The organism is Halomonas ramblicola, assembly GCF_030409215.1.
In the GTDB taxonomy this organism is placed as follows: Bacteria; Pseudomonadota; Gammaproteobacteria; order Pseudomonadales; family Halomonadaceae; genus Halomonas; species Halomonas ramblicola.
In genome coordinates, this window is the sequence record NZ_JAUFPL010000010.1 from 40,998 (window position 1) to 87,694 (window position 46,697).

The following is a 46,697-nucleotide window of genomic DNA, read 5'->3' on the forward strand; positions in this document are numbered from 1 at the left end:
GCGGCGGGCAGGTTGGCCACGCCGTACAGCAGTTGCCTGAGGTACATCATGGTACCGCCCACCAGCAGCGGCACCCGACCGGCTGCGCTGATTCGTCGCATCTCGACCAGGGCGTCCTCGCGAAAATCCGCCGCCGAATAGGGCTCCGCCGGATCGCGGATGTCGATCAGCCGGTGCGGGGCGCGGGCCAGTTCCTCGGGCGACGGCTTGGCACTGCCGATGTCCATGCCGCGGTAGACCATGGCCGAGTCGACGCTGATCAGCTCGACGCCCAGCCGCTCGTGGAGCTCGATGGCCAGGTCGGTCTTGCCGGCGGCGGTGGGCCCCATCAGCAGGATGGCGGGAGGGCGCGTATCGGGCATCGGGGTCTCGGGCTCTCTCTGGCTTGGAGCAGGGAAGCTTGCCCGGCGGCAAGCCTGCGAGGAGGCGCTGTGAACCCATCCCTGGGCGCTACCGACGCCATCCCTGGCGTAGGACCTCCTCTTCGGCCTGCCCCCGGCGCTTCTCGCCACACAGGTGGTAGTGTTACCTATTCTATTGCCCCCTCAGGAAGAGGCGGTCCAGCTCCTTCATGCTCATCTCGGTCCAGGTGGGCCGGCCGTGGTTGCACTGGCCGCTGCGCTCGGTGCGTTCCATGTCGCGCAGCAGGGCGTTCATCTCCTCCAGGGTCAGGCGGCGGTTGGCACGCACGCTGCCGTGGCAGGCCATGGTGGAGAGCAGCTCGTTGACGTGGGCCTCGAGGCGGTCGGAGCGGCCGTAGCGTTCCAGGTCGGCGAGCATGTCGCGGATCAGCGGTTCCACATCGGCATCACTCAGCAGCGCCGGCAGCTGACGCACCAGCAGGCTCTCGGGGCCGGCCACGTCGAGCTCCACGCCGAAGCGGGAGAAGGCCTCGCGTTCCGCCTCGGCGGTGGCCACCTCGGCGGGGCTGGCCGCCAGCGCAACCGGCACCAGCAACGGCTGGGCCTCCAGGGCGCCGCCGTGCACCTGGGCCTTCATGCGCTCATAGACGATGCGCTCATGGGCGGCGTGCATGTCCACCAGGATCAGGCCGCGCTCGCTCTGGGAGAGGATGTAGACGCCGTGCAGCTGGGCCACGGCGTAGCCCAGCGGCGGCGCCCGGGTATCGTCCTCCTCGGGCAGGGTCGGCGGCCGCGCGGCGCGGAACGCCTCACGCTCGGCCAGGGCCACCCCGGCGGCCGCGCCACCGGCACCCGGCGCCGCCGACTGGGGGGTGAGCAGGCTCTCCTCGTGGTCCGGGTGCAGGTTGCGATAGCCCTCCATAAAGGCCCTGACCCTGTCGGGCGTCACCTTGCTACCGGCGTCGTCACGGCCAGGCAGCGACATGGGCTGCTGCTGCCAGCGCCCGGCGGCCTCCGCCACCCGTGGCGGCTCGGCTTCCGGCGATGGGGCGCCCTCCCCGGCCTCGTCGGCCACGGTGCCGGCCGGCTGCCCGGCCCGCGCCTCCCCCAGCGCCCGGTGCAGGCTGGAGAACAGGAAGTCGTGGACCATGCGGCCGTCGCGGAAGCGCACCTCGTGCTTAGTGGGGTGGACGTTGACGTCCACCACCTCGGGGTCCACCTCCAGGTAGAGCACGAAGACCGGATGGCGGCCGTGGAAGAGCACGTCGCGGTAGGCCTGGCGAATGGCGTGGGCCACCAGGCGGTCGCGTACCACCCGACCGTTGACGAAGAAGTACTGCTGGTCGGCCTGGGCCCGGGAGTGGGTGGGCAGCCCCACCCAGCCCCACAACCGCAGGCCCGAAGCCCCGATATCCAGGTGCAGGGCGTGCTCCAGGAAGGCACGCCCGAGCAGCGCGGCGATGCGCCGCTCGCGCGAGGCGGGATCACTGCCGGGACGCAGCTGGTGGATGGCCTTGTGGTTGTGGTGCAGCACCCAGCCGATGTCGAAGCGCGACAGCGCCTGGCGGCGGAAGGCCTCCTCGACGTGACCGAACTCGGTCTTCTCGGTGCGCAGGAACTTGCGCCGGGCCGGCGTGTTGAAGAAGAGGTCGCGTACCGTCACCGAGGTGCCGCGGGGATGCGGCGCGGGGGACACCCGCGGCTCCATCTGGCGTCCCTCGACCACCACCCGCCAGCCGGCGGTGGGATCGTCGTCGACGTTGGAGGCCAACTCCAGACGCGACACCGAGCTGATCGAGGCCAGGGCCTCACCGCGAAAGCCCAGGCTGGCCACCCCCTCGAGCTCCTCCAGGGAGGCGATCTTGCTGGTGGCGTGGCGCGACAGCGCCAGCGGCAGGTCCTCCTCGGCGATGCCGCCGCCGTCGTCGCGCACCCGGATCAGCCGGGCACCGCCGGCCTCGAGCTCTACCTCGATGCGCCGGCTGCCGGCGTCGATGGCGTTCTCCACCAGTTCCTTGACCACCGAGGCGGGGCGTTCCACCACCTCGCCGGCGGCGATCTGGTTGGCGAGTCGCGGGTCGAGGACCCGGATGCGGCGTTGTTCGGTCATAGCACTCCACGAAAGCTGGAAGAACAGCTTGTCATCGAAATCCAACCCTCACCATCTTCTTCAAGCTTCCAGGCGCGCAGCGCCGCTCTTCCAGCTTCCGGCTTATGAGCGGGGGATCCGCAGCACCTGTCCCACGCGGATCACGTCGCCATTGAGTTCGTTGGCCTGCTTGAGCTGGGCCACCGGCACGCCGTGACGGGCGGCGATCTCGGAGAGGGTATCGCCCGGCTGGATGCGGTACTCGTTACCATCGGTGCGGCGGTCGTTGTCACGCTGCCAGGCCAGCAGGCTCGCCGGCGGCGGGTTGTGCCGGAAGTGTTCCTCGATGCCGGTGAAGATCGCCCGGGCCAGGCCCTGCTGGTGGGAGGTGTCGAGCAGGCGGCGCTCCTCGTCCGGGTTGGAGATGAAGCCGGTCTCGATCAGCAGCGAGGGGATGTCCGGCGACTTGAGCACCACGAAGCCGGCCTGTTCGACCCGCGACTTGTGCAGGCGATTGACGCCCCCCAGGCGATCGAGCACCTGGCCGCCAATGGACAGCGAATCGTTGAGGGTCGCGGTCATGGTCAGGTCGAGTAACACGCCGCGCAATACCTCGTCCTTGTCCTTGAGCGACAGGCTACCGTCCACCCCCCCTATCAGGTCGGCGCGGTTCTCGCTGGCCGCCAGCCACTGGGCGGTCTCCGAGGTGGCGCCGCGCTGGGAGAGCGCATAGACGGAGCTGCCATTGGGCCGCGGGCTGTTGAAGGCATCGGCGTGGATGGAGACGAAGAAGTCGGCCTTCTGCTCTCGGGCGATGCGGGTGCGCTGGCGCAGGCCGATGTAGTAGTCGCCGTCGCGGATCATCACCGCGCGGAAGCCCTCGGTGCCATCGACCAGGCGCTGCAGGCGCCGGGCGATCTCCATCACCACATCCTTCTCGCGGGTCCCCGAGGGGCCGATGGCGCCCGGGTCCTCGCCACCGTGACCGGCGTCGATGGCGACGATGATGTCACGCTTGGGGTGCGGCTGGGCCTGCTGCAGGGCCACGGAGGGTTCCGGCTCCACCGTGGTGCCGCCCGCCTCGGCCCGGGCGCGGTTGGCGACGATCTCCTGCTCGCGGAGCATCGCCTCGATGGGATCGATGGGATCCTCCACCGCGCTCTCGCCGGGGTACTCCAGGTCCACCACCAGGCGGTGGCCATACTGGTCGTTGGGCTCCAGGGTGAAGTGGCGCGGCGCCACCTCGCGTTCCAGTTCCAGCACCACGCGCAGGCCGTCGCCGTCGCGCACCCCGGTGCGGATGCGGCTGATGGCACTGCCGGAGAGATCGACGCCGGCGACGTCGGCGGCCAGGCGGGTATCCTCGAGATCGATCACCAGCCGGCGCGGGTTGTCCAGCCCGAAGACATCGGCCTCGACCGGTGAGGCCATGTCGAACACCAGGCGCGCATGGTCGGGTGCCGCCCACAGGCGCAGGTTCTCCACCTCGCCGGCCTGCAGGCCGGCGAGGGGGATCAGCAGCAGGAACGCCGCCAGCAGGCGACTCATCAGCCGTTGCCTCATGGCGTGGACTCGCCCTCCGCCGTCGCGTTCCCCTCCGCCAGGCGCCAGCCGGCCACCGCCGGCATCTCGGCCAGGCGCTCCAGCACCCGTCGTCCCCGACCGCTGGACGCCTCGAGGCACGCCTCGCGCCCCGCCCCGGCCAGGCACAGCCGCACGCGCAGGTCGGGGGCCGGCAGCCAACCCTCGCCGTGCTCCGGCCACTCGATGAGGCACAGGGCGTCGTCGCCCAGCAGGTCGCGACCGCCGATGAACTCCAGCTCCTCGGGATCGCCCAGGCGATAGAGGTCGAAGTGGTGGAGGCGCACCTCGTCCAGCTCGTAGGGCTCCACCAGGGTGTAGGTGGGGCTCTTCACGGCACCGCCATGGCCGTAGGCGCGCAGGATGCCGCGGGCCAGGGTGGTCTTGCCGGCGCCGAGTTCGCCTTCCAGGTAGACCCGCCCACGGCCGTGCAGGGCACGCCCCAGGCATTCGCCCAGCGCCACCTGACACGCTTCATCATCGAGTCGCAGCCGCATCGTCTCCGCCCATCGCCGGGTTGACAAGAAATCGCGCATAGGATGCCAGATCGCCGGCCAGCAGGCCACGCTCACCGCCATCGGCGGCGGCGAGATCGGCGGCCCGGGCATGGATCACCACGCCGAGACGGGCGGCGGCCTCGAGGGGCACGCCCTGGGCCAGCAGCGCCCCCAGCATGCCCGATAGCGCATCGCCCATGCCGCCGCTGGCCATGCCCGGGTTGCCGTAGGGGCAGACCGCCAGGCCCCCGGGGCCCGCCACCAGGCTGCCGGCGCCCTTGAGGATGATCGCCCCACCCCGACGCCGCTGCAGCTCGGCCACCGCCGCGGGCCGGTCGGCCTCCACCTCGGCGGCGCTCACTCCCAGCAGGCGGGCCGCCTCGCCGGGATGCGGCGTGAGGACCCAGTCATCGCGACGCAGGCCGGGGAAGCGGGCGGCCAGCAGGTTGAGGCCATCGGCGTCCACCACCAGGGGGCGGCCGACGTCGAGGGCCGCCTGCAGCACGCCCTGCCCCCAGCTCGCCTGCCCCAGGCCCGGCCCCACCACCAGCACGTCGGCATGGCCGGGCAGTTCGCCGAGGTCGGCGGCACCGCGCACGCCGTGGACCATCACCTCGGGACGCCGCACCAGGCTGGCGGTGACGTGCTCCGGTGCCGTGGCCAGGCTGATCTTGCCGGTCCCCAGCCGCGCGCACGCCTCGGCGGCGAGCAGCGCCGCCCCGCCGAAGCCCGGCGCCCCGCCGAGGACCAGGGCGTGACCGCAGTCGCCCTTGTGGGCGGCCCGCCGGCGCGGCGGCAGCCGGTCGGCGAGCGCGGCGATATCCAGCAGGCGCGCGGCGGGTGGCAGGTCCGTCTCGGCCTCGGCGTTCACGCCCAGGGCGCGGAAGACCAGCTCACCCACCCGGTCCGCCGCCGCCCCGGTATGCAGCCCCAGCTTGTCGCCGATAAAGGTCACGGTCAGCGTGGCCCTCACCGCCTCGCCCAGGACGGCGCCGGTATCGGCGTGCAGCCCCGAGGGAATGTCGAGGGCCAGCACCGGCCGGTCACTGGCGTTGACCGCGGCGATCGCCTCGCGGAAGGCACCGCGCACCTCGCCACTCAGCCCGGTGCCGAGCATGGCGTCGACCAGCAGCTCGTCGGACGGCGCCCTGTCCGGCCGCCAGGGCTCGGCCGCCACCCCGGCGGCCGTGGCCATGTCGGCGGCACGACGCGCATCCCCGCTCAGCTCGTCGATGGGCTTGAGCAGGATGCGCCGCACGGCCAGCCCCTCCGCCGCGGCCAATGCCGCCAGTACATGACCGTCGCCGCCGTTGTTGCCGCCACCGCACAGTACGCCGAGCGAACGCACCGCCGGCCAGCGCTGGCGCAGCACCTGCCAGGCCGCCGCGCTGGCGCGCTGCATCAGGGCGAAGCCGTCGATGCCCGCGGCGATGGTACGCCGGTCGAGCTCACGCACCTGCGCGGCGCGGTAGAGTGGCCTCGAAGGGCCGGCTGGACACATCATCCGCTGTCTCCCGGGTCGTGATGCTTTACCATAGCGAGTGTAAAGTCTCTGCGGCCCACGCCAAGTGGCCTGGGCCGCCTGCACGGTGTTTCCGCGATCATGGCCTTCCCGTCCGTCCGCGACAACGCTCCCGACCTCCAGGCCCTGGCCGGCCGGATCAAGACCTGGGGGCGCGAACTCGGCTTCCAGCAGGTCGGCATCACCGACGTCGACCTGGCCGAGGACGAGCGCTACCTGCAGCGCTGGCTCGATGCCGGCTACCACGGCGAGATGGGCTTCATGGCCAAGCATGGCACCAAGCGCACCCGCCCCGACGAGCTGGTGCCGGGCACGCTGCGGGTGATCAGCGTGCGCCTCGACTACCTGCCCGCCGAGGTGGAGACCGCCAAGGTACTGGGCCGACCCGAGCGTGCCTACGTCTCCCGCTATGCCACCGGCCGCGACTACCACAAGCTGATGCGCAAGCGCCTGGCGACGCTGGCCAAGTGGATCCAGGGCGAGGTGGGCGACTTCGGCTACCGCGCCTTCGTCGACTCGGCCCCGGTGATGGAACGGGCGCTGGCCCGCAAGGCGGGGCTCGGCTGGTTCGGCAAGAACGCCATGCTGCTCAATCCGCAGGCCGGCTCGCTGTTCTTCCTCGGCGAGCTCTATACCGACCTGCCCCTGCCGGTGGACGCCCCCTTCGAGTCGGAGCACTGCGGCAGCTGCAGCGCCTGCCGTAGCGCCTGCCCCACCGGCGCCATCGTCGAGGACAGGGTGGTGGACGCCCGGGCCTGCATCTCCTACCTGACCATCGAGCTGTTCGGCTCGATACCCGAGCGGTATCGCGAGGCCATGGGCAACCGGGTGTTCGGCTGCGACGACTGCCAGCTGGTCTGCCCCTTCACCCGCTTCACGCGGGCGACCCAGGAGCCCGACTTCACGCCGCGCCACGACCTGGATCGCGCCAGCCTGCTCGGCCTGTTCGCCTGGGGCGAGGGGGAATTCCTGGAGAAGACCGCCGGCAGCCCGATCCGGCGCATAGGCTACGAGCGCTGGCTGCGCAACCTCGCCGTGGGGCTGGGCAACGCCCCCTGGAGCGAGGCGGTGGAGGCCGCCCTGCTGGCCCGCCTGGCCTACCCCTCGGACCTGGTGCGCGAGCACGTGCGCTGGGCGCTGGCCCGGCAGCGGGAGAAGAAGCGACAGCTGATCGCTAGCGCCTAGCGCCTACTCCTCCTCGTCCCCCTCCGGCCCCGGCAGGCGCAGGAAGGTGTTGCGGTAATGGGCCAGTTCGGCGACGGATTCCTTGATGTCGTCCATGGCCAGGTGGACGTTGCGCTTCTGGAAACCCGCCAGGGCCCCCGGGTTCCAGCGCCGGGCCAGCTCCTTGAGGGTGGAAACATCGAGGTTACGGTAGTGGAAGAAGGCCAGCAGTTCGGGCATCTCCCGTTCGAGGAAGCGACGGTCCTGATGCACGCTGTTGCCGCACATCGGCGAGGTCCCGGGATCCACGTGGGCCCTGAGGAACTCGAGCGTCTGCCGCTGTGCCTCGGCGGTGTCGATGCGGCTCGCCTTGACCCGTCGCGTCAGCCCGGATTCGCCGTGGGTCCTGGTGCACCAGGCGTCCATGCCATCGAGCAGGCTGTCGGGCTGCTTCACGGCGATCACCGGCCCCTCGGCGACCAGGTTGAGTTCGTTGTCGGTGACCAGGGTCGCCACCTCGATGATCCGCTCGCGCTCGGGATCGAGCCCGGTCATCTCCAGGTCGATCCATACCAGGCGGTTCTTGCGCGGATCGGGCTTGTCGTCGGTCTGGGCCATGGGAAACCTTCCTTGCGGGGCGCCGCCACGCGGCTCGCGACAGCGGGCGCCATGGATGAGTACAATGCGCCCATTGTAGCGAGCTTCGGGCCCCCATGAGCAAACGCAAGCTGAGCCGCCAGCAGCGCTGGCGTATCGAGAAGATCCAGGCCGAGCGGGCCGCCCGCGCCGCTAGGCAGGAGGCCCGCGACGGCGAGACGCTCGCCGCCGGCGAGTACGGCCCCGAACGGCCGGGCCGGGTGATCGCCCACTTCGGCCGCAGCCTGGACGTGCGCCCGGAGGATGGCGATGAGCCGGTGCGCTGCCACCTGCGCGCCAACCTCGAGGGCCTGGTGACCGGCGACCGGGTGATCTGGCGCGCGGCTCATGCCCCCGATGGCCGCCCACGGGACGGGGTCGTGGTAGCCCGCGGCGAGCGCGACAGCGTGCTGGAACGCCCCGATGCCCGCGGCCAGCTCAAGCCGGTGGCGGCCAACATCGATCAACTGCTGATCGTCTTCGCCGCCGAGCCGGCGCCCCACGCCAACCTGATCGATCGCTACCTGGTGGCCGCCGAGGCCACCGGCATCGCTCCGGTGCTGGTGCTCAACAAGATCGACCTGCTGCCCGGGGGCGGCGACGAGTTGACGGCCCTTCTGGAGCGCTACGCCGCCCTGGGCTACCCGGTGGTGGCCACCACCACCGCCCGGGCGGATGGCCTGGACGCCCTGTACGCCCGCCTGGCCGGGCGCACCTCGGTGTTCGTCGGCCAGAGCGGCGTAGGCAAGTCGTCGCTGATCGACCGCCTGCTGCCCGACGAGGAACTTCGCATCGGGGCGCTGTCTCATGACTCGCGGAAGGGCACCCACACCACCACCACGGCGCGGCTCTACCGCCTCCCCGGGGCGGAAGGCGCCGAACTGATCGACTCCCCCGGCATCCGCGAGTTCGGGCTTGGCCACCTGGACGAGCGGCAGGTCGCCGAGGGCTTCATCGAGTTCCGCGATTTCCTGGGGCGCTGCCGCTTCCGCGACTGCCGCCACCGCCAGGAGCCGGGCTGCGCCCTGCTCCAGGCGGTGGAACGTGGAGAGATTCATCCCGAGCGGTTTGCCAGCTACCGGCGCATCGTCGACTCTCTGGAAGAGAGCTGACAGGACCATCATTCGAAGGAGAGCGTCATGAGTTCCGAAGCCAACCTGCTCCCACTGATCGTCGAGCCCGAGACCCTCGCCGAGCATCTCGACGAGCCGACGCTGCTGATCATCGACGTGCCGCTCAAGGCGGAGAGCTACGACCAGGGCCACGTGCCCGGCGCGGTCTTCCTCGACCACCGCCGGCTGATGCGCGGCGCGGGCGAGGTGCCCTGCCGGGAGCCGACCCCGGAGCAGCTCTCCGCGCTGTTCAGCGAGCTCGGCCTGACCCGCGACACCCATGTGGTGGCCTACGACGACGAGGGCGGCGGCTGGGCCGGGCGCCTGCTGTGGACCCTGGAGCTGATGGGACATGGCCGCTACTCCTACCTCAATGGCGGCATTCACGCCTGGCGCGAGGCCGACCAGCCGGTCTCCACCGATCCCCACACGCCCTCCCCCAGCGAGTACGAGGCGGAGCTCCTGCACCCCGAGGCGCTCATCGACCGCCTGGAACTCCAGGAACGGCTGGGCGAGAAGGGCTTCGCGGTATGGGACGCCCGCTCGCCGGCGGAATATCGCGGCGAGAAGGGCCAGAACCAGCGCCTGGGCCATATCCCCGGTGCGGTGAACCTGGAATGGACCCAGGCCATGGACCGCGAGCGCGGCCTGCGCATCCGCGACTACGCCGAGCTGATCACCGAGCTGGAGGCGCTGGGCCTGACCCCCGACATGGAGGTGGCGACCTACTGCCAGAGCCACCACCGCAGCGGCTTCACCTGGCTGGTGGGCAAGGCGCTGGGCTTCGAGAAGATCCGCGGCTATGCCGGCTCCTGGAGGGAGTGGGGCAACCGCGACGATACGCCGATCGAAAAGTAAGCCTATTCCACGCCCCCCTTTGAGGAACGACTCCTTCGTGACCCCCGCCAAGCTGTTTTCCCTGATCCAGTACCCGATTCCCCACCACCTGCTGTCGCGGCTGGTGGGCGGGCTCGCCGACTGCCGCCTGCCCTGGCTGAAGGACGCCCTGATCAAGGCCTTCATCCGCCGCTTCAGGGTCGACATGGGCGAGGCCGTCGAGCCCGACCCGACGGCCTACGCCAGCTTCAACGACTTCTTCACCCGTGCCCTGAAGGAGGGCGCCCGCCCCATCGGCGAGGGCATCGTGAGTCCCGCCGACGGCACCCTCTCGCAGTTCGGCCCCATCCAGGCCGGGCAGCTCCTGCAGGCCAAGGGCCATCGCTTCTCGGCCGAGGCGCTGCTCGGCGGCGACACCGCGGCCGCCGAGCGCTACCTGGGCGGCGGCTTCGCCACCGTCTACCTCTCGCCGCGGGACTATCATCGGGTACATATGCCAGTCGCCGGCACCCTCACCGAGATGGTCTACGTGCCCGGCCGGCTGTTCTCGGTGAACGCCGCCACCACCCGGCACGTCCCCCACCTGTTCGCCCGCAACGAACGGCTGGTGTGCCACTTCGACACCGAGCATGGCCCCATGGCGGTGGTGCTGGTGGGGGCGATGATCGTCGCCGCCATCGAGACGGTGTGGGCCGGCCAGGTCACGCCGCTCGCCGGCGAGGTCCAGCGGGTGCGCTTCGATACCCCGGTCAGGCTCGAGAAGGGCGAGGAGATGGGCCGCTTCAAGCTCGGCTCCACGGTGGTGATGGCCTTCGCCGAGCCCCCCGCCTTCGCCGACGGCCTCGTCCCCGGCGGCAAGGTGTGGATGGGGCAGTCGCTGGGGCGTTTCTAACAGCGCGGCGTGGCGAAGGCCATGACCTCCGCCACGCTCGCCTTGCCCAGGGCGAGCTGAATCAATCGGTCGAGGCCCAGCGCCACCCCGCTGCCGGCGGGCATGCCGTGGGCCAGCGCCGCCAGCAGGCGCTCGTCGACATCCACCTCGGTCAGGCCCACGGCACGGCGGGCGGCGTTATCCGCGGCGAAGCGCGCCGCCTGCTCCTTGGCGTCGGTGAGCTCGTCGTAGCCGTTGGCCAGCTCCAGCCCCTCGAGATAGAACTCGAAGCGCGAGGCCACCCACGCACCGTCCTCCGGGTCGCGATGGCGCCGCGCCAGGGCCGCCTGGCTGGCCGGGTAGTCGACCACCACGTCGAGGCCGTCACGCCCCAGGTGGGGCTCGATCTCGAGGCTCATCAGCAGGTCCAGGCAGTCGTCGCGGCCGGCCTCGCCCATGTCGAGTCCGCCCCGCTCGCCGGCCAGGCGCTTCAGCTCGGGCAACCCGACGGTGAAGGGGTCGAGGCCCAGCCGTTCGCGGAACAGCTCGCGGTAGCGCCGGCGACGCGGCGGTCCCGGGTCGCATCCCAGCACGGCCTCCACCAGCGCCACGGTCTCCCCGATCAGCTCATCCAGGGAAAAGCCGGGGCGGTACCACTCCAGCAGGGTGAACTCGAGGTTGTGGCGCCGCCCCACCTCGCCATCGCGAAAGCTGCGCGCCAGCTGGAAGATCGGCCCGCTGCCGGCGGCCAGCAGCCGCTTCATGTGGAACTCCGGCGAGGTCTGCAACCACAGCCGCTCGCGGCCGGCGGGCGTGGTCGCCCGGGTCGACAGCGAGGCCAGGTGTACGTCGGTGCTGCCGCCGTGGCCCAGCACCGGCGTCTCCACCTCCAGCACCCCGCGGGCGGCGAAGAAGGCACGCACCTCGGCGAGCCGCCGCGCCCGCTCGCGCAGGGTCTCGATCGACGCGGTGGGCCGCCAATCAGTTGCCATGACATATCCTCCAGAACGACGAAGGCCACGCCGAGGCGTGGCCAACGAACAAATACTGCCGGGCTCGCGGCCTCTCCGAGCGATGCTCAGACAAGGCGAATCCTGGTGAGGCGGCGGAGTTTAGCAGCGCTAAATGAGCAAGCCGATCCAGGATTCAACGCCGTCTGAGCGAGCGCAGGAAGGCCCTCGCCTCAGGCGCGGGAGACATACTCGCCGGTACGCGTATCGACCTTCAGCACCTCGCCCTCGTTGATGAACAGCGGCACGCGCACCACGGCGCCGGAGGAGAGGGTCGCCGGCTTGGAGCCGCCCTGGGCGGTGTCGCCCTTGAGGCCGGGGTCGGTCTCGGTGACCTCGAGCTCGATGAAGTTGGGCGGTGTCACGCTGATGGCGTTATCGTTCCACAGGGTCACGGTGTAGACCACCTGCTCCTTGAGCCACTTCTCGGTATCGCCCAGGGCCTTCTTCTCCACCGGATACTGCTCGAAGGAGCCGTCGGTCTTCATGAAGTACCACATCTCGCCGTCGTTATAGAGATACTCCATGTCCAGGTCCAGGACGTCGGCGCCCTCCAGGCTCTCGCCGGACTTGAAGGTACGCTCCCAGACCCGGCCGGTCATCAGGTTGCGCAGCTTGACGCGGTTGAACGCCTGGCCCTTGCCCGGCTTCACGAACTCGTTCTCGACGATCGTGCAGGGATCGCCGTCCAGCATCACCTTCAGACCGCCCTTGAATTCGTTGGTAGAATAGCTCGCCATCTTCACTCACCCATATATTCGAGCGCGCCCCCGGAGGCCCCGGCGGCGCGCTGGGAAAGACTTCGACGAGGGATGCCCCTCGCCCGTATTGACTGGTGTGCCGCATGATAACCCGAAGCCCCGCCCCTTTGCAGCGTCACCACGACGCCGAACCGCTCGAGCTCCAGGCCTCCTGGCAGTCTCAGCTGGCCGGCGCGGTGCGCGACCCCCGCGAACTCTGCCGGCGCCTCGGGCTGGCGGAGAGCTGGCTGCCCGGCGCCGAGGCGGGCCACCGCCTCTTCGAGGTGCGCGTGCCCGAGGCCCTCCTGGCCCGCATGCGCCCCGGCGACCCGCAAGACCCGCTGCTGCGCCAGGTGCTGCCCCTGGGCGAGGAGGCCCGGCCCGCGCCGGGCTACGTGGCCGACCCGCTGGCCGAGGCGGACCACACCCCGGCCCGCGGCCTGATCCACAAGTACGCCGGCCGGGTGCTGCTGATCGCCAGCCCCAGCTGCGCGGTGAACTGCCGCTACTGCTTCCGTCGCCACTTCCCCTACGCCGAGAACGCCCCCTCGCGGGCCCAGTGGGACGAGACCCTGGATCACCTGCGCCGCGACCCGAGCATCCGTGAGGCGATCCTCTCCGGCGGCGACCCGCTGGCCGCCAGCGACCGCCAACTGGCCTGGCTGGTGGAGCGCCTCGACACCATCCCCCACCTGAAGCGGCTGAGGATTCACACCCGCCTGCCGGTGGTGATTCCCGACCGCATCGACGACGCCCTGCTCGGCTGGCTCGGCGCCACCCGGCTGCAGAAGGTGGTGGTGCTGCATATCAACCACGCCCAGGAGATCGACGCCGCGGTGATCGAGGCCTGCGCCCGCCTGCGCGACGCCGGGGTGACCCTGCTCAACCAGGGCGTGGTGCTGCGCGGCGTCAACGACTCGGTCGACGCCCTGGCCGACCTCTCCGAGCGACTCTTCGAGGCCGGCGTGCTGCCCTACTACCTCCACGTGCTCGACCCGGTGGCCGGCGCGGCCCATTTTGACGTCCCCGACGACGAGGCCCGCGAGCTGGTCGCGGGCCTCAGGGAGGTGCTGCCGGGCTTCCTGGTGCCGAGGCTGGTCAGGGAGATCCCCGGCGAGGGCAGCAAGACGCCGCTTTGAGCTGGAAGCTGGAAGACCAGCGTGGTAGTGGGCCAGACAGAAGCAACCCCATTGGGACGGCCCGATGAGGTTGTTCTTTCTTCAAGCTTCAGGCTTCCAGCTTCAAGCTAACGTAGCGGCCGTGACGTTGGCCGCCGGCGCCTGGGTGGAGATCTTGCGATTGATGGCGCTCATCACTCCCTTCATGGAGGCGCTGGTGATGCTCTCGTCGGCGCCCACGCCGAACACCGCCTCACCGTCGATGCGCACCTCCACGTAGGCGATCGCCTCGGCGTCGGAGCCCTGGCCGCGGGAGTGCTCGTGGTAGTCGATGATCTCCACGTCGTGGCCGGCGGCCGCCAGCGCCTTGATGAAGGCCGCCAGCGGGCCGTTGCCCTCGCCGGTCAAGGTGCGGCGCTCGCCGTGCTCCTCGATGGTCGCCTCCAGGCTGACCCGCGGGCTGTCCGGCTCGGAGGAGAGCCGGTGGCTGACCAGCGCATAGGGCGAGGTCTGCGCCAGGTACTCGTCGGCGAAGGCCTGGTAGATCATCTGCGAGGTGATCTCGCGCCCGGTGCGATCGGCCACCTCCTGCACCACCTGGCTGAACTCGATGGAGAGGCGGCGCGGCAGCTCGATGCCGTGCTCCTGCTCCAGCAGGTAGGAGACGCCACCCTTGCCCGACTGGCTGTTGACGCGGATCACCGCCTCGTAGCTGCGGCCCACGTCCAGCGGGTCGATAGGCAGATAGGGGACCTCCCAGACGGCATCGGGGTTGGCGCGACGCTCGGCCATGCCCTTCTTGATGGCATCCTGGTGGGAGCCGGAGAAGGCGGTGAACACCAGGTCGCCCACGTAGGGGTGGCGCGGGTGCACCGGCAGCTGGTTGCAGTACTCCACCTCGCGCATGACCGGGGTGATGTTGGAAAAGTCGAGCCCCGGATGCACACCCTGGGTGTAGAGGTTCATGGCCAGGGTGACGATGTCCACGTTACCGGTGCGCTCGCCGTTGCCGAACAGACAGCCCTCGACGCGGTCGGCACCGGCCATGAGCGCCAGCTCGGCGGCGGCCACCCCGCTGCCGCGGTCGTTGTGCGGGTGCAGGCTGACGATCAGGTGGTCGCGGTGCTTGACGTTGCGGCAGAACCACTCGATCTGGTCGGCGTAGACGTTGGGCGTGGCCGCCTCCACGGTGGCCGGCAGGTTGACGATCATCGGCTTCTCGGCGGTGGGCCCATAGGCATCCATCACCGCCTCGACGATCTCCTTGGCGAAGTCCAGCTCGGTGGTGCTGAACAGTTCCGGTGAGTACTGGAAGGTCCAATGGGTCTCGGGCGCGGCGGTCATCAGCTCCTTGATCTGGGTGGTGGCATCCACGGCGATGCGGATGCACTCCTCCCGGCTGACGCCGAACACCACGCGGCGGAACACCGGATCGGTGGCGTTGTAGACGTGGACGATGGCGTTCTTCGCGCCCTGGAGCGCCTCGAAGGTTCGCTCGATCAGGGCCGGCCGCGCCTGGGTCAGTACCTGGATAGTGACGTCGTCCGGCACCTTGTCGTTCTCGATCAGCGAGCGCACGAAATCGAAGTCGGTCTGGGAGGCGGAGGGGAAGCCCACCTCGATCTGCTTGAAGCCGATCTTCACCAGCAGGTCGAAGAAGCGCTGCTTGCGCTCCTGGTCCATGGGGTCGATCAGCGCCTGATTGCCGTCGCGCAGGTCGACGCCGCACCAGATGGGCGGCGTCTCGATGCGCCGGTTCGGCCACTGGCGATCGGGCAGGTCCACGGCGGTGAAGGGGCGGTACTTGGCGGCGGGGTTGTCGAGCATCATGGTGGCGTTCTCCCTGGGCTGGCGGCTCTATGTTCGAAGGACGGGCGGCATTCAGAAACGACAACGCCCCGGATGCATCGAGCATACCGGGGCGCGGATACACGCAGCAAAACGGTTCATGCGACCGGCGACGGCCCGGCGCGAACGGCAACGACTGCGGACGACGATTGGGAAGGAAGACATTTCGGCACCTCGACTGACCTGGACTTAAAAGCGCAATGCACGGCGACATTGCCCGGCACGTTCAAAGGCCGGCTAGTAGTCGTAGGTCCAGGCTGAGGCGACGAAATTCGGTGTTCATGTGTCTAGCAAATCAGCCCGGGGTGCCGCTGTCAAGCCGGGCGCCGCTCAGCCCTCGCTCTCGGCATGGCGCCACCAGTCGAGCAGCGCCGGCGGCACCGCCTCCTCGGCGATCGTCAGGGTCCACACCTCCGCGCCCCGGTCATCCTCCAGGCTCAGGTGCAGCAGGCGCCGATCGGCCCCCGCCTCGACCGGACACGCCCGGGCCGCGGTCGCCAGCAGCCGTTGCAGCTCACCGCGTTGGGCCTCGCTATAGCGGGCACAATGAATGCGCCGCGGTCGCGCCAGCCCCGGGAAGTGCGCCACGCCGCCCTCGCGGCTGAGCCGGAGCACGCTGGCCGGAACCAGGGTCGGCGGGGCCGCGGGGCGCGTCACGGCAGCACCCCGACGCTGCGCCAGGCCTCGCGCACCGCCTCGGCCTCCCGGCTCGAAGCCCCGAAGCGACCGGCGGCGTTGTCCCGTGTCAGCTCGGCGAAGGCCCCGAAGTCGCTGTCCTTCGCCAGGCGCCGATCGACCAGGGTGTCGTACCAGACGCGCCCGACGCCTTCCCAGGCCGGCCCGCCCAGGCTCGTGGCGGCGAGCTGGAAGGCGCGGTTGGGGATCCCCGAGTTGATGTGCACGCCGCCGTTGTCCTCCTGCGTCTCGACGAAGTCGTCCATGTGTCCCGGCTGGGGGTCGCGCCCCAGCACCGGGTCATCGTAGGCCGTGCCGGGCTCGGCCATGGAGCGCAAGGCGCGCCCGGCGACCCGCTCGGTGAACAGCCCCGCCCCGATCAGCCAGTCGGCCTCGCCGGCACGCTGCCCCCGGGCATGCTGCTTGACCAAGCTGCCGAAGACGTCCGACAACGACTCGTTGAGCGCACCGGCCTGGTGGGCGTAGGTAAGCGCCGCCTCGTGCTGGATCACCCCGTGGGTCAGCTCGTGGGCGATGATGTCGAGGGCGATGGTGAAGCGGTTGAACAGCTCGCCGTCACCGTCGCCGAAGACCATCTGGCTGCCGTCCCAGAAGGCGTTCTCGTAGTCCTGGCCATAGTGCACCGTGGCCACCAGCGCCAGGCCGCGGTCATCGAGGGAGTGGCGCTGGAACGCCTCCCAGAACAGCCGGTAGGTCGCCCCCAGGCCGTGATAGGCCTCGTCGACGGCGGGGTCGCCGCTATCGCCCTCCCCTTCGCTGCGCACCCGTCGGCCCGGCAGTTCCTGCCGGCCCTCGGCGGAATGGATGTAGCGGGCCGGCTCGCCGCGCCGGAGGCTGTCCGGGGCGAGCCGGGCGGCACCGGCACGGGCCCGGAAACCATGGTCGGCCTGCAGGGTATGGCGGGCGCACTCGCGCAGCCGGGGGTCGCTCCCGCCGGCGATGCGCTCGAGCAGATAGGGCGGCAGAAAGGTGCGTATCCGGGGCGAAGTCGACTCGATCATCCCTGTCCTCCTGGTGTCTATCCAGGCCGCGACGGCGACGGCCACCTTCCCTGTGGCCCGATGGGCAGCGGAAAGGTTCCGCTAGCGACGCTCCAGCAGCGCCTCCATGCGCGCCAGCTGCTCGCGCATCCGGCGCACGTCGTCGCGCAGGCCGTGCAACTCGGCGGCCTCGCCTTCCCCGCTCTCCAGCTCGATCGCCAGACTCTCCTTCTGCATCACGTCGAGCACGATGCCGATCATCATGTTGAGGAAGATGAAGGCGTTGAGGAAGATGAAGGTGAGGAAGTAGATCCAGGCGTAGGGGTAGTGCTCCATGGTCGGGTAGAGCACCGCCGTGGCCCAGCTCTCGAAGGTGGCCACCTGGAACAGCGTCAGCATGGCCAGCGAGATGTTGCCCCACAGCTGCTCGTCGACGCTGGCGAACAGGAAGCTGCCGATGGCGCCATAGATGTAGAAGATGATGAACATCAGCAGCGCCACGTAGCCCATGCGCGGGATCGACTTGAACAGCGCGGCGATCAGCATGCGCAGCTCGGGGATCATCGATACCAGGCGCAGCACCCGGAAGATCCGCAGCAGGCGCGCCAGCAGCACCATCTCGGAGTCGTCCAGGGGGATCAGGCTGGCGGTGACGATCAGGAAGTCGAAGACGTTCCAGCCGCGCTTGAAGAAGTCACGCAGGCGCTTCTCCGCCGCCATGCGAATCAGGATCTCCACCAGGAAGAAGACGGTCACCGCCGTGTCGAGCCACAGCAGCCACTCCTGGAAGGGGCTGACCTCCTCCTCGTAGGTCTTGGCGCCGATCAGCAGCGCCGAGACGACGATGATGGTGATCACCGTCAGCTCGAAGGCCTTGTGGGCACGCATTCGCTCGAAGCGCTCGCGCCAGGTCTCGAAGGTCGCACTCACGGCCCTACTCCTCCAGGTCCACCTGGCGATAGCCGATCAGGTAGAGCACCGCATCGAGGCCCAGGGTCGAGATGGAATGGCGAGCCTGGGCGCGCACCAGCGGCTTGGCGCGGAAGGCGATGCCGAGCCCGGCGGCGGCGAGCATCTTGAGGTCGTTGGCGCCGTCGCCCACGGCGATGGTCTGCTCCATGGCGAGCCCCTCGCGCTCGGCGATCTCGCGCAGCAGCAGCGCCTTGCGATCGGCATCGAGGATCGGTTCGCGCACCTCGCCGGTCACCTTGCCGTCCTCGATCACCAGCTCGTTGGCGTGGATCTCGTCGAAGCCGAGTCGCTGCTGCAGATGGCGGGCGAAGTAGGTGAAGCCACCGGAGAGGATGGCGGTACGGTAGCCCAGGCGCTTGAGCTGCTTCATCAACCGCTCGACGCCGTCCATCAGCGGCAGTTCCGCGGCGATCTCGGCGAGCACGGCTTCATCGAGTCCCTTGAGCTTGCTCATGCGCTCGCGGAAGCTCTGCTGGAAGTCCAGCTCGCCGCGCATAGCCCGCTCGGTGACGGCGGCGACCTCGTCGTAGACGCCGTGGCGGCGCGCCAACTCGTCGATCACCTCGGCCTGGATCAGGGTGGAATCCATATCGAAGCAGACCAACCGACGGTGCCGGCGCCAGATGGAGTCCTCCTGGATGGCGATGTCCACGCCGTGCATGGCGCCCAGCGCCAGGGCCTTCTCGCGCAGGGCGTCGAGGTCGACCTCCTCGCCGCGCAGCCAGCACTCCACGCAGGCGCCCTGGATGCTCTGGTGGTCGCGGGGCACGCCGCCGTCCAGGGGCTCGCGGCCGGAGAGGCGGTGGATCAGCTCCACGGTGAGGCCGTGCTCGGCGGTCAGCGCGCCGACTTCCGCCAGGATGCCCGCCGGCAGGTGCGGCGCCAGCAGGGTCAGGATCAGCCGCGGCTGGCTGGCCTGGCTGCTCCAGCGCTGATAGTCCTCGGCGCTGACCTGGATCGCCTGGACCTCGAGACCCAGGGCATCGCCGGCGGCGGCGAGTGCGCCTTCCAGGTCGGCCTCGTGGTCGAGGCCGACCAGGGCCTCCAGGGAGAGCATGCCGAAGGTGACGCTCTGGTTGATGTCCAGCAGCCGGGCGCCGCTGGTGGCCAGAGCCTTGCCCAGGCCGGCCAGCTGGCCGGGGCGCGCGGCGCCGGTGGCGCGGATCAGGACTCGTCGTGTCATTCGGTTGCCTCCAGCCGGTCTACCTTCTGCAGGCCGCGGGGCAGCTTGCTGCCGCGCCGGCCGCGCTCGCCGCGATAATACGCCAAATCGTCGGCCTTGAGGGTCAGGTGTCGCTTGCCGGCATGGACCACCAGGGAGGCATCGGCGGGCAGCACCACCAGGTCGCGCACGAACTCCTCGCGCCGCGCCGCCCGGGCGCCGGGGATGTCGATCATCTTGTTGCCCTTGCCCTTGGCCATCTCCGGCAGCTGCTCGAGCGGGAAGACCAGCAGGCGGCCCTCGTTGGAGACCGCGGCGACGCTGGCCCCCACCTCCTCGGGCACGGCCAACGGCGGCAGCACATTGCAGCCCTTGGGCAGGCTCAGCACCGCCTTGCCCGACTTGTTCTTGCCCACCAGCTCCTCGAGACGCGCCACGAAGCCGTAGCCGCCGTCGGAGGCGAGCAGGAAGCGGGTATCGGGCGGCGCCAGCATGACCCCGGCCATGTGCGCCCCGGCCACCACATTGACCCGGCTGGTGACCGGCTCGCCCTGGCCGCGGGCGCTGGGCAGGTTGTGGGCGGTCAGGGTATAGGCACGGCCGGTGTCGTCGAGCAGTACCAGCGGCTGGTTGGTCTTGCCCCGGGCGGCCAGGGCGAAGCGGTCGCCAGCCTTGTAGGAGAGACCGGCGGGATCGATCTCGTGGCCCTTGGCGCTGCGGATCCAGCCCTTCTCGGAGAGCACCACGGTGACGGGGTCGGCGCCCACCAGCTCCACCTCGGAGAGAGCGCGGGCCTCCTCGCGCTCGACGATGGGCGCGCGGCGAGCGTCGCCATGCTCCTCGGCGGCGGTGCGCAACTCCTCCTCGATCAGGTCGGTGAGCTTGGCCTCATTGCCCAGCAGCTCCTGGAGCCGCTTGCGTTCCTCCTCCAGGTCGGCCTGCTCGCCGCGAATCTTCATCTCCTCGAGCTTGGCGAGGTGGCGCAGGCGTAGCTCGAGGATCGCCTCGGCCTGGCGCTCGCTGAGCCCGAAGGCCTCCATCAGCGCCGGCTTGGGCTCGTCCTCCTCGCGGATGATGCGGATCACCTCGTCGATGTTGAGGTAGGCGATCAGCAGGCCCTCGAGGAGGTGCAGGCGATCCTCCACCTTGCCCAGGCGGTGCTCCAGGCGCCGGCGCACCGTGGAGCGACGGAAGCGCAGCCACTCGCCGAGCAGCTCGGGCAGCGGCATGACCCGCGGCCGGCCGTCGAGGCCGATCACGTTCATGTTGATGCGGATGTTCTTCTCAAGGTCGGTGGTGGCGAAGAGGTGCGCCATCAGCGCCTCGATGTCGACGCGGTTGGAGCGCGGCTCGATCACCAGGCGGGTGGGTTCCTCGTGGGTCGACTCGTCGCGCAGGTCGGCCACCATGGGCAGCTTCTTGGCCTGCATCTGGGCGGCGATCTGCTCGAGCACCTTGGCGCCGCTGACCTGGTAGGGCAGCGCGGTGATCACCACGTTGCCCTCCTCGCGCACGTAGCGGGCGCGCAGCTTCACCGAGCCGCGGCCGCTCTCGTAGACCTTGCGCAGGTCGGCCCGCGGGCTGATGATCTCCGCCTCGGTGGGGAAATCCGGGGCCGGCAGGTGCTTCACCAGGTCCGCGGTGGTGGCCTCGGGCCGACGCAGCAGGTGACAGGTCGCCTCGACCACCTCGTTCACGTTGTGCGGCGGGATGTCGGTGGCCATGCCCACGGCGATGCCGGTACCGCCGTTGAGCAGCACATGGGGCAGTCGCGCCGGCAGCACCACCGGCTCGTTCATGGTGCCGTCGAAGTTGGGGGTCCAGTCCACGGTGCCCTGGCCGAGTTCCGAGAGGAGCACCTCGGCGAACTTCGACAGCCGTGCCTCGGTGTAGCGCATGGCCGCGAAGGACTTGGGATCGTCGGGACTGCCCCAGTTGCCCTGGCCGTCCACCAGCGGGTAGCGGTAGCTGAACGGCTGGGCCATCAGCACCATGGCCTCGTAGCAGGCGCTGTCGCCGTGGGGATGGAACTTGCCGAGCACGTCGCCGACGGTACGCGCCGACTTCTTGTACTTGGCGTTGGCTCCCAGCGCCAGCTCGCGCATGGCGTAGACGATGCGTCGCTGCACCGGCTTCATGCCATCGCCGATATGCGGCAGCGCGCGGTCGAGGATGACGTACATCGAGTAGTCAAGGTACGCCTTCTCGGTGTATTCGCGCAGCGAGAGGCGTTCGACGTCGCCCTCCGCCACCTGGATATCCATGGTCATGGGTTCGGGGCCCTATTGGTCGTCATGGAAAAAAACATAGTTAGAAGAGGGAAGAACGGCGCTTCGCGCCTGGAAGAGGGAAGAAAATCATCCATCCTGTCTCCCCTCTTCCTTCTTATCTCTTCCTTCTAAACTTCGATATCCGCCAGGTTACCGTAGTCCTCCAGCCAGCTCTTGCGGTCGGCGGAACGCTTCTTGGCCAGCAGCATGTCCATCATCTCCATGGTGCCGTCGCCGGCCTCGCGGGTCAGCTGCACCAGGCGGCGGGTCTCCGGCGCCATGGTGGTCTCGCGCAACTGCAGCGGACTCATCTCGCCCAGGCCCTTGAAGCGCTGGACGTTGGGCGTGCCGCGCTTGCCCTCGAGCTTGCGCAGGATGGCCGCCTTCTCGCTCTCGTCCAGGGCGTAGAAGACCTCCTTGCCCAGGTCGATGCGGTAGAGCGGCGGCATGGCCACGAAGACGTGGCCGGCATCCACCAGCGCCGGGAAGTGGCGCACGAAGAGCGCGCACAGCAGGGTGGCGATGTGCAGGCCGTCGGAGTCGGCGTCGGCGAGGATGCAGATCTTGTGGTAGCGCAGCTTGGAGAGGTCGTCGCTGCCCGGGTCCATGCCGATGGCCACGGCGATGTCGTGGACCTCCTGGGAGCCGTAGATGTCGTGGGCGTCGACCTCCCAGGTGTTGAGGATCTTGCCGCGCAGCGGCAGGATCGCCTGGGCCTCGCGGTTGCGCGCCTGTTTGGCGCTGCCGCCGGCGGAGTCGCCCTCCACCAGGAAGAGCTCGCTGGCGGCCGGGTCCTGGCCCGAGCAGTCGGCCAGCTTGCCGGGCAGCGCCGGGCCGGAGGTGACCTTCTTGCGCGCCACCTTCTTGGCACTCTTCTGGCGGCGCTGGGCGGCACTGATCACCAGTTCGGCCAGGGCCTCGGCCTGGTCGACGTGGTGGTTGAGCCACAGCGAGAAGGCGTCCTTGACCACCCCCGAGACGAAGCCCGCCACGGTGCGCGACGACAGCCGCTCCTTGGTCTGGCCGGCGAACTGCGGGTCGAGCATCTTCACCGAGAACACGTAGGAGACCCGCTCCCAGAGGTCCTCGGCGCTGAGCTTGACGCCCCGCGGCAGCAGGCTGCGGTACTCGCAGAACTCGCGCAGCGCCTCGAGCAGGCCGGCGCGCAGGCCATTGACGTGGGTGCCGCCCTGGGGCGTGGGGATTAGGTTGACGTAGCTCTCCATCAGCGGCTCGCCGCCCTCGGGCAGCCACTGGATGGCCCAGTCCACCCCCTGCTCCTCGTCGGCGAAGTGACCGACGAAGGGCGACTGGGGCAGCACCTCATAGCCGTCGGTGGCCTGGGCCAGGTAGTCGCGCAGGCCGTCCTCGTACTGCCACTCGCTCTCGGCGCCGTCGGGCTCTACCAGGGTCACCTTCAGCCCCGGGCAGAGCACCGCCTTGGCGCGCAGCAGGTGCTTGAGCCGCGGCAGCGACAGCCGCGGGCTGTCGAAGTAGCCCGCCTCGGGCCAGAAGCGCAAAATGGTGCCGGTGTTGCGCCGCCCCACGCTGCCGATCTCGGCGAGCTTGGAGACCGGCTCGCCGTGCTCGAAGGCGATGGCGTGGCGGCCGCCGTCGCGCAGCACCTCCACCTCCAGGCGCTTGGACAGCGCATTGACCACCGAGACGCCGACGCCGTGCAGGCCGCCGGAGAATTGGTAGCTGGCATTGGAGAACTTGCCGCCGGCGTGCAGCCGGGTGAGGATCAGCTCCACCCCGGAGACGCCGTGCTCGGGATGGATGTCGATGGGCATGCCGCGGCCGTCGTCGGTCACCTCGATGCCGCCGTCCTCGAAGAGGCGCACGCTGATCCGGCTGGCGTGGCCGGCCAGCGCCTCGTCGACGCTGTTGTCGACCACCTCCTGGATCAGGTGGTTGGGGCGGCTGGTGTCGGTGTACATGCCCGGGCGCTTGCGCACCGGCTCCAGGCCGGAGAGCACCTCGATCGAGCTGGCACTGTATTGCGTCATTGTCGTCCGAGTCCTTGTGTTGGCGCGTTCAGGCCGTCAGGCGGTGGCCGGCGTGGGCCAGGACCGCCGCCAGGTGCCGGGCGAGCACCATGAAGGCGTGGTCGGCCCCGGGGTGCAGCAGGGTACGCGCCCCGCGGTAGAGAACGAAGGCGTCGGCCGGATCGAGCACCTCGTCGGCGCTGCCCAGCAGCAGCAGGTAACGGCTGGGCGTCACCGCCGCGGGCGTCAGCGCCTCGAGCTCGGCCAGGTGCTCGGCCCCCACCGTGAAGCGCTCCCCGGTATGGTCGTTGACGAAGGCCTCGCCGACCCAGTTGGCGACCAGCCGCGCCGGGGCCACCGCCGGGTTGATCAGCACCCCGTCCAGGTCATGGCGCTCGGCCAGGCAGGTGGCCAGGAAGCCCCCCATGGAGCTGCCCGTCACCAGTGGGCGCTCGCCCAGTTCGCCCAGCCGCGCCTCGGCCAGTTCCAGGGCCGCCCGCGGCCGATGGGGCAGCTGCGGCGTGATGCAGGGAATGCCCACGGCCTCGCAGGCCTCGCGCACCAGCACGCCCTTGGGGGAGTCGGCCCCGCTGTTGAAGCCGTGCAGGTAGAGCACGCCGCTGGCCGGGCGTGTCCGCCATGGCGCGCTCAGCATACCGCAGCACCTGTATGAACAGCCAGCATCGAATCGACTCCCTGGCTCGTTTTCGCGTCGCCCCGGCGGCTGAGACCCATCACTCCTCCGCTGCCCAGGCCGCCTCGATCAGCGCCCGGGTGGAGGCGTCCATGGCCTCGATGCCCTCGCGGCGCTCGAGGATGCGCTGGGTCTCGCCGGCGATCTTCTTGCCCAGCTCCACCCCCCACTGGTCGAAAGGATTGATCGCCCAGATGGTCGCCTGGACGAACACCTTGTGCTCGTAGAGGGCGATCAGCGCGCCCAGGGTCGCCGGGGTCAGGCGATCGAGCAGCAGGGTGCTGGACGGCTGGTTGCCGCGGTAGCGCTTGTGGCCGGGGCGCGGGCCATCGTCCTCGATGGCGTCGTCGCCGAGCATCAGCACCCGCGATTGGGCGAAGCAGTTGGCCAGGGCCAGGCGGTGCTGGGACTTGAGATGCGCCCGGGTGGCCTCCTCGGCGACGTCGTCATAACGCCGCAGGGGGGCGATGAAGTCGCACTCCACCGCCTGGGTGCCCTGGTGCAGCAGCTGGTAGAAGGCGTGCTGGGCATTGGGGCCGAGCTGGCCCCAGAGTACCGGACAGGTGGAATAGCCGACCTCGTGGCCGTCGTGGGTCACCGACTTGCCGTTGGACTCCATCTCGAGCTGTTCGAGATAGGCCGCGAAGTACTCCAGCCGGCCGTCGTAGGGGAGGATGGAGTGGGCGCGAATGTCCAGGAAGTTGACGTTCCAGATCCCCGCCAGGGCCAGCTGCACCGGCAGGTTGTCGGCGAGCTCCGCCTCGCGGAAGTGGCGGTCCATGGCATGCGCCCCGGCCAGCAGCTCGCGGAAACCGTCCATGCCCACCACCAGGGCGATGGGAAGGCCGATGGCCCCCCACAGCGAGTAGCGTCCGCCCACCCATTCCCAGAACTCCAGCTGGTTGGCTGGCGCGATGCCCCACTCGCCCATCTTCTCGGGGCTCGCCGAGACGCCGATGAAGTGCTGGCGCATCACCAGGGCATCGTCGACGCCCTCCTCCACGCCCAGGCGCGTCATCAGCCAGTCGCGGGCGGTGCGGGCGTTGGAGAGGGTGTCGATGGTGGTGAAGGACTTCGACGAGAGCACGAACAGGGTGGTCTCGGGATTGAGCCGGCCCAGGTAGTCGGCGAGCTGGGAGCCGTCCATGGTGGAGGCGAAGTGCACCTCGATGCGGTGCACGCCCGAGGGACGGAAGTCGGCCAGGGCATGGGTGACCATCAGCGGCCCCAGGTCCGAGCCGCCCACCCCCAGGTTGACCACGTGGCGGATCGCCTTGCCGGTGGCGCCACGCCACTGGCCGGCGTGGAAGCGCTCGACCATGGTGGCCATGTGGTCCAGGGTGGCGTGCACCCCCGGCACCAGGTCCTCGCCGTCGATCTCCAGGGCGGCGTCCGCCGGCAGGCGCAGGGCGGTGTGCAGGGCGGGGCGATCCTCACTGACGTTGACGCGCTCGCCGTCGAGCAGGCGACGGATCGCCCCGGGCAGGTCCGCCTCACGCGCCAGGTCGAGCAGCAGGCGCTGCGTCTCGGTGGACCAGCGCTGCTTGGAGAGATCCAGGGTCAGGCCGGCGGCCCGACGCGTGAAGCGTGCCTGGCGATTCGTCTCCCCGACGAACAGCTCGCGCAGGTGGGTCTCGCGCATCGTCGCGGCGTGGGCCGCCAGGGCGCGCCAGGCGGCGGTCTGATCGATCATGGTTCCTCCTTGGACGCTCTCGGGTCGGGCTGCCGTGCACCTCTGCATGGGCGGGCGTAGAATAGCGACTTCCCCTGCTGTTCCGGCCTGCTTATGAGTGACGCATCTTACCGTGACGCGATCTTTTCCACACCCCTGGACCGGGTGGCGCGCTTCTCGTTCGACGAGCGGGTGGTGGCCTGCTTCCCCGACATGATCCGCCGCTCGGTGCCGGGCTACGGCCAGATCCTCGGCATGCTGGGGCTGATCGCCCGCCGCCACCTGCGCCACGGCGCCCGGGTCTACGACCTGGGCTGCTCGCTGGGCGCCGGGGGGCTGGCCCTGGCCGGCCAGCTGTCCCCCGAGGCCTTCCGCTACACCGGGGTCGACCTCTCGCCGGCCATGGTGGCCCGGGCCCGCGAGACGCTCGCCGCCGAGTGCCCCGACCACGCCATCGAGGTGCTCGAGGGCGACATCCGCCACTTCGACTACCGGCCGACCGGCATGGTGGTGCTCAACTTCACCCTGCAGTTCCTGGCCCCGGAGGATCGCCAGGCGGTGCTGGCCCGGCTCTTCGAGGCCCTGGAACCCGGCGGGGTGCTGGTACTCTCGGAGAAGATCCAGGCCGCGGACGAGGAGGAGAACGCCTGGCTGGTGGAGCGCTACCATGACTTCAAGCGCGCCAACGGCTACAGCGACCTGGAGATCAGCCAGAAGCGCACGGCGCTGGAGAACGTGCTGCTGCCCGACACCCTGGCGGCCCACCACGACCGCCTGGCGGACGCCGGTTTCGCGCGCGCCCATACCTGGTTCCAGTTCCTCAACTTCGCCTCGCTGATCGCCTTCAAGGAGTGAGTCGCACCGGCGAGGCCGGGAGGCAACATGAGCGCATGGCTCGGCGGCCTGCTGCTGGCGGCCGCCACCGCCTGGCTGGCCACCGCCTGGTGGCACGGCCGCAAGCCACTGCCCCCGGGGCTGCACGTGGCCGCCCCCTGGCGCCCCGCCGCAGGCGTCGAATTGCTGCTCGACGAGGCCTGCCTCGACGCCCATGGCCGGTGGCGCCGACGCCGGGCGATCTTCGCCGAGTGGCGGCGGCTGATCGCCCAGGCCCGCCGCCTGGTGGTGATCGACCTCTTCCTGCTCGACGACGGCCCGCTCGGCCGCTCGCTGTGCCGGGCGCTGATCCGCCGCAAGGCCCGGGTGCCGGGGCTCGAGGCGCTGGTGCTGGTGGACCCCATCAACCACTGCTACGGCGGGCGCCCCGCCCCCCAGCTCGAGGCGCTGCGCCGGGCCGGAGTGCGGGTCGCCACCTGCGACCTGACCCCGGGACGCGACCCCAATCCCGCCTGGACGGCGCTGTGGCGAGGCCTGTTCCGCCCGCTGGGCAACGCCACCCGCGGCGGCTGGCTGCCCGATCCCCTGGGCCCGGGGCGCGTCACCCTGCGCAGCTACCTGGCGCTGCTCAACTTCAATGCCAACCACCGCAAGACCCTGGTGGTGGACCACGACGACGGCTGGCGAGCGGTGGTGAGCTCGGCCAACGCCGACTCGGGCAGCCGCGACTACCGCAACGCCGCCCTGCGCCTGGCCGGCCCGGCCGCCCTGGACCTGCTGCACAGCGAGCTGGCCCTGGCACACCGCTCCGGCCTCGCCCCGCTGCCATGCGGTCCCGCGCCGCCCCACGACGCTGGCGTCACCGCCGTGCCCCGGCTGCGCCTGCTCACCGAGGGCGCCATCCGCGACACCCTGCTGGGGATCCTCGACGGCGTCCGGCCCGGCGAGACGCTGGAGGTGTGCGCCTACTACCTGGCCCACCGCCGGGTGATCCACGCCCTGCTCGCCGCCCACCGCCGCGGCGTAGCGTTGCGCCTGCTGCTCGATCCCAACGACAGTCACTTCGGCCGCGCAAGCCCCGGCATCCCCAACCGCCAGACGGCCCGGGAGCTGGCCCGCGCCGGCGTGGCCATCCGCTGGAGCGGCGACGCCCGGGCCCATGCCCACGGCAAGTGGTTGCTGCGCCATGGCGGCAGGCGCCCCGCCACCCTGCTGATCGGCTCGGCCAACCTCAGCCGGCGCAGCCTCGACGACCACAACTTCGAGGCCAACATCCAGCTCGAGGCCGCCGCCGACCACCCCGTGATCCGCCAGGCGCGGGAAAGCTTCGCCCGCTACTGGCATAATCGCCACGGCGAAACCCACAGCCGCCCCTTCCAGGCGTGCGACGACGCCACGGCCTGGCGCTACTGGCGCTATCGCCTGATGGAGGCCAGCGGCTGGTCCACCTTCTAGAGCCGCCTGTCAGGAACATCATGACCGCACCCCATCGCGACCTCTACCACGCCTTCGTCGACCAGGGCCTGGACGCCTGGCTGACCCGCCTGCCCGAGCAGCTCGCCCGCGGCCTGGATCGGCGTCGCTACGGCGACCTGCCGGCCTGGGAGAAGGCGGTGGCCAAGCTGCCGCCGCTACCCGCCGATCGCCGGGTGCACCTGGACACCGACACCGTGACGGTGGATGTGGCGCTCGATGACAGCCGGCGCCGCCAGGCCGAGAACCTGCTGCGCAAGCTCGTCCCCTGGCGCAAGGGGCCCTATCAGCTCGCCGGCATCCAGATCGACACCGAGTGGCGCTCCGACTGGAAGTGGCGGCGCCTGGCGCCGCACCTGGCGGAGCTGCGCGGAAGGCGGGTGCTGGACGTGGGCGGGGGCAGCGGCTACCACGGCTGGCGCATGGCAGGCTGTGGTGCCGCCTTCGTGCTGGTGATCGACCCCTCGCCGCGCTTCTACTGGCAGTTCCGGGCGGTGCGCCACTTCGTCGGCGACGCCGACGGCGGGCGTACCCACTTCCTGCCGGTGGGCATCGAGGACGTCCCCGAGGGGCTCGGCTGGTTCGACACGGTGTTCTCCATGGGCGTGCTCTACCACCGCCCCTCGCCGCTGGAGCACCTGCTGCAGCTCAAGGACGCCCTGCGTCCCGGTGGCGAGCTGGTGCTGGAGACCCTGGTGGTGGAGGGCGACGCCACCACCGTGCTGCTGCCGGGAGAGCGCTACGCCGCCATGCCCAACGTCTACTTCCTGCCGTCGTCGGCGGCGCTCTGCCAATGGCTCGAGCGCTGCGGCCTCGCGAACGTGCGGGTGGTGGACGAGGCGGTGACCACCACCGACGAGCAGCGCTCGACCTCCTGGATGACCTTCCAGTCGCTGGCCGACTTCCTCGATCCCGAGGACCCGACGCGAACCCGCGAGGGCTACCCCGCCCCGCGGCGCGCGGTGGTCATCGCCAACCTGCCGGGCTGAGCCCCGCACGGGTCGCCCGGGCCTCACGCGGTATCGTCGGTCGTACCGGCCACATCACGGCGCACGGCCGCCAGCCCATGGTCGGAAATGAAGCCACGCGCCTGGGCATGTTCCGCGATCAGCACGCTGTCGGCGGCCAACACCAGGTCGCAGCGGGTGTGGCGTATCTGGTCGCGCAACAGCTGGATGGCATGCTGCCGATCCGCCCGCCGGTCCACGCGACGGATATAGATCGCCTCGATACGCCCGGGATGGGCCTTGACGATCCGAGTGTAGACTTCGGGGTCGTGCTGCCCGCTGTCGCCGATCAGGATGCAGGGTACCCCCTCGAACAGCGCCAGCATGCGGCTGATCAGTCGCTGCTTGTGATCCTCGGCCCGACGCGGCCAGGGATGGCGCGGGGAGATGCCCCACTCGCGCAGGAACAGGATCGGCCCGACCGGAATGCGATTGAGCTGGAAGAAGGTCTCCAGCATCTCATAGATCGCCCAGGGCCCCCGTGACACGTAGAGAATGGGCCGCTCGCCCTGGTCATCCGCGCCGCGGTGCAGGGCCTGGTACAGCGATGCCACGCCGGGAAAGGCCGTGCGCTGGTGGGGCTTCTCTAGGAACAGCCGATAGAGCATGCGCAGCTTGTCGGCCACGCCGGTGTACATCACGGTATCGTCGATGTCGCTGATCACCAGCAGGTCGGTCTCGGGGGCCGGAATATAGACATCCACGCTGGCGCGCACCGGCGCCTCGTGGTCGGCCGAGACCCACAGCTCGGCGCGGTGCCAGGCACGATCGAGCGGCAGTGATGAGACGAGCGGCAGGTGGGCGTCGAAGTAGCCATCATGATCGGTGGTCACGGAGACGTGACTATCGCCCAGATGGATATCGACGCTGGCATTGGCCACGCCACGACGGGCGATGCGACGCACCACGTCGGCCAGGTCGCGCAGGAAGCCACGGCGCGGCACCATCCTGCCCAGTGGCGCCTGATGAAACACGCGGCCCGTGAGGAAGGCTTCTCGACGCGAGCCATACCCCCGGTAGGGGGTGACCATCAGGCCACCGTGGCCGTGATCGCGCTTCATCGGTCTGGCCACGACCCCCACCAGCCGCTTCACGAACAGGGTGACGTGTCGAAGCGCCTGCTTCACCCACGCCACCCTGTCCACAGACCAAGTCGAGACTTGCCGTTCATGGTCGCACGCTCCGGATCGTGTCGATGACCCCAAGCCTAGTCCCGACCCAGCGGCTCCCGCACGTCCTTCGCCTCCCTTGACGATATTCGGCCCCCAGCCAGCCAGGTCGGCGTAGTGCGCCTCCTGCGGAGGGGGCCTACCGCCTCAGGATCGCCAGCCAGCGCCCCAGGTTGAGCAGGCTGGCCAGCGACGCCGCCACATAGGTGAGGGCGCAGGCGGTGAGCACGTGGCGGGCGCCGGGCATGTCGTAGGGCGGGATATACTCCTCGAGCAGCGGCAGGGCGCGCTGGAAGCTGGCATCGAACTCCACCGGCAGGGTCACCAGGTGCACCAGGGCGGCGGCACCGAAGCTGAGCACCGCGGCCAGCACCAGTACCAGGCTGCCCCCGGGCATACGGGTAGCTACCAGCAGCACCGGCGCCGCCATCATCAGCAGCGCGCCGAGCTTCTCCGCCTGCCGGGCCACCACCACCAGCCGCGAACGCGCCAGCAGCGGCGCATAGCCCTGGTGGTGCTGGATGGCGTGCCCCACCTCGTGGGCGGCCACCGTCACCGCGGTGAGCGAGCGGCCCGCGTAGTGGTCCCGCGACAGCCGCACCCGCCGCGCCTGCGGGTCGTAATGGTCGCCGCCCTCGGTCACCTCCACCTTCACGCCCTCGATGCCCAGGCGCCGCAGCAGATGCTCGGCCAGCTCGCCGCCGGTGCCGGGGTAGTCGTCCCGCCCCCGGGCGTGACGACGCAGCACCCACTGCGCCCAGAGGTTGGGCAGCAGGAAGAGGGCGAGCAGCAGGACGACGGCCAGCACGAACATCGACGGGGCACTCCGGGAGGGCTGTGTGGCATTGGACCCAGCCTACCAGAGGCGGTTTCCCCGGTGGGGCCGGGGCCACAACGACAACGGGCCCGGCGACCGAAGTCGCCGGGCCCGTCGAGGCGGTGGACCGCTCGCCGCTACTTGAGCAGCTCGCGGATATCCTTCGCCTCCCAGTGGGGGAAGTACTTGCGCACCAGGGCGTTGAGTTCGACCTCGAAGCCGGCCCAGTCCACCTCGCCGGCACCGGGCGCCTCGCCCGCCACTGCGCCGCGGATCATGCCCGCACCCACGGTGACGTTGGTCAGCCGGTCGATGACGATGAAACTGCCGGTGCCGGGGCTGCGCGAGTAGTCGTCGATGGGCACCTCGGCGGTGAGCGCCACCTTGCAGCGGGCGATGGTGTTGAGCTCCAGGCGCTCGGCAGGGTGTCGCTCCAGGGTGTTGACGTCTACCTGGTGGACGATCTCGCTCACCTGCCCGGCCACCGAGCGCCCCGCCAGGCGGATGTCGTACTGGCGGCCCGGGGTCAGGGCGTCCTCGTGCATCCACACGATGTCCGCCTCGAAGGCGTGGGAGAGGTCGACCTCGGCGTCCTCGGCGACGATCCAGTCGCCGCGGGAGATGTCGATCTCATCCTCCAGGGTGACGGTGATCGCCTGGCCCGGGAAGGCCTCCTCCAGGTCGCCGTCCCAGGTGACGATGCGCTCGACCGTGGAGCGCTTGCCCGAGGGCAGCACCTTGACCGCCTGGCCGGGGCGCAGCAGGCCCGCCTCCAGGGTGCCGGCATAGCCGCGGAAGTCGAGGTCCGGGCGGTTGACGTACTGCACCGGCAGGCGCAGGTCGCGCAGGTTGCGGTCGCGGCTCACCTCCACGGTCTCGAGCAGCTCGAGCAGCGGCGGCCCCTCGTACCAGGGCATGGCCTCACTGCGGTTGACCACGTTGTCGCCCTTCAGCGCCGAGATCGGCACGAAGCGGATGTCGCGGGCGCCCAGCTTGTCGGCGATGGCCTGGTAGTCGGCGACGATCTCCTCGAAGCGCTCCCGGGAGTAGTCGACCAGGTCGAGCTTGTTCACCGCCACCACCAGGTGCTGGATGCCCACCAGGTCGGCGATAAAGCTATGCCTTCTGGTCTGCGTTTGAACACCGTGCCGAGCATCGATCAGGATGATGGCGAGACTGGCGGTCGAAGCCCCCGTGGCCATGTTGCGGGTGTACTGCTCGTGCCCCGGGGTGTCGGCGATGATGAACTTGCGCTTGTCGGTGGAGAAGAAGCGGTAGGCCACGTCGATGGTGATGCCCTGCTCGCGCTCCGACTGCAAGCCATCGACCAGCAGCGCCAGGTCCACCTCCTCGCCGGTGGTGCCGACCTTCTTCGAATCGCGGGTGATCGCCGCGAGCTGGTCGTCGAAGATCATCTTGGAGTCGTGCAGCAGCCGCCCGATCAGGGTCGACTTGCCGTCGTCGACGCTGCCGCAGGTGATGAAGCGCAGCAGGTCCTTGTTCTCGTGCTCGTGCAGGTACTGCTCGATATTCTCGGCAATGAGTGCTGATTGGTGTGACATCTGCCCGCCCCCTTAGAAATAACCTTCGCGTTTCTTCTTCTCCATGGAGCCGGCCTGATCGTGGTCGATGGCCCGGCCGCTGCGCTCGGAGGTCCTCGTCAGCAGCATCTCCTGGATGATCTCCGGCAGGGTGGCGGCCTTCGACTCCACCGCCCCGGTGAGCGGGTAGCAGCCCAGGGTACGGAAGCGCACCCACTTCTCCTCGGGCACCTCGCCCTCGGCCAGCGGCATGCGCTCGTCGTCGACCATGATCTGCATGCCGTCACGCTCCACCACCGGGCGCGGGGCGGCGTAGTAGAGCGGCACGATGGGGATGGACTCCAGGTAGATGTACTGCCAGATGTCCAGCTCGGTCCAGTTGGAGAGCGGGAAGGCGCGGATCGACTCGCCCTTGTTGACCCGGGCGTTGTAGAGGTTCCACAGCTCGGGACGCTGGTTCTTGGGATCCCAGCGGTGGAACTTGTCGCGGAAGGAGAAGACGCGCTCCTTGGCGCGGCTGGCCTCCTCGTCGCGGCGCGCCCCGCCGAAGGCGGCGTCGAAGCCGTACTTGTCCAGGGCCTGCTTGAGGGCCTGGGTCTTCATCACGTCGGTGTAGCCGCTGGAGCCATGATCGAAGGGGTTGATGCCCGCTTCCGCCCCCTCCTGGTTGATGTGCTCGATCAGTTCCATGCCGGACTCCGCGGCCATGCGGTCGCGGAACTCGATCATCTCGCGGAACTTCCAGGTGGTGTTGATGTGCATCAGCGGGAAGGGCGGCGGGCCGGGATAGAAGGCCTTGCGCGCCAGGTGCAGCATCACCGAGGAGTCCTTGCCGATGGAGTAGAGCATCACCGGGTTGCGGAACTCGGCCGCCACCTCGCGGATGATGTGGATCGACTCGGCCTCGAGCTGCTGCAGGTGGGTGAGCCGCCGGGGCGACAACGCCGATGGCGCCTCGCCCGCGACCTGGTGAGCCGACTCCCGGCTCGGTGCATGAAGAGTGGTCATGGCCCGGCTACCTCGCATGACGGTGAAAAGGGATCATGCGCGACAGGGTAACGTCGGACCGATAATAACCCAAAAGAATTAATAACTATCTTTTTATAGCCATTATTCAGATATCGACTCGCTCCACCCGGGTCGCCAGGGTGTCGCCGTCCAGATCGACGACACGGTAGCCGGGCCGCGCGGCCGCGTCGACGGCGAAGGTCTCGGCACCAGGCGTGAACTGGTCGGAGGTGGCGGGGCAGCCGTAGACGGCGATCTCGCGCTCGCCCGGCCTGCGGTGGCCGGCGAAGGCCTGGTGAATATGGCCGCAGAGGATGGCCCCGACCTGGGGATGAGGCGCCAGGGTCTCCCAGAACGCCTCCGCCCCCTCCAGGCCCAGGGCATCCAGCCAGGCCGAGCCCACCGCCAGGGGCGGATGGTGCATGGCCAGCAGGGTCGGCCGTGCGTCGCCCGTGAGGCGTTCGTCCAGGGCGGCCAGGGCCTTATCGCCCAGCCTGCCGTGGGGCTCGCCGACCACCTGGGTATCGAGCACCAGGATCCGCCAGGCCCCCAGTTCGAGCTCGCCGGGCAGCGGCCGCGCCTCGGCCATGCGCCGCGGATCGTCGTGGTTGCCTGGCAGCCACTCCCAAGGGGCGACGAGCCGCCCCAGGGTGCGCAGCGCCAGGGCGTAGGAGTCGGCCGTCTCGTCGTCGCTGACGTCGCCGGTGACCAGCACCAGGTCCGGTCGCTCGCGGTTGACCGCCGCCACCACCGCCTCGAGGCGGGGCAGCGGGAAGTCCACCCGCCCGCGGGCGCCGGGGTCGGCGTACAGGTGGCAGTCGCTGATCTGGACCAGCCGGGGCATCAGGGCAGTCCTCCCATCAAGGCAGCTCGGGCAGGTCGAGGGAGTGGCCATGGGCCAGGCCGTGCTCCAGCCACTCCCCGAGGAAGCGATTGAGCTGGAGCTTCTCGTCGGGCTGGTGCATGTGGGCGTTGGGATAGCGGTAGCGGCCGTGGAAGTGGCGCCGACGCTGGAAGTCGGCGACCTCGGCCATGCGCACGTCGTGGTAGAGGTGCACGCGCATGCGCGGAGTCTCGAGCAGCGCATCGAGCACGCCGCGCTGGGTGACCCGCACGATGCTGGTGTAGGGCGCGCATTCCAGCAGTTCCAGGCGCAGCACGCCGAGACGGCGACCCTCGCCGCCGAGCAGTTCCACCTCGCGGGTCTCGCCGGCCTCCAGGTCGCCCAGCAGGCGAACCAGGCGCAGATAGTTGGCGCTGCACTCGCCCTGCAGGCCCTTGAGGTCGGTCACATAGGCTGTTCTCGGCACGCTAGCTCCTCGCTCGCAGCGACGCCCGCTCGCCCGCCAGCCAGTGGAAGGCGATCAGGCACATGGCATTGTCGAGTCGTCCGGCCTGCAGGAGTTCCCAGGCCTTGCCAAACGGTAGCACATGCACGCGGATGTCCTCCTGCTCCTCGTCCAGGCCGTGCACGCCGCCCAGCCCCCGGCTGTCCATCAGGCCACAGAACAGCGTGACCCGCTCGTTGCAGGCGCCGGGGCTGGGGTAGTAGGTATGCAGCTCGATCAGCTCACCCACCTCGCAGCCGGCCTCCTCCAGGGACTCCCGGCGGGCTACCTCGGCGGCACTCTCGCCGCGCTCCACCAGGCCCGCCACCACTTCGAGCTTCCAGGGCGAGTCGGGGTCGTCGAGGGCGCCGGCACGGAACTGCTCCACCAGCACCACGGCGTCGCGCTCCACGTCGTAGAGCAGCACCCCCACGGCGTCGTGGCGCTGGTGCACCTCGCGCACCACCTCGCCGCTCCAGCCGCCCTCGAAGAGGCGATGGCGCAGGCGCAGCCCTTCCAGACGGAAGAAGCCCTGGTGCAGGCAGCGGCGCTCCAGCAGCTCCACGTCCGCGGCGGTGAAGGGCGCCGCGGCGAGATCCGGGGCCTCGGGGGCATCACTCATGGGGGTCTCCGGTCACGCGAAAGGCCCCATTATCGTGACCCGACCCCGCCCTGCCAACCACCGCGCGGCGAATGCGCCCTCCGGGATTGGCGGCCACCCAGCGGATGACGTATGTTGCCAGCCTGGAACGAGAGGAGGCCGGCACCGACATGAAAGGCCGCAACATGACCCGCTGGCGCGATCCCGCCAAGGACCCGCGCCAGGAACCCAAGAGCAACCTGATCACCGCCGAGGGGGCCGAGCGGCTGCGCGGCATCCTCGATCACCTCTCGAGGGTCAAGCGCCCGGCGCTGTCGGCCAAGGTGGGCGAGGCGGCGGCGCTGGGCGACCGCAGCGAGAACGCCGACTACACCTACAACAAGAAGGAACTCAACCGGGTGATCGCGCGGATCCGCTACCTGACCAAGCGCCTCGACGAGCTGCAGGTGGTGGACCGGCTGCCGGCGGACACCGACAAGGTCTATTTCGGCGCCTTCGTCACCCTGGAGGACGAGGACGGCGAGGAGATGCGCATCCGCATCGTCGGCCACGACGAGACGGATACCACCAAGCGCTGGATCAGCGTCGACGCCCCCCTGGCCCGCGCCCTGCTCGGCAAGGCGCTGGACGACGAGGTGACGGTGGCCGCCCCCGGCGGCGACACCAGCTACGTGATCACCGAGATCGCCTATCGCGACCCGGGGAAGTAAGCTCATGCAGTTGGTAGAGCGAGCCGAGTGCCGCATCAGCTATTCCGGCAAGGGTCTGCACTGGGACGACCTTGATGAGGATATCTCCGTGGAGGGACTCATTGCTGGCAGAGGCGACATGACGCAGCACCACAGCCGTGTCGCCTGATCAGCCGCGCCGCCGGCCCGTAGTCGATGGCGCCCTCCTGGTGGAAGGGCGGGTTGCTGACGATGGCATCGAAGCGCCGCCCGGGCAGCGCCGAGTAGACATCGCTCTCCAGGGCCAGGCCGTTGACCGCCAGGCTGCGCCCCGCCGCCTCCACCGCGAAGGTGTTGACGTCCACCGCCGTGACCCGCAGCACGCCATCGATGCGGCGCGGCGACACCCGCGAGCCCGAGGAATCAACACCTTGCGACATGGCGCCGAGAATCGTTGGTAATCGGCGACAGTCTTCACCGGCCATCCCCCCTCCCCGCTCCGATGCCCGGGCCCGGCACGCGTTCATCTCGCGATTTTCCAACGAGAAATCGCGTAGCGGCATGAATATGGCTTGACCTCTACAGGCGGGCAATCCTGCCCGCCGCGTGAAAAGAGCGATTTCACTGGAGGTACAGCATGAAAACGGTATGGCTGAAAATGGCAGTACTGCCTCTTGCCCTGCTCTTCGGTGCCAGTGTCGCCGTCGCCAACCCTGCCTCGTTCAGCGACCTGGATGTTGACGGCGATGGCGCCTTGAGCGCCGAGGAAGCCGCCGCCGTGGAAGGCCTGGACTTCGAGGCCGCCGACGCCGATGGCGATGGCGCCCTGAACGAGGAGGAGTTCGAGGCCGCCAAGGGGGAGATGGAAGGCACCAAGGAAGGCGAAACCGGCATGGAAGGCGAGACCACCGCCGAGTAACCTCCCCCACCCGGCAGCCGGTTCCTCCGGCTGCCGTCTCCCCGCATGCCGGGCCTGCCCGGCATGCGTCCCCTGCCGCCGATGCCGCCAGCTTCCGCTGCGGCATCCGGCGGAATGTCCCCTCAAGCGCTAGCGACGTAGACCCGGAAGCGGCGATCGTCGGCGAGAATCTCGAAGCCTCCGAAGGCGCGCTCCAGCAGGTCCGGATAGGGCAGGAAGGCGTTGGCCACCACCAGCAGCCGGCCGCCGGGGTTCAGGTGATCCGGCGCCTCACTGATCAGCCGCGCCGCCGGCCCGTAGTCGATGGCGCGCTCCTGGTGGAAGGGCGGGTTGCTGACGATAGCATCGAAGCGCCGCCCGGGCAGCGCCGAGTAGACATCGCTCTCCAGGGCCTCGCCGACCAGGCCGTTGGCCGCCAGGCTGCGGCTCGCCGCCTCCACCGCGAAGGCGTTGACGTCCACCGCCGTGACCCGCGCCCCGCGGCGCGCCAGCCAGGCGGCCAGGATGCCGTCGCCGCACCCCATATCCAGGATATCGCCCCGCCCCTCGCCCCGTCCCTCAGGTAGCGCCGCACCCAGCTCGCCGAGCAGCAGGCGGGTGCCGTCGTCGAGCTTGGCGTGGCCGAACACCCCGGGGTGGCTGGCCAGGGTCAGCCGCTCACTCCCGAGATCCGCCTCGAAGCGGGTCCAGGCCGCCTCCGGCGCGAGCGCCACACGGTCCAGGCGGGTCTCGAACAGCGAGCAGCGCCGGGCGCTATCGAGCTTGCGACAGCCCAGCCCCAGGGCCGCCAGTGCCTTGAGCACCCGCTTGATGCCGCCCTGGTTCTCGCCCACCAGCTGCAGCGGCGTGCCGGGTGACAGGGTCGCGCACAACCACAGCAGCCACCACTCGCCCAGGGCATGGCTCTTGGGCCAGAACAGCACCGCCCCCGGCGGGGTGCCCTCCCCGGGCGTCTCTCCACCCCTTGGCAGCGCCTCGAAGGGCGAGGCGGCGGGCCGGCCCCGGGCCTGCCAGGCCTCGCGCACCGTCAGGTCGGCGCTGATCGCCGTGCCCTGCCCCGCCTCCAGCCACCCGTCGCGGGGCGGCGCCACCCACCACCAGCCACGGTAGTCGGCGTCCTGGCGTTCCAGCAGCTGGCAGACCGGCGTCTCGGCACTCATCGGCGGGGCTCCCGTGGGGGGTGGGCGTGTTCGAGGGTGTAGAGCAGGTAGCGGCCCAGCCGCCAGTGGGGCTCGGTGCGGCAGTAGCGCCACTCGAGCTCCAGCAGGCGCTCCAGGTCGTCCGCCGTGGCCGGCGGCTGGCGCAGGTAGTCGTGGAAAACGCGGATTCCCGCTACCTCGCGGACCACCAGGCCGCACTCGGCGCTCCAGGCGCTGACCTGGGCGTGGGTCAGCGGTGAGATCGGCGTCAGCCGCTGGCCCAGCCCCTTGCCCTCCAGGCGATCGGCCAGGGCCTTGTCCAGGTTGCCCTTGACCGCATTGGAGAAGCGCAGCGCGTCGCGATTGAAGACCATCAGCGACAGCTGCCCGCCCGGCGCCAGCAGGCCGGCCAGGGTCGCCAGGGCCGAGCGCGGGTCGCCCAGCCACTCCAGTACCGCATGGCAGGCGATCAACGACCAGGGGCCGGGGGCCCGCTCAGGCAGCGCCTGCAGCGGGTCCTGAAGGAGGGTCACGTCGCGGTCGGCCAGCGTCTCCCGGGCCCGTGCCAGCATCTCCGCCGAGGGCTCGGCCAGGGTCACCGCATGGTCGCGCGCCGCGAACCAGTCGGCGAGTTGCCCCAGGCCACCGCCCACGTCGAGCAGCGGCTGACCATCGAGTTCGAGCATCTCCGGCAGCAGGCGGTCGAGCAGCGCCAGGCGCAGCGCGCCGCGGCTGGCGCCGTAGAGGCCGTCGGCGAACTTGTCGGCGAGGCCGTCGAAGTGACGATCGCCCTGCGCGGAGAGCGGTGCTTGGGTAGCGGGGTCGGGGTGCATCACGGCTCCCTGAGGGTCGATGTGATGCGCATTCTACCCGGCTTTGCCGCTCGTCTCATCGTCGGCGGTCGGCGAACGCGGCAGATGCCGGCCCCAGTCCGACTCGGCCTCGAGCTGGGCGGCCAGCGCCAGCAGGCGCCGCTCGTCGCCCATGGGCCCGAGCGCCTGGACGCCCACCGGCAGGCCGTCCGGGGTGACGTGCAGCGGCAGCGACATGGCCGGCTGGCCGGTCAAGTTGGCCAGTTGGGTGAAGGGCGTCATGCGCAGGGCGTCGGCCGCCAGGCGCGGCAGCGCGCCCGCCCGGAGCGCCAGCCGCGACACGCCGGGGATCGCCAGCAGGCCCATCAGCCGCTCCCGGGCCCGCGAGGGATAAAGGGCGCCGCGCTGGGGGGCCGGGGTGGCCGCCACCGGCATCAGCAGCAGGTCGAAGCGACGATGGAAGGCAGCCATGTCCCGGGCCACCCGGTTCCAGTGGCGCTTGGCCAGCTCGTAGTCCCGGGCCGGCAGATGGCGCCCCAGGCGGCCGATGGCCCGGGTGCTCGGCTCGATGTCGAGCCGCGCCACCGACACCCCGGTCTGCTCGCTCATCCAGGCGAGGTCGGCGGCCAGGTGGCCCAGGTAGAGGGTCAGGTAGCTGTCGGCCAGGGCGGCGCCGTCCACCGGCGGCTCGGCCCACTCCACATGGTGCCCCAGGTGTTCCAGCAACGCCGCGGCCTCCTCCACCGCCCGGCGCACCTCGGGGTCGAGGCGGGTCCCCAGCGCCGCGCCCAGGGGCTCGCCCAGCGACACCGCCACCCTGAGCGACGCCGGCGGTCGCTCCAGGGCGGCCAGGAAGCCCGTCTCGCGCGGCAACGGCCAGGGCCCGCCGGCCTCCCCACCGTTGATGGCGTCCAGCAGGGCGGCGCTGTCGCGCACGCTGCGCGTCAGGGCATGCTCCACCACCGCCCCCTGCCACACCTCGGCATGCTGGGGGCCGAGCGGTACCCGGCCGCGCGACGGCTTGAGGCCGAACAGGCCGCAGTGGCTGGCCGGGATGCGGATCGAACCGCCGCCGTCGCCGGCCATGGCCAGGGGCACCAGGCCGCCGGCCACCGCCGCCGCGGCCCCGCCGCTGGAACCGCCCGGCGAGCGGGCCGGGCACCAGGGATTGAGCGGATGCGGGAAGGCGCGCGGCTCGGTGATGCCCATCAGCCCCAGCTCGGGGGTGGCGGTCTGGCCGAGGATGGCGAAGCCCGCCGCGCGCAGCCGCGTGACCAGGCTCGCGTCCTCCGCCGGCCGCCAGTCGCGCAGCGCCGCGCTGCCGCTGGCCAGCGGCTCGCCGGCGATGGCCATCAGCAGGTCCTTGGTCAGGGTCGGCACCCCGGCGAAGGGCGCCGCCGGGTCGACCCGCGCGCCCTCGTCGGCGGCGCGCTCGAAGCGCGTGCGCACCACGGCGCCGAGCCCGGGGTCATCGGCCTCGATGGCCCGGCAGGCGGCCGCGAACACCTCCCCGCGACTCACCTCCCCGCGGCGGATCAGCTCGGCCAGCCCCAGGGCGTCCCGGGCACGATAGTCGCGCGGTTCCATGGGGAAGGCTCCATCAGGATTTGTTCCAGACTACGTCAACCGCCCGTCGCGGGCACGCCCCCTGCCGCAAGGCGCGGTTTATCTCGACGCCGACTTTCCCTATAATTGCGCGGCGTTGCGCCCCTATAGCTCAGCTGGATAGAGCGTCCCCCTCCTAAGGGGAAGGTCCCAGGTTCGAATCCTGGTGGGGGCGCCATTCAGTGCACGGCTGACTGCCTGCGGCACCACTACCCCCGGAACAGCAGGTCGCCATAGCTCCAGATGAGCGTGCCGGTGACGATGGATAGGTAGCAGACGAAGGGAACCGCCTTCCAGAAACGTCTGACCGACGCCACCAGGATATGCGTGACCGCCGATCGGGTTCCCGTGTTGCCGGTTGCATAGCACTGCACCTTACTGCGGTGATATTCCACCCCAATGGAAAACAGCACCATCAGGGCCCCGGAGCGCTGAAACCACTGGCCATCGCCGGTCACCAGGCTCGCATAGGCCGAAATCATCACCGGCACCACGGCCAGGAGCATCATGGCCGCCTCGACGAGCGTGGCTTCCGGTGTGGGCAGTCCCGCATCTTGCGAACGATGATCGGCCATGACGGTGGTTTCCCGGGATGGCCAGGCGCTATCCCTTCCCCTTAAGGGCGCGCCTGGCAATGGCAGCGAAGATGGCATCCAGCTCCCGCCCGATCGCCTCGAGGGCCTCTCCCCCCTCTTCCCGGTAGGGAGACAGCACATGACTGGGGGTCTTCCAGGACAGTGTCGCGCTGCCGTCGCCATCTTCGGTGACGTAGAAACGCATCGGTGCCTCGATCATGGCGGGCACGCTCAGTTCCAGCAGGCGAACCGCGAAATCGTTGCGGAACACCCCGACCACACGGTTGCCGGGAATCGTGATGCCTCGGCTGGCGGCGGCCTCGGTCGGACCGGCCTCGGTGACGACGAACATCCCCTCGGCCTCGACGGCCGCTTTCAAGCCGGACAGCAACGCCTGGTACCCGAGGGGCGTCGACTCTACCTCCCATCCCTCCGAGGGCCAGCGCGTCTCCGCCGCCAGCGGTGATGCCAGCAGCATGGCGAGCCCCAGTGACATCAGGTAGTTGCCGATCTTCATCGCGTCCTCTCCCATCGACGGTTCGAGCGGTCGTCCCCGGAGGCATCGTCAGGTTCGATGAATCGGGCACCTGGAGAAGAGTCGGCGCACCACCACCGTCCCTTACATGACCGGTCACCGGTTTGATTTCTGGAACGGCCGATACTAAATTGTCCGCATGACGAGAGGACGCCCCCTGGCCTTCAGCCCCGACGAGGCCGCCCATGCCGCCATGCAGGTCTTCTGGGCGAGCGGCTACGACAACGCCTCCACCCGGGACCTGCTCGACGCGATGCAGATCTCGCGCAGCAGCCTGTATCAGGCCTTCGGCAACAAGGAGCAGCTGTTTCTCGAATCCCTCAGGCGCTACCGCGAGGCACTGATCGGCCGCCTGGAGCGGCGACTGGCCAGCGCCCCTTCGGCGCTGGCATTCCTCGAGCGGCTGTTCCTGGATACCGCCGGCGAGGCGGGCAGCGATCGTGCTGCCCTGGGGTGCCTGATCTTCAACTCGGCCGGCGAACTGGGCCAGCGCGACGCGGCCACGGCTCGCGCCGCCCGCGACGGCGTGGCGGCCATCACCGGGCTGTTTCGCCGCGCCGTGGAACGGGCCAAGGCCGAGGGTGACATCGCCCCGGCATGCGACAGCCATGCCCTGGCCCACTACCTGACGCTGAGCATGGCCGGGCTGCGCACCCTGCTGAAAACCGGCACCGATCGGCAAGCGGCCCAGTCCGCCGCCAGGCTGGTCATCGACACACTGCGCTCCAATTGAGGCGATGGTCTCGATGGGGCTTCCTGTCATCCACTGCTGAAGGAGATTTCCCATGGCAGCCGACTATCAGATGCAACTTCCTCCGACGACACTGGATAGCGCCGACGAGCAGACCCGGCCGCTACTGCAGCAGGCCCAGGACAAGCTGGGCTTCGTGCCCAGGATGTATGAAGGCATGGCCAAGGTGCCCGGCGTGCTGGGGACCTACATGCATGGCTACCAGCACTTCCGCGAGGACTCCGGCTTCTCGCCTCCCGAGCAGGAGGTGGTGCTCCTCACCATCAGCCGCCTCAACGGCTGCGGCTACTGCATGTCGGCCCACAGCATGCTGGCCGACAAGGTGTCCCAGGTACCGGCCGAGGTCATCGAGGCGATTCGCAACGACGAGCCGATCCCGGATCGGCGCCTGGCCGCCCTGAGCCGCTTCACCCGGGTGATGTTCGAGACCCGCGGCATGCCCACCCAGGCCGACGTCCAGGCCTTCCTCGACGCCGGCTTCGAGGAGCATCAGGTGCTGCAGATCATCCTGGCCCTGGCCGTCAAGACGCTCTCCAACTACTCCAACCACGTCAATCATCCCGAGCTCGACGAGGCCTTCGCCGATCACGCCTGGCAAGGCTGAAGGCCGACCCGACATGAATCAAAAAGCATTCATGTTGTTATGAAAAACTGGACTTCACTTTCATGCACCGTCCTGAGACACTCTTGCGCCCTTTTGGTGCAAGAGTGGCTCGATGAAGACGACGACAGGGAAGTGGTGGCGACCGCGCACGGCGGCGAATCCGGACTGGCAGGACGCCCTCTGGTCATGGCTCGGGGCCTTCAGCGGCATGGGCGCAATCTGCTGGTTGAGTGCCCACTGGCTGGCCAGCCACCTGCTCATCGTGGCCTCCTTCGGCGCCACCTCGGTGCTGCTCTATGCCGCCCCCGAGAGCCCCTTCGCCCAGCCCCGCAACGTCCTGGTGGGCAGCGTGCTCTCCGCGCTGGTCGGCGTGGCCTGCTACCAACTGCTGGGCCACACCGCCCTGGCGGTCACCCTGGCGGTCTCGCTGTCGATCCTGGCCATGCAGCTCACCCATACGGTGCATCCCCCCGGCGCCGCCGCGGCCCTGGTGGCGGTGATCGGCGGCCCCCGGATCGCCGAGCTGGGCTGGTGGTATCCCTTCATGCCGATCGGTGCCGGCTGCACCATCATGCTGCTGGTCGCCCTGCTGGTGAACAACCTGGCACGCCACCGGCGCTACCCCAGCCGGGGCTGACGATGCCTCAGCCCGTCGCGGGTTCGGCCATCACCACGGCATTGCGTCCCTGCTGCTTGGCTCGATAGCTGGCCTGGTCGGCACGCCTGACGGCGCCAATCGCGCGGCGGAGCTGCCCTACGAGGAAACCTCACGCCCGAACGAGGGGCGAGAACGCCGACTCAATCGCGCCGCAGGCGCGACTCCAGCTTGAAGCTCATGTTGTCGCTGATGCAGGAGCCGCTGCTGCACTTGAAGTCGTTGCGCAGCTCCAGGTAGTAGACGCCCGGGGTCAGCGCCTGCTGGATACGGAAGTTGGCACCCTCGCCGCTCTCCTCGTCGGCAACGATCAGCTGGCCTGCGTCGTCGAGCAGCCGGGCGCTGTAGCCGCCGGGAAGATTGCGGGTCGTCGGCGTGATCGCCTCGATGGTGAGGGTGCCTGGCCGCTCGATCTCCAGGCGGTAGAGCCGCGAGCCCGAGGCCAACTGGCCATAGTGGGGCTGGCCCAGCCGCAACTCGCTGGCCTGGTTCGTGCGGGCGGACCAGGAGACGCAGGCGGCCAGGGTAATGGTCAGCAGTAACACCAGCGCCGGCTTGATGGGTTGCATATCGAAACGCTCCTTATCACGACAAAGCCGGCCCCTCGGGGCCGGCTTCCATGGTCGATCCGGGATCGACTAGGCGGTCGTCGTCACGACTTAGAAGTCGTAGCGGACACCCACGGTGGTCAGCAGCTCGTCGTCGAGGGAACGGAAGTTATCTTCCAGAGTCTCGTCGAAGCTGGTACCGCTGTCTTCCTGATAGAATTCGGCGAAGACGTACATCGGCTCGCTGAAGCGATAGTTGCCGCCCAGTACCCAGCGATCCTTGTCGTCGACATCGTCGAAAGCCATGCTGATGCGGGCATACTGGCCGTAGACCTCGCCCATGCCATAGTCGTAGCTGGCACCCACACCCATGATGCTCTCCTCGGCATCCGCGGCGCCGTCGGCAATCAGCTCGTCCTGGCTAAAGGTATCGGTGATTTCTTCGTACTTGAAGCGCAGGCTGAAGGCCGGGGTGAGGTTGTAGTTGGCGAAGAAGCCCACCAGGTCCTCGCCGGCGGCAAAGCCTTCGCCGTTGCCGCTGTCGTGGCTGGCGCCACGGTCGGAGACATCCTTGCCCTGATTGTAGGCCAGCGACAGGTAGAGGTCGTTGATGGTGTAGTCGACGGCAGCCGCGCCGGTCCAGGTGGAGCTGTTGTCGCGACCATCTTCCAGGGCACCGTTACCGGAGAGGTGCTTGGCCTGGACGTGGGCGCGGAAGCCGGTCAGGTTCGGGGTGGAGTAGGAGATGGAGTCGCCGCGGCTGCCGGCCGCGATGCCGCCCAGCTGCTCCCAACCCCGGTTCTCCGGCACATCGAAGATGACGTCGCCGGAGCGGTAGTAGACGCTGTCGAAGTTACCGACCATCACGTTACCCCAGGACTGGCTGTCCACGCCCACGTAGGTATTACGGATGGTGTCGAAGCCGAGAGAGTTCTGGGCGTCGGCCTTGCCGCGGAACTCCATGCGGGCGAAGGTGCTCAGGTCGCTGGTGACCTGATGGTTGGCGCGGAAGCCCCAGCGGGAGCCCAGATCGATAAATTCGGAGCCGTCGGCCTTGACACCGTCGCCCTCGGGGCCACCGGTGGTGACGGCATAGGCCAGGCGACCATAGACGTCCAGCTTGGTGCCATCCTGGTCGTAGACGGTGGCGGCCTGGGCGCCGGTGGCGGCCATGGTGCCGGCGATAGCAGTCGCTAACAGAGTCTTTTTCATGACGAAGTTCCTTTGACTAGCTGTCTGTTTCGATCGTTTGTGCCGTCCGCTCATGGCGGTTCGGCTGGCTTGCCGGTCTTGCCGCCGGTTCTCGTCTCGGCCGGCCTCCTCACGGAGGGCGCCGCTGCGAGCCCGACCACGGCGAAGCCTTGTTATAGTCCAATGCTCGCAAGAGGAACTCTATACCGGGTTCCGGGGGAACGCAACAAGAAAAAACACTGTTTTCCTTCGCGATGCACCCAACCTACGGAACTTTCCCCTGCGTATGCGGTCATCGGCGCCTCACGGCTGCCGACCGCTCCTGCCCCGGCCCGAGGCGCATGCACACCCCGCCACGGCAGTACCGAGCGTCTGCATGATGCCCTGCTGATATGACGAACACAAGTCAACGCCGGCCAACGTTGTATGACAAGCGGCGCAGGACGCTTCAACGGTCGTTGTGCTTGGCCAGCAGCGCGGTGAGCTTCTCTTCCAGGGTGGCGTGAGATGGCTGGGCGGGCGGTTCGGCGGCCTGGGGGCGGCCACGCTCCTCCTGCCCCTGGCGCCCGGAGCGCGGCTTGCCGTCCCGTTTGGCGCGCGCCTTGCGGGGGCGCGATTCGCCCTGCAGGCGGTCGAGCTTGCGGCGGGCATGCTCGGCGGACTTGGCATCCACCCGGCCGGCGGGCCGGCCCTCCAGGTCGATGCGCTCGGCGCCCTCGCGCACCGCCTTGAGATAGCGCGGCAGGTTCACGTAGCAGGCCAGCGCCCGGCGCACCAGCTTCTCGGGCCAGGGCTCGCGCTCGGCGAGGAGCTCATGGATGCCCACCATCAGCGGGCGGGTATGCCCCTTGAAGAAGGCATTGCCGTAGCGCTGGTACCACTCGTCGAGCAGCGCCTGGGGGGACGGGGCCGCGCCGACGGCGAGATCGCCCTGCCCGGCCTCGCGGGAAGCGGCTGCGGCGCTCTCGCCCGTGGCCGGCGGCGCCTCGTCGCCAGCGGCGGTGGCTCGCGTGGCGCTCGCGGCCGGCGGCTCGCCGGCGGGCGCCTCCGGCCCGGGCGCCGGCTCCTCACGGCCGCCGACGACGGGGGCCGGCGG

The 46,697-nt window shown here is 69.7% G+C and carries 46 protein-coding genes, 1 tRNA gene and 1 pseudogene; 15 read left to right on the top strand and 33 right to left on the bottom strand.

The window, feature by feature from the left end; genetic code table 11:
• The 5 genes from QWY80_RS01935 to QWY80_RS01955 all read right to left on the bottom strand — a co-directional run.
• On the bottom strand, nt 1–362 hold a 362-nt coding region (locus tag QWY80_RS01935; protein WP_290228986.1), incomplete at its 3' end, for a tRNA (adenosine(37)-N6)-dimethylallyltransferase.
• A 172-nt stretch (nt 363–534) separates the two neighbouring features.
• Complete coding sequence (gene mutL, locus QWY80_RS01940; protein ID WP_290228987.1) at nt 535–2,472, bottom strand: DNA mismatch repair endonuclease MutL; 1,938 nt, start codon at nt 2,470–2,472, stop codon at nt 535–537.
• 102 nt (nt 2,473–2,574) lie between these two features.
• Complete coding sequence (locus QWY80_RS01945; RefSeq protein WP_290228988.1) at nt 2,575–4,014, bottom strand: N-acetylmuramoyl-L-alanine amidase; 1,440 nt, start codon at nt 4,012–4,014, stop codon at nt 2,575–2,577.
• On the bottom strand, nt 4,011–4,529 hold the full coding sequence (gene tsaE, locus QWY80_RS01950) for a tRNA (adenosine(37)-N6)-threonylcarbamoyltransferase complex ATPase subunit type 1 TsaE (protein ID WP_290228989.1): 519 nt from the start codon (nt 4,527–4,529) through the stop codon (nt 4,011–4,013). The genes QWY80_RS01945 and tsaE overlap by 4 nt, the downstream gene beginning before the upstream one ends.
• Nucleotides 4,510–6,033 (bottom strand): NAD(P)H-hydrate dehydratase, encoded by a 1,524-nt coding sequence (locus QWY80_RS01955; protein ID WP_290228990.1) that lies wholly within the window; start codon nt 6,031–6,033, stop codon nt 4,510–4,512. The genes tsaE and QWY80_RS01955 overlap by 20 nt, the downstream gene beginning before the upstream one ends.
• A 99-nt stretch (nt 6,034–6,132) precedes the next feature.
• Between QWY80_RS01955 and queG the strand changes: the two genes are divergently transcribed.
• Nucleotides 6,133–7,236: a tRNA epoxyqueuosine(34) reductase QueG gene (gene queG / locus QWY80_RS01960; protein WP_290228991.1), complete on the top strand. Its 1,104-nt coding sequence runs from the start codon at nt 6,133–6,135 to the stop codon at nt 7,234–7,236.
• Nucleotides 7,237–7,239: 3 nt separating this feature from the next.
• Here the strand turns inward: queG and orn are convergent, their stop codons facing one another.
• Nucleotides 7,240–7,833, bottom strand: a complete 594-nt coding sequence (orn, locus tag QWY80_RS01965; RefSeq protein ID WP_290228992.1) for an oligoribonuclease — start codon at nt 7,831–7,833, stop codon at nt 7,240–7,242.
• Between the two features lie 95 nt (nt 7,834–7,928).
• On the opposite strand from orn, the gene rsgA reads away from it, so the two are divergent.
• From rsgA to asd, 3 genes are read left to right on the top strand one after another with little or no spacing between them, the layout of a single operon-like run.
• Nucleotides 7,929–8,963 carry a small ribosomal subunit biogenesis GTPase RsgA gene (rsgA, locus tag QWY80_RS01970; RefSeq protein WP_290228993.1) on the top strand — a complete coding sequence of 345 codons (1,035 nt, stop codon included), beginning with the start codon at nt 7,929–7,931 and terminating at the stop codon, nt 8,961–8,963.
• A 27-nt stretch (nt 8,964–8,990) separates the two neighbouring features.
• Nucleotides 8,991–9,821, top strand: coding sequence for a sulfurtransferase (locus tag QWY80_RS01975; protein WP_290228994.1), 831 nt, complete (start codon nt 8,991–8,993; stop codon nt 9,819–9,821).
• A 37-nt stretch (nt 9,822–9,858) separates the two neighbouring features.
• Nucleotides 9,859–10,692: an archaetidylserine decarboxylase gene (gene asd / locus QWY80_RS01980; protein WP_290228995.1), complete on the top strand. Its 834-nt coding sequence runs from the start codon at nt 9,859–9,861 to the stop codon at nt 10,690–10,692.
• On the opposite strand, the gene epmA is transcribed toward asd, so the two are convergent.
• Both epmA and efp read right to left on the bottom strand, forming a co-directional pair.
• Nucleotides 10,689–11,663 (bottom strand): EF-P lysine aminoacylase EpmA, encoded by a 975-nt coding sequence (gene epmA, locus QWY80_RS01985; protein ID WP_290228996.1) that lies wholly within the window; start codon nt 11,661–11,663, stop codon nt 10,689–10,691. The two genes, asd and epmA, sit on opposite strands and share 4 nt — an antisense overlap.
• Nucleotides 11,664–11,854: 191 nt before the next feature.
• Complete coding sequence (gene efp / locus QWY80_RS01990; protein WP_290228997.1) at nt 11,855–12,421, bottom strand: elongation factor P; 567 nt, start codon at nt 12,419–12,421, stop codon at nt 11,855–11,857.
• A 104-nt stretch (nt 12,422–12,525) separates the two neighbouring features.
• Between efp and epmB the strand changes: the two genes are divergently transcribed.
• Nucleotides 12,526–13,560, top strand: a complete 1,035-nt coding sequence (epmB, locus tag QWY80_RS01995) for an EF-P beta-lysylation protein EpmB (protein WP_290228998.1) — start codon at nt 12,526–12,528, stop codon at nt 13,558–13,560.
• Nucleotides 13,561–13,662: 102 nt separating this feature from the next.
• On the opposite strand, the gene leuA is transcribed toward epmB, so the two are convergent.
• The 9 genes from leuA to pgi all read right to left on the bottom strand — a co-directional run bounded on the left by leuA (nt 13,663) and on the right by pgi (nt 25,842).
• Nucleotides 13,663–15,369 carry a 2-isopropylmalate synthase gene (leuA, locus tag QWY80_RS02000; RefSeq protein ID WP_290228999.1) on the bottom strand — a complete coding sequence of 569 codons (1,707 nt, stop codon included), beginning with the start codon at nt 15,367–15,369 and terminating at the stop codon, nt 13,663–13,665.
• A gap of 348 nt (nt 15,370–15,717) precedes the next feature.
• Complete coding sequence (locus QWY80_RS02005; RefSeq protein WP_290229000.1) at nt 15,718–16,044, bottom strand: protealysin inhibitor emfourin; 327 nt, start codon at nt 16,042–16,044, stop codon at nt 15,718–15,720.
• Complete coding sequence (locus QWY80_RS02010; RefSeq protein WP_290229001.1) at nt 16,041–17,084, bottom strand: M4 family metallopeptidase; 1,044 nt, start codon at nt 17,082–17,084, stop codon at nt 16,041–16,043. The genes QWY80_RS02005 and QWY80_RS02010 overlap by 4 nt, the downstream gene beginning before the upstream one ends.
• A gap of 81 nt (nt 17,085–17,165) precedes the next feature.
• Nucleotides 17,166–17,993: an ion transporter gene (locus QWY80_RS02015; RefSeq protein ID WP_290229002.1), complete on the bottom strand. Its 828-nt coding sequence runs from the start codon at nt 17,991–17,993 to the stop codon at nt 17,166–17,168.
• Between the two features lie 4 nt (nt 17,994–17,997).
• Nucleotides 17,998–19,218: a phosphoserine phosphatase SerB gene (serB, locus tag QWY80_RS02020; protein WP_290229003.1), complete on the bottom strand. Its 1,221-nt coding sequence runs from the start codon at nt 19,216–19,218 to the stop codon at nt 17,998–18,000.
• Nucleotides 19,215–21,467 carry a DNA topoisomerase IV subunit A gene (gene parC, locus QWY80_RS02025; RefSeq protein ID WP_290229004.1) on the bottom strand — a complete coding sequence of 751 codons (2,253 nt, stop codon included), beginning with the start codon at nt 21,465–21,467 and terminating at the stop codon, nt 19,215–19,217. Before parC ends, serB begins: the two co-directional genes overlap by 4 nt.
• A 128-nt stretch (nt 21,468–21,595) precedes the next feature.
• Nucleotides 21,596–23,476 carry a DNA topoisomerase IV subunit B gene (gene parE, locus QWY80_RS02030; protein ID WP_290229005.1) on the bottom strand — a complete coding sequence of 627 codons (1,881 nt, stop codon included), beginning with the start codon at nt 23,474–23,476 and terminating at the stop codon, nt 21,596–21,598.
• A 28-nt stretch (nt 23,477–23,504) separates the two neighbouring features.
• A complete protein-coding gene (locus tag QWY80_RS02035) occupies nt 23,505–24,110 on the bottom strand; it encodes a YqiA/YcfP family alpha/beta fold hydrolase (protein ID WP_290229006.1) in 606 nt (201 codons plus the stop codon).
• Between the two features lie 79 nt (nt 24,111–24,189).
• Complete coding sequence (gene pgi / locus QWY80_RS02040) at nt 24,190–25,842, bottom strand: glucose-6-phosphate isomerase (RefSeq protein ID WP_290229007.1); 1,653 nt, start codon at nt 25,840–25,842, stop codon at nt 24,190–24,192.
• Nucleotides 25,843–25,935: 93 nt separating this feature from the next.
• Between pgi and cmoA the strand changes: the two genes are divergently transcribed.
• Genes cmoA through cmoB form a run of 3 tightly spaced genes read left to right on the top strand, consistent with a single transcriptional unit; the run spans nt 25,936 to nt 29,117 of the window.
• Entirely contained in the window at nt 25,936–26,676 is a 741-nt protein-coding gene (cmoA, locus tag QWY80_RS02045) for a carboxy-S-adenosyl-L-methionine synthase CmoA (RefSeq protein ID WP_290229008.1), read from the top strand.
• Between the two features lie 27 nt (nt 26,677–26,703).
• Nucleotides 26,704–28,110: a phospholipase D-like domain-containing protein gene (locus QWY80_RS02050; protein ID WP_290229009.1), complete on the top strand. Its 1,407-nt coding sequence runs from the start codon at nt 26,704–26,706 to the stop codon at nt 28,108–28,110.
• 20 nt (nt 28,111–28,130) lie between these two features.
• Complete coding sequence (cmoB, locus tag QWY80_RS02055) at nt 28,131–29,117, top strand: tRNA 5-methoxyuridine(34)/uridine 5-oxyacetic acid(34) synthase CmoB (protein ID WP_290229010.1); 987 nt, start codon at nt 28,131–28,133, stop codon at nt 29,115–29,117.
• Between the two features lie 23 nt (nt 29,118–29,140).
• Here the strand turns inward: cmoB and QWY80_RS02060 are convergent, their stop codons facing one another.
• The 7 genes from QWY80_RS02060 to QWY80_RS02090 all read right to left on the bottom strand — a co-directional run bounded on the left by QWY80_RS02060 (nt 29,141) and on the right by QWY80_RS02090 (nt 35,620).
• On the bottom strand, nt 29,141–30,196 hold the full coding sequence (locus QWY80_RS02060) for an App1 family protein phosphatidate phosphatase (RefSeq protein WP_290229032.1): 1,056 nt from the start codon (nt 30,194–30,196) through the stop codon (nt 29,141–29,143).
• 247 nt (nt 30,197–30,443) lie between these two features.
• A complete protein-coding gene (locus QWY80_RS02065) occupies nt 30,444–31,118 on the bottom strand; it encodes a zinc metallopeptidase (RefSeq protein ID WP_290229011.1) in 675 nt (224 codons plus the stop codon).
• A gap of 140 nt (nt 31,119–31,258) precedes the next feature.
• Entirely contained in the window at nt 31,259–32,683 is a 1,425-nt protein-coding gene (gene cysN / locus QWY80_RS02070; protein ID WP_290229012.1) for a sulfate adenylyltransferase subunit CysN, read from the bottom strand.
• Between the two features lie 12 nt (nt 32,684–32,695).
• Nucleotides 32,696–33,670, bottom strand: a complete 975-nt coding sequence (gene cysD / locus QWY80_RS02075) for a sulfate adenylyltransferase subunit CysD (RefSeq protein WP_290229013.1) — start codon at nt 33,668–33,670, stop codon at nt 32,696–32,698.
• A gap of 106 nt (nt 33,671–33,776) precedes the next feature.
• The gene (locus QWY80_RS02080) at nt 33,777–34,514 is read right to left on the bottom strand and encodes a phosphodiesterase (RefSeq protein WP_290229014.1); all 738 of its coding nucleotides are present in this window, start codon (nt 34,512–34,514) and stop codon (nt 33,777–33,779) included.
• Between the two features lie 16 nt (nt 34,515–34,530).
• Nucleotides 34,531–34,980, bottom strand: coding sequence for a DUF1249 domain-containing protein (locus QWY80_RS02085; protein WP_290229015.1), 450 nt, complete (start codon nt 34,978–34,980; stop codon nt 34,531–34,533).
• Between the two features lies 1 nt (nt 34,981).
• Nucleotides 34,982–35,620, bottom strand: a complete 639-nt coding sequence (locus QWY80_RS02090) for an NUDIX domain-containing protein (protein WP_290229016.1) — start codon at nt 35,618–35,620, stop codon at nt 34,982–34,984.
• Between the two features lie 149 nt (nt 35,621–35,769).
• Here QWY80_RS02090 and greB point away from each other — a divergent pair, with 149 nt between their 5' ends.
• Nucleotides 35,770–36,309, top strand: coding sequence for a transcription elongation factor GreB (gene greB, locus QWY80_RS02095; RefSeq protein WP_290229017.1), 540 nt, complete (start codon nt 35,770–35,772; stop codon nt 36,307–36,309).
• A 4-nt stretch (nt 36,310–36,313) separates the two neighbouring features.
• Entirely contained in the window at nt 36,314–36,457 is a 144-nt protein-coding gene (locus QWY80_RS02100; RefSeq protein WP_290229018.1) for a DUF2442 domain-containing protein, read from the top strand.
• Here QWY80_RS02100 and QWY80_RS02105 read toward each other — a convergent pair.
• Nucleotides 36,456–36,641: pseudogene (locus tag QWY80_RS02105) on the bottom strand (methyltransferase); the annotation flags it as partial. The gene QWY80_RS02100 and the pseudogene QWY80_RS02105 sit on opposite strands and share 2 nt — an antisense overlap.
• Nucleotides 36,642–36,904: 263 nt before the next feature.
• Here QWY80_RS02105 and QWY80_RS02110 point away from each other — a divergent pair.
• On the top strand, nt 36,905–37,186 hold the full coding sequence (locus QWY80_RS02110; protein ID WP_290229019.1) for a hypothetical protein: 282 nt from the start codon (nt 36,905–36,907) through the stop codon (nt 37,184–37,186).
• 122 nt (nt 37,187–37,308) lie between these two features.
• On the opposite strand, the gene QWY80_RS02115 is transcribed toward QWY80_RS02110, so the two are convergent.
• Genes QWY80_RS02115 through QWY80_RS02125 form a run of 3 tightly spaced genes read right to left on the bottom strand, consistent with a single transcriptional unit; the run spans nt 37,309 to nt 40,724 of the window.
• Nucleotides 37,309–38,346 (bottom strand): methyltransferase, encoded by a 1,038-nt coding sequence (locus QWY80_RS02115; protein WP_290229020.1) that lies wholly within the window; start codon nt 38,344–38,346, stop codon nt 37,309–37,311.
• Nucleotides 38,343–39,158, bottom strand: a complete 816-nt coding sequence (locus tag QWY80_RS02120; RefSeq protein ID WP_290229021.1) for a methyltransferase — start codon at nt 39,156–39,158, stop codon at nt 38,343–38,345. Before QWY80_RS02120 ends, QWY80_RS02115 begins: the two co-directional genes overlap by 4 nt.
• 33 nt (nt 39,159–39,191) lie before the next feature.
• A complete protein-coding gene (locus tag QWY80_RS02125) occupies nt 39,192–40,724 on the bottom strand; it encodes an amidase (RefSeq protein WP_290229022.1) in 1,533 nt (510 codons plus the stop codon).
• A 119-nt stretch (nt 40,725–40,843) separates the two neighbouring features.
• On the opposite strand from QWY80_RS02125, the gene QWY80_RS02130 reads away from it, so the two are divergent.
• A tRNA-Arg gene (locus QWY80_RS02130) sits at nt 40,844–40,920 on the top strand.
• 31 nt (nt 40,921–40,951) lie between these two features.
• Here the strand turns inward: QWY80_RS02130 and QWY80_RS02135 are convergent.
• Together QWY80_RS02135 and QWY80_RS02140 are read right to left on the bottom strand one after the other, a co-directional pair.
• Nucleotides 40,952–41,317 carry a hypothetical protein gene (locus QWY80_RS02135; RefSeq protein WP_290229023.1) on the bottom strand — a complete coding sequence of 122 codons (366 nt, stop codon included), beginning with the start codon at nt 41,315–41,317 and terminating at the stop codon, nt 40,952–40,954.
• A 28-nt stretch (nt 41,318–41,345) separates the two neighbouring features.
• Nucleotides 41,346–41,834 carry a DUF302 domain-containing protein gene (locus tag QWY80_RS02140; RefSeq protein ID WP_290229024.1) on the bottom strand — a complete coding sequence of 163 codons (489 nt, stop codon included), beginning with the start codon at nt 41,832–41,834 and terminating at the stop codon, nt 41,346–41,348.
• A 157-nt stretch (nt 41,835–41,991) separates the two neighbouring features.
• Between QWY80_RS02140 and QWY80_RS02145 the strand changes: the two genes are divergently transcribed.
• The 3 genes from QWY80_RS02145 (at nt 41,992) to QWY80_RS02155 (ending at nt 43,844) form a co-directional block, all read left to right on the top strand.
• The gene (locus QWY80_RS02145) at nt 41,992–42,585 is read left to right on the top strand and encodes a TetR/AcrR family transcriptional regulator (RefSeq protein WP_290229025.1); all 594 of its coding nucleotides are present in this window, start codon (nt 41,992–41,994) and stop codon (nt 42,583–42,585) included.
• A 52-nt stretch (nt 42,586–42,637) separates the two neighbouring features.
• Nucleotides 42,638–43,207, top strand: a complete 570-nt coding sequence (locus QWY80_RS02150; protein WP_290229026.1) for a carboxymuconolactone decarboxylase family protein — start codon at nt 42,638–42,640, stop codon at nt 43,205–43,207.
• A 112-nt stretch (nt 43,208–43,319) separates the two neighbouring features.
• The gene (locus tag QWY80_RS02155; protein WP_290229027.1) at nt 43,320–43,844 is read left to right on the top strand and encodes an HPP family protein; all 525 of its coding nucleotides are present in this window, start codon (nt 43,320–43,322) and stop codon (nt 43,842–43,844) included.
• Between the two features lie 161 nt (nt 43,845–44,005).
• On the opposite strand, the gene QWY80_RS02160 is transcribed toward QWY80_RS02155, so the two are convergent.
• The 3 genes from QWY80_RS02160 to QWY80_RS02170 all read right to left on the bottom strand — a co-directional run.
• The gene (locus QWY80_RS02160; protein WP_290229028.1) at nt 44,006–44,431 is read right to left on the bottom strand and encodes a hypothetical protein; all 426 of its coding nucleotides are present in this window, start codon (nt 44,429–44,431) and stop codon (nt 44,006–44,008) included.
• A 90-nt stretch (nt 44,432–44,521) separates the two neighbouring features.
• Nucleotides 44,522–45,622 (bottom strand): porin, encoded by a 1,101-nt coding sequence (locus QWY80_RS02165; RefSeq protein WP_290229029.1) that lies wholly within the window; start codon nt 45,620–45,622, stop codon nt 44,522–44,524.
• 427 nt (nt 45,623–46,049) lie between these two features.
• Nucleotides 46,050–46,697: ProQ/FINO family protein (locus QWY80_RS02170; protein ID WP_290229030.1), on the bottom strand; the 648-nt coding region annotated here is incomplete at its 5' end.

Coding starts and splice junctions, on each gene's coding strand:
- mutL (WP_290228987.1), bottom strand. CDS start 2,472: ATGACCGAACAACGCCGCATCCGGGTCCTCGACCCGCGACTCGCCAAC.
- QWY80_RS01945 (WP_290228988.1), bottom strand. CDS start 4,014: ATGAGGCAACGGCTGATGAGTCGCCTGCTGGCGGCGTTCCTGCTGCTG.
- tsaE (WP_290228989.1), bottom strand. CDS start 4,529: ATGCGGCTGCGACTCGATGATGAAGCGTGTCAGGTGGCGCTGGGCGAA.
- QWY80_RS01955 (WP_290228990.1), bottom strand. CDS start 6,033: ATGATGTGTCCAGCCGGCCCTTCGAGGCCACTCTACCGCGCCGCGCAG.
- queG (WP_290228991.1), top strand. CDS start 6,133: ATGGCCTTCCCGTCCGTCCGCGACAACGCTCCCGACCTCCAGGCCCTG.
- orn (WP_290228992.1), bottom strand. CDS start 7,833: ATGGCCCAGACCGACGACAAGCCCGATCCGCGCAAGAACCGCCTGGTA.
- rsgA (WP_290228993.1), top strand. CDS start 7,929: ATGAGCAAACGCAAGCTGAGCCGCCAGCAGCGCTGGCGTATCGAGAAG.
- QWY80_RS01975 (WP_290228994.1), top strand. CDS start 8,991: ATGAGTTCCGAAGCCAACCTGCTCCCACTGATCGTCGAGCCCGAGACC.
- epmA (WP_290228996.1), bottom strand. CDS start 11,663: ATGGCAACTGATTGGCGGCCCACCGCGTCGATCGAGACCCTGCGCGAG.
- efp (WP_290228997.1), bottom strand. CDS start 12,421: ATGGCGAGCTATTCTACCAACGAATTCAAGGGCGGTCTGAAGGTGATG.
- epmB (WP_290228998.1), top strand. CDS start 12,526: ATGATAACCCGAAGCCCCGCCCCTTTGCAGCGTCACCACGACGCCGAA.
- leuA (WP_290228999.1), bottom strand. CDS start 15,369: ATGATGCTCGACAACCCCGCCGCCAAGTACCGCCCCTTCACCGCCGTG.
- QWY80_RS02010 (WP_290229001.1), bottom strand. CDS start 17,084: ATGATCGAGTCGACTTCGCCCCGGATACGCACCTTTCTGCCGCCCTAT.
- serB (WP_290229003.1), bottom strand. CDS start 19,218: ATGACACGACGAGTCCTGATCCGCGCCACCGGCGCCGCGCGCCCCGGC.
- parC (WP_290229004.1), bottom strand. CDS start 21,467: ATGACCATGGATATCCAGGTGGCGGAGGGCGACGTCGAACGCCTCTCG.
- parE (WP_290229005.1), bottom strand. CDS start 23,476: ATGACGCAATACAGTGCCAGCTCGATCGAGGTGCTCTCCGGCCTGGAG.
- QWY80_RS02035 (WP_290229006.1), bottom strand. CDS start 24,110: ATGCTGAGCGCGCCATGGCGGACACGCCCGGCCAGCGGCGTGCTCTAC.
- pgi (WP_290229007.1), bottom strand. CDS start 25,842: ATGATCGATCAGACCGCCGCCTGGCGCGCCCTGGCGGCCCACGCCGCG.
- cmoA (WP_290229008.1), top strand. CDS start 25,936: ATGAGTGACGCATCTTACCGTGACGCGATCTTTTCCACACCCCTGGAC.
- QWY80_RS02050 (WP_290229009.1), top strand. CDS start 26,704: ATGAGCGCATGGCTCGGCGGCCTGCTGCTGGCGGCCGCCACCGCCTGG.
- cmoB (WP_290229010.1), top strand. CDS start 28,131: ATGACCGCACCCCATCGCGACCTCTACCACGCCTTCGTCGACCAGGGC.
- QWY80_RS02060 (WP_290229032.1), bottom strand. CDS start 30,196: ATGAAGCGCGATCACGGCCACGGTGGCCTGATGGTCACCCCCTACCGG.
- QWY80_RS02065 (WP_290229011.1), bottom strand. CDS start 31,118: ATGTTCGTGCTGGCCGTCGTCCTGCTGCTCGCCCTCTTCCTGCTGCCC.
- cysN (WP_290229012.1), bottom strand. CDS start 32,683: ATGTCACACCAATCAGCACTCATTGCCGAGAATATCGAGCAGTACCTG.
- cysD (WP_290229013.1), bottom strand. CDS start 33,670: ATGACCACTCTTCATGCACCGAGCCGGGAGTCGGCTCACCAGGTCGCG.
- QWY80_RS02080 (WP_290229014.1), bottom strand. CDS start 34,514: ATGCCCCGGCTGGTCCAGATCAGCGACTGCCACCTGTACGCCGACCCC.
- QWY80_RS02090 (WP_290229016.1), bottom strand. CDS start 35,620: ATGAGTGATGCCCCCGAGGCCCCGGATCTCGCCGCGGCGCCCTTCACC.
- greB (WP_290229017.1), top strand. CDS start 35,770: ATGAAAGGCCGCAACATGACCCGCTGGCGCGATCCCGCCAAGGACCCG.
- QWY80_RS02100 (WP_290229018.1), top strand. CDS start 36,314: ATGCAGTTGGTAGAGCGAGCCGAGTGCCGCATCAGCTATTCCGGCAAG.
- QWY80_RS02110 (WP_290229019.1), top strand. CDS start 36,905: ATGAAAACGGTATGGCTGAAAATGGCAGTACTGCCTCTTGCCCTGCTC.
- QWY80_RS02115 (WP_290229020.1), bottom strand. CDS start 38,346: ATGAGTGCCGAGACGCCGGTCTGCCAGCTGCTGGAACGCCAGGACGCC.
- QWY80_RS02120 (WP_290229021.1), bottom strand. CDS start 39,158: ATGCACCCCGACCCCGCTACCCAAGCACCGCTCTCCGCGCAGGGCGAT.
- QWY80_RS02125 (WP_290229022.1), bottom strand. CDS start 40,724: ATGGAACCGCGCGACTATCGTGCCCGGGACGCCCTGGGGCTGGCCGAG.
- QWY80_RS02135 (WP_290229023.1), bottom strand. CDS start 41,317: ATGGCCGATCATCGTTCGCAAGATGCGGGACTGCCCACACCGGAAGCC.
- QWY80_RS02140 (WP_290229024.1), bottom strand. CDS start 41,834: ATGAAGATCGGCAACTACCTGATGTCACTGGGGCTCGCCATGCTGCTG.
- QWY80_RS02145 (WP_290229025.1), top strand. CDS start 41,992: ATGACGAGAGGACGCCCCCTGGCCTTCAGCCCCGACGAGGCCGCCCAT.
- QWY80_RS02150 (WP_290229026.1), top strand. CDS start 42,638: ATGGCAGCCGACTATCAGATGCAACTTCCTCCGACGACACTGGATAGC.
- QWY80_RS02155 (WP_290229027.1), top strand. CDS start 43,320: ATGAAGACGACGACAGGGAAGTGGTGGCGACCGCGCACGGCGGCGAAT.
- QWY80_RS02160 (WP_290229028.1), bottom strand. CDS start 44,431: ATGCAACCCATCAAGCCGGCGCTGGTGTTACTGCTGACCATTACCCTG.
- QWY80_RS02165 (WP_290229029.1), bottom strand. CDS start 45,622: ATGAAAAAGACTCTGTTAGCGACTGCTATCGCCGGCACCATGGCCGCC.